Annotated in this window: 50 protein-coding genes and 1 tRNA gene (2 of these 51 cut by a window edge); 29 read left to right on the forward strand and 22 right to left on the reverse strand. The window is 39.3% G+C overall.

What is annotated here, in order from left to right; all coding sequences use genetic code 11:
- A protein-coding gene (locus tag ZA05_RS16315; RefSeq protein WP_053992759.1) for a DUF4296 domain-containing protein crosses the window boundary here: on the forward strand, window positions 1–476 show its 3' portion. 22 nt of this gene lie to the left of the window's left edge; only the last 476 of its 498 coding nucleotides appear in the window; its start codon lies beyond the left edge, outside the window; the stop codon is at window positions 474–476.
- On the opposite strand, the gene ZA05_RS16320 is transcribed toward ZA05_RS16315, so the two are convergent.
- Window positions 465–1,496 (reverse strand): NAD-dependent epimerase/dehydratase family protein, encoded by a 1,032-nt coding sequence (locus ZA05_RS16320; protein WP_053992760.1) that lies wholly within the window; start codon window positions 1,494–1,496, stop codon window positions 465–467. The two genes, ZA05_RS16315 and ZA05_RS16320, sit on opposite strands and share 12 nt — an antisense overlap.
- Window positions 1,497–1,586: 90 nt before the next feature.
- Here ZA05_RS16320 and tyrS point away from each other — a divergent pair, with 90 nt between their 5' ends.
- A complete protein-coding gene (gene tyrS / locus ZA05_RS16325; protein WP_053992761.1) occupies window positions 1,587–2,900 on the forward strand; it encodes a tyrosine--tRNA ligase in 1,314 nt (437 codons plus the stop codon).
- A 104-nt stretch (window positions 2,901–3,004) separates the two neighbouring features.
- Here the strand turns inward: tyrS and ZA05_RS16330 are convergent, their stop codons facing one another.
- Together ZA05_RS16330 and ZA05_RS16335 are read right to left on the reverse strand one after the other, a co-directional pair.
- Window positions 3,005–3,985 (reverse strand): acyltransferase, encoded by a 981-nt coding sequence (locus tag ZA05_RS16330; protein ID WP_053992762.1) that lies wholly within the window; start codon window positions 3,983–3,985, stop codon window positions 3,005–3,007.
- A 71-nt stretch (window positions 3,986–4,056) separates the two neighbouring features.
- Window positions 4,057–5,784 (reverse strand): T9SS type A sorting domain-containing protein, encoded by a 1,728-nt coding sequence (locus ZA05_RS16335; RefSeq protein WP_053992763.1) that lies wholly within the window; start codon window positions 5,782–5,784, stop codon window positions 4,057–4,059.
- A gap of 286 nt (window positions 5,785–6,070) precedes the next feature.
- On the opposite strand from ZA05_RS16335, the gene ZA05_RS16340 reads away from it, so the two are divergent.
- Window positions 6,071–6,754 carry a response regulator transcription factor gene (locus ZA05_RS16340; protein WP_053992764.1) on the forward strand — a complete coding sequence of 228 codons (684 nt, stop codon included), beginning with the start codon at window positions 6,071–6,073 and terminating at the stop codon, window positions 6,752–6,754.
- Window positions 6,754–7,803, forward strand: coding sequence for a cell wall metabolism sensor histidine kinase WalK (locus ZA05_RS16345; protein ID WP_053992765.1), 1,050 nt, complete (start codon window positions 6,754–6,756; stop codon window positions 7,801–7,803). Before ZA05_RS16340 ends, ZA05_RS16345 begins: the two co-directional genes overlap by 1 nt.
- Here ZA05_RS16345 and ZA05_RS16350 read toward each other — a convergent pair.
- A complete protein-coding gene (locus ZA05_RS16350; RefSeq protein WP_053992766.1) occupies window positions 7,777–8,832 on the reverse strand; it encodes a glycosyltransferase in 1,056 nt (351 codons plus the stop codon). The two genes, ZA05_RS16345 and ZA05_RS16350, sit on opposite strands and share 27 nt — an antisense overlap.
- Before the next feature lie 159 nt (window positions 8,833–8,991).
- Here ZA05_RS16350 and trmB point away from each other — a divergent pair, with 159 nt between their 5' ends.
- The 11 genes from trmB (at window position 8,992) to ZA05_RS16405 (ending at window position 18,085) form a co-directional block, all read left to right on the forward strand.
- Window positions 8,992–9,672, forward strand: coding sequence for a tRNA (guanosine(46)-N7)-methyltransferase TrmB (trmB, locus tag ZA05_RS16355; protein WP_053992767.1), 681 nt, complete (start codon window positions 8,992–8,994; stop codon window positions 9,670–9,672).
- On the forward strand, window positions 9,669–10,301 hold the full coding sequence (locus tag ZA05_RS16360; protein ID WP_053992768.1) for a LysE family transporter: 633 nt from the start codon (window positions 9,669–9,671) through the stop codon (window positions 10,299–10,301). The genes trmB and ZA05_RS16360 overlap by 4 nt, the downstream gene beginning before the upstream one ends.
- Window positions 10,298–10,627, forward strand: coding sequence for an MGMT family protein (locus ZA05_RS16365; RefSeq protein WP_053992769.1), 330 nt, complete (start codon window positions 10,298–10,300; stop codon window positions 10,625–10,627). Before ZA05_RS16360 ends, ZA05_RS16365 begins: the two co-directional genes overlap by 4 nt.
- A 214-nt stretch (window positions 10,628–10,841) precedes the next feature.
- Window positions 10,842–11,975, forward strand: coding sequence for an Mrp/NBP35 family ATP-binding protein (locus ZA05_RS16370; protein WP_053992770.1), 1,134 nt, complete (start codon window positions 10,842–10,844; stop codon window positions 11,973–11,975).
- Window positions 11,976–11,999: 24 nt separating this feature from the next.
- Complete coding sequence (locus ZA05_RS16375) at window positions 12,000–12,242, forward strand: NifU family protein (protein WP_053992771.1); 243 nt, start codon at window positions 12,000–12,002, stop codon at window positions 12,240–12,242.
- Window positions 12,243–12,343: 101 nt separating this feature from the next.
- Window positions 12,344–13,405, forward strand: a complete 1,062-nt coding sequence (locus ZA05_RS16380; protein ID WP_053992772.1) for an NAD(P)/FAD-dependent oxidoreductase — start codon at window positions 12,344–12,346, stop codon at window positions 13,403–13,405.
- A 42-nt stretch (window positions 13,406–13,447) separates the two neighbouring features.
- Complete coding sequence (locus ZA05_RS16385; protein ID WP_053992773.1) at window positions 13,448–13,795, forward strand: four helix bundle protein; 348 nt, start codon at window positions 13,448–13,450, stop codon at window positions 13,793–13,795.
- 37 nt (window positions 13,796–13,832) lie between these two features.
- Window positions 13,833–14,162: a 2Fe-2S iron-sulfur cluster-binding protein gene (locus ZA05_RS16390; protein WP_053992774.1), complete on the forward strand. Its 330-nt coding sequence runs from the start codon at window positions 13,833–13,835 to the stop codon at window positions 14,160–14,162.
- A gap of 60 nt (window positions 14,163–14,222) precedes the next feature.
- A complete protein-coding gene (locus tag ZA05_RS16395) occupies window positions 14,223–15,566 on the forward strand; it encodes a hypothetical protein (protein ID WP_053992775.1) in 1,344 nt (447 codons plus the stop codon).
- Between the two features lie 28 nt (window positions 15,567–15,594).
- Window positions 15,595–16,677, forward strand: a complete 1,083-nt coding sequence (locus tag ZA05_RS16400; RefSeq protein WP_053992776.1) for an imelysin family protein — start codon at window positions 15,595–15,597, stop codon at window positions 16,675–16,677.
- Window positions 16,678–16,696: 19 nt separating this feature from the next.
- A complete protein-coding gene (locus ZA05_RS16405) occupies window positions 16,697–18,085 on the forward strand; it encodes a di-heme oxidoredictase family protein (protein ID WP_053992777.1) in 1,389 nt (462 codons plus the stop codon).
- Here ZA05_RS16405 and ZA05_RS16410 read toward each other — a convergent pair.
- Window positions 18,072–18,977 carry a metallophosphoesterase gene (locus ZA05_RS16410; RefSeq protein WP_053992778.1) on the reverse strand — a complete coding sequence of 302 codons (906 nt, stop codon included), beginning with the start codon at window positions 18,975–18,977 and terminating at the stop codon, window positions 18,072–18,074. The genes ZA05_RS16405 and ZA05_RS16410 overlap by 14 nt on opposite strands.
- A 60-nt stretch (window positions 18,978–19,037) precedes the next feature.
- Complete coding sequence (locus tag ZA05_RS16415; RefSeq protein ID WP_053992779.1) at window positions 19,038–20,216, reverse strand: acyl-CoA dehydrogenase family protein; 1,179 nt, start codon at window positions 20,214–20,216, stop codon at window positions 19,038–19,040.
- A 281-nt stretch (window positions 20,217–20,497) separates the two neighbouring features.
- Between ZA05_RS16415 and ZA05_RS16420 the strand changes: the two genes are divergently transcribed.
- Window positions 20,498–21,112 (forward strand): YceI family protein, encoded by a 615-nt coding sequence (locus tag ZA05_RS16420; RefSeq protein WP_053992780.1) that lies wholly within the window; start codon window positions 20,498–20,500, stop codon window positions 21,110–21,112.
- Between the two features lie 59 nt (window positions 21,113–21,171).
- On the opposite strand, the gene ZA05_RS16425 is transcribed toward ZA05_RS16420, so the two are convergent.
- From ZA05_RS16425 to ZA05_RS16435, 3 genes are all read right to left on the reverse strand, one after another.
- Entirely contained in the window at window positions 21,172–21,885 is a 714-nt protein-coding gene (locus ZA05_RS16425) for a tRNA1(Val) (adenine(37)-N6)-methyltransferase (RefSeq protein ID WP_053992781.1), read from the reverse strand.
- A 17-nt stretch (window positions 21,886–21,902) separates the two neighbouring features.
- Complete coding sequence (rimM, locus tag ZA05_RS16430) at window positions 21,903–22,430, reverse strand: ribosome maturation factor RimM (RefSeq protein WP_053992782.1); 528 nt, start codon at window positions 22,428–22,430, stop codon at window positions 21,903–21,905.
- Window positions 22,431–22,557: 127 nt separating this feature from the next.
- A complete protein-coding gene (locus ZA05_RS16435) occupies window positions 22,558–23,082 on the reverse strand; it encodes a 30S ribosomal protein S16 (protein ID WP_053992783.1) in 525 nt (174 codons plus the stop codon).
- Between the two features lie 168 nt (window positions 23,083–23,250).
- On the opposite strand from ZA05_RS16435, the gene ZA05_RS16440 reads away from it, so the two are divergent.
- From ZA05_RS16440 to ZA05_RS16470, 8 genes are all read left to right on the forward strand, one after another.
- The gene (locus ZA05_RS16440) at window positions 23,251–23,946 is read left to right on the forward strand and encodes a DUF6252 family protein (RefSeq protein ID WP_053992784.1); all 696 of its coding nucleotides are present in this window, start codon (window positions 23,251–23,253) and stop codon (window positions 23,944–23,946) included.
- A 215-nt stretch (window positions 23,947–24,161) separates the two neighbouring features.
- On the forward strand, window positions 24,162–28,550 hold the full coding sequence (dnaE, locus tag ZA05_RS16445) for a DNA polymerase III subunit alpha (protein ID WP_053992785.1): 4,389 nt from the start codon (window positions 24,162–24,164) through the stop codon (window positions 28,548–28,550).
- A 151-nt stretch (window positions 28,551–28,701) separates the two neighbouring features.
- Complete coding sequence (trxA, locus tag ZA05_RS16450; RefSeq protein ID WP_053992786.1) at window positions 28,702–29,019, forward strand: thioredoxin; 318 nt, start codon at window positions 28,702–28,704, stop codon at window positions 29,017–29,019.
- Between the two features lie 80 nt (window positions 29,020–29,099).
- Window positions 29,100–29,642 (forward strand): ClpP family protease, encoded by a 543-nt coding sequence (locus ZA05_RS16455; protein ID WP_197276113.1) that lies wholly within the window; start codon window positions 29,100–29,102, stop codon window positions 29,640–29,642.
- 18 nt (window positions 29,643–29,660) lie between these two features.
- Window positions 29,661–30,590 carry a DUF58 domain-containing protein gene (locus ZA05_RS16460; RefSeq protein ID WP_053992788.1) on the forward strand — a complete coding sequence of 310 codons (930 nt, stop codon included), beginning with the start codon at window positions 29,661–29,663 and terminating at the stop codon, window positions 30,588–30,590.
- Window positions 30,591–30,671: 81 nt separating this feature from the next.
- Window positions 30,672–30,745 (forward strand) — tRNA-Asp (locus ZA05_RS16465).
- Window positions 30,746–31,044: 299 nt separating this feature from the next.
- Window positions 31,045–31,242, forward strand: a complete 198-nt coding sequence (locus ZA05_RS18595; RefSeq protein WP_197276114.1) for an Arm DNA-binding domain-containing protein — start codon at window positions 31,045–31,047, stop codon at window positions 31,240–31,242.
- 281 nt (window positions 31,243–31,523) lie between these two features.
- Entirely contained in the window at window positions 31,524–34,247 is a 2,724-nt protein-coding gene (locus ZA05_RS16470) for a T9SS type B sorting domain-containing protein (protein ID WP_053992789.1), read from the forward strand.
- A gap of 310 nt (window positions 34,248–34,557) precedes the next feature.
- Here the strand turns inward: ZA05_RS16470 and ZA05_RS16475 are convergent, their stop codons facing one another.
- From ZA05_RS16475 to ZA05_RS16505, 6 genes are all read right to left on the reverse strand, one after another.
- The gene (locus tag ZA05_RS16475; protein ID WP_053992790.1) at window positions 34,558–34,980 is read right to left on the reverse strand and encodes a hypothetical protein; all 423 of its coding nucleotides are present in this window, start codon (window positions 34,978–34,980) and stop codon (window positions 34,558–34,560) included.
- A 598-nt stretch (window positions 34,981–35,578) separates the two neighbouring features.
- The gene (locus ZA05_RS16485; RefSeq protein ID WP_053992792.1) at window positions 35,579–35,827 is read right to left on the reverse strand and encodes a hypothetical protein; all 249 of its coding nucleotides are present in this window, start codon (window positions 35,825–35,827) and stop codon (window positions 35,579–35,581) included.
- 257 nt (window positions 35,828–36,084) lie between these two features.
- Window positions 36,085–36,516, reverse strand: coding sequence for a hypothetical protein (locus tag ZA05_RS16490; protein WP_053992793.1), 432 nt, complete (start codon window positions 36,514–36,516; stop codon window positions 36,085–36,087).
- 253 nt (window positions 36,517–36,769) lie between these two features.
- Entirely contained in the window at window positions 36,770–37,078 is a 309-nt protein-coding gene (locus ZA05_RS16495) for a hypothetical protein (RefSeq protein WP_053992794.1), read from the reverse strand.
- 185 nt (window positions 37,079–37,263) lie between these two features.
- Window positions 37,264–38,511, reverse strand: coding sequence for an erythromycin esterase family protein (locus ZA05_RS16500; protein WP_053992795.1), 1,248 nt, complete (start codon window positions 38,509–38,511; stop codon window positions 37,264–37,266).
- 190 nt (window positions 38,512–38,701) lie between these two features.
- Window positions 38,702–39,295, reverse strand: coding sequence for a hypothetical protein (locus ZA05_RS16505; protein ID WP_053992796.1), 594 nt, complete (start codon window positions 39,293–39,295; stop codon window positions 38,702–38,704).
- 293 nt (window positions 39,296–39,588) lie between these two features.
- Between ZA05_RS16505 and ZA05_RS16510 the strand changes: the two genes are divergently transcribed.
- The gene (locus tag ZA05_RS16510) at window positions 39,589–41,427 is read left to right on the forward strand and encodes a helix-turn-helix domain-containing protein (protein ID WP_082333819.1); all 1,839 of its coding nucleotides are present in this window, start codon (window positions 39,589–39,591) and stop codon (window positions 41,425–41,427) included.
- 66 nt (window positions 41,428–41,493) lie between these two features.
- Here the strand turns inward: ZA05_RS16510 and ZA05_RS16515 are convergent, their stop codons facing one another.
- Complete coding sequence (locus ZA05_RS16515) at window positions 41,494–41,886, reverse strand: hypothetical protein (protein ID WP_053992798.1); 393 nt, start codon at window positions 41,884–41,886, stop codon at window positions 41,494–41,496.
- A 249-nt stretch (window positions 41,887–42,135) separates the two neighbouring features.
- Between ZA05_RS16515 and ZA05_RS16520 the strand changes: the two genes are divergently transcribed.
- On the forward strand, window positions 42,136–43,461 hold the full coding sequence (locus ZA05_RS16520) for a T9SS type A sorting domain-containing protein (RefSeq protein ID WP_053992799.1): 1,326 nt from the start codon (window positions 42,136–42,138) through the stop codon (window positions 43,459–43,461).
- Window positions 43,462–43,780: 319 nt separating this feature from the next.
- A complete protein-coding gene (locus ZA05_RS16525; protein ID WP_053992800.1) occupies window positions 43,781–47,818 on the forward strand; it encodes a pectinesterase family protein in 4,038 nt (1,345 codons plus the stop codon).
- A 135-nt stretch (window positions 47,819–47,953) separates the two neighbouring features.
- On the opposite strand, the gene ZA05_RS16530 is transcribed toward ZA05_RS16525, so the two are convergent.
- From ZA05_RS16530 to ZA05_RS16545, 4 genes are all read right to left on the reverse strand, one after another.
- Window positions 47,954–48,304, reverse strand: a complete 351-nt coding sequence (locus ZA05_RS16530) for a DUF2200 domain-containing protein (protein WP_053992801.1) — start codon at window positions 48,302–48,304, stop codon at window positions 47,954–47,956.
- A 139-nt stretch (window positions 48,305–48,443) separates the two neighbouring features.
- Window positions 48,444–50,111 (reverse strand): formate--tetrahydrofolate ligase, encoded by a 1,668-nt coding sequence (locus ZA05_RS16535; RefSeq protein ID WP_053992802.1) that lies wholly within the window; start codon window positions 50,109–50,111, stop codon window positions 48,444–48,446.
- Window positions 50,112–50,268: 157 nt separating this feature from the next.
- On the reverse strand, window positions 50,269–51,594 hold the full coding sequence (locus ZA05_RS16540; RefSeq protein WP_053992803.1) for an adenylate/guanylate cyclase domain-containing protein: 1,326 nt from the start codon (window positions 51,592–51,594) through the stop codon (window positions 50,269–50,271).
- A 57-nt stretch (window positions 51,595–51,651) separates the two neighbouring features.
- On the reverse strand, window positions 51,652–52,476 hold the full coding sequence (locus ZA05_RS16545; protein WP_082333820.1) for a PAS domain-containing protein: 825 nt from the start codon (window positions 52,474–52,476) through the stop codon (window positions 51,652–51,654).
- 266 nt (window positions 52,477–52,742) lie between these two features.
- On the opposite strand from ZA05_RS16545, the gene ZA05_RS16555 reads away from it, so the two are divergent.
- Complete coding sequence (locus tag ZA05_RS16555) at window positions 52,743–53,075, forward strand: DUF2853 family protein (RefSeq protein ID WP_082333821.1); 333 nt, start codon at window positions 52,743–52,745, stop codon at window positions 53,073–53,075.
- Window positions 53,076–53,131: 56 nt separating this feature from the next.
- On the opposite strand, the gene polA is transcribed toward ZA05_RS16555, so the two are convergent.
- Both polA and ZA05_RS16565 read right to left on the reverse strand, forming a co-directional pair.
- Complete coding sequence (gene polA / locus ZA05_RS16560) at window positions 53,132–55,972, reverse strand: DNA polymerase I (protein ID WP_053992806.1); 2,841 nt, start codon at window positions 55,970–55,972, stop codon at window positions 53,132–53,134.
- A gap of 125 nt (window positions 55,973–56,097) precedes the next feature.
- A complete protein-coding gene (locus ZA05_RS16565) occupies window positions 56,098–56,379 on the reverse strand; it encodes a hypothetical protein (protein WP_053992807.1) in 282 nt (93 codons plus the stop codon).
- A gap of 174 nt (window positions 56,380–56,553) precedes the next feature.
- Here ZA05_RS16565 and ZA05_RS16570 point away from each other — a divergent pair, with 174 nt between their 5' ends.
- Window positions 56,554–57,671: the 5' portion of an aldehyde dehydrogenase family protein gene (locus tag ZA05_RS16570; RefSeq protein WP_053992808.1), read on the forward strand. It continues 295 nt past the right edge of the window; the window shows 1,118 of its 1,413 coding nt (coding positions 1–1,118); the start codon lies at window positions 56,554–56,556; the stop codon falls past the right edge of the window.

Here is a 57,671-nt window from a genome sequence, read left to right on the forward strand (position 1 = left end):
CTGTGCTACTTGCCAGCTTTTGGGGATGTCATGATGTAAAAAGGCCTGAAAAGCCAGACAATCTGATAGCCAAAGAAAAAATGTCGGACATTTTATATGACGTTTTTTTGATGAATGCGGCCAAGTCCATGAAAAAACAGACTTTGGAGGACAAAGGAATTCATCCAGAGGAGTATGTGTTTAAAAAACATGGAATTGATAGTTTGCAGTTTGCGCAGAGTAGTGATTATTATGCCTACGATACCGAAGCTTATGATGCCATTGTAAAAGATGTCGAGGGACGTATCGATGTTCAAAAGAAGTATTTTGATTCGATCCGTGAAGTTGAGGAAAGTGAAAAAACACGCAAGCAGGATTCTATTAAGAAGGTAAAGGATTCCGTTAGAGCACCGAGAATACCCAAGAAGGGAATTACTACAGGAGATTCACTGAGAAAAGATGTTTTAAAAAAACTGAAAAAGCCTTTAGGACAGTGATGTTTTTTTAAGATCTTCTAAATAATGTTGGCATACCCCATCTATGGTTGCATCAATATTTTTGAAAGTATAGTTCAAGGTGTTTATAGCTTTTGAACTGCTGTAAAAGGATTTGTTTCTTACGGTTTTAGACATCTGTTTGGATAATTGCCGGTTGGATCCAGTGAGTTTATGTCTTAGCCAATCTAATCGCCAGCCCATTTCCAAAAACAATTGTGGAAGCTCCTTTTTGGCAGGACTTACGTCTAGGGCTGTTGCTATTTTATATTGAAAATCCTTAAAGGGAATATTTTCAGAAACCAAAATAAAATTCTCATTGGTAATATTGCTATGCATCAATAGATGCATAATTTGTACAACATCCTCTACATCCACATAGCCACCCGTGCCAGTGGTGTAATAAGGAATCCCTTTGTGAATTCTTCTTATAAGGCCACTACTACCGTTTCCGTTCCAGAACCCCGGGCCCAAAATCACGCCGGGATTTACCATCACGATATCCAAGCCTTCTTGAGATCCGCGCCAAACTTCCATTTCAGCGCCATATTTAGTGATGCCATACACACTGTTGTCATCTTCTGGGTTCCAGGGTGTGGTTTCGTCTATTAGCATTTCTGGTTTTGGAGGTTTGCCAACGGTAGCTATGGAACTGACATAACATAATTTGGAAATTCCGTAGATAAGACTCAGGTTCACCACATTGGAGGTGCCTTCAATATTTATTTTTCGAAGTTTGTAATAGTCGTTTGGAGCAAAGGATACCAAGGCAGCACAATGGTAAACATGGGTAATTCCAGTAAATGCTTCCTCTAAAGAGGGAACGTCTGTAATGTCGGCTTTAACCCATTCAATGGCATCCAAGAGGGTTTCGGGATCCTGTGTGTAATATGAAAATACTTTTTTTACGGTTGCAAGGCTTTCGGGAGTCCTGAAAATAGCCCTAACCTTTTCATTGTTATTGATAAGTTTGTAGAGTAAATGCGACCCCACCAAACCAGTACCTCCTGTGACTAAAACCATGCAACTAAAGTAAAGAATTATTCATAAAGCATTAGGATTTCTACATTGATTTTTATCTTTGCGAAAAATAAGTGATCAATAGAAAATATTATGGCAAATAAGCTTGTTGAAGAATTGAGATGGAGAGGAATGGTGCATGATATGATGCCCGGAACCGAAGAACAGTTGAATAAGGAAATGACCACCGCCTACATTGGGTTTGATCCCACATCAGATTCTTTGCATATTGGAAGTTTGGTGCCTATTATTTTATTGGTGCATTTGGAAAAAGCAGGCCACAAACCAATTGCTTTGGTTGGTGGTGCGACAGGAATGATTGGGGATCCTTCAGGGAAAAGCGATGAGCGAAACCTTTTGGATGAAGCGACTTTAAACCATAATGTGGCTGGTATAAAAGGCGTGCTGTCTCGCTTTTTGGATTTCAATTCTTCGGAAGCAAATGCTCCTGTATTGGTGAACAATTACGATTGGATGAAGACCTTTTCATTCATCGATTTTGCTCGTGAGGTAGGAAAGCGTATTACCGTTAACTACATGATGGCAAAGGACTCTGTTAAAAAACGTTTGTCTGGAGAGGAAGGAAGCGTTGGTATGTCCTTTACAGAGTTTACCTATCAATTGATTCAAGGATACGATTTTTACCATTTGTACAAGCACCACAACTGTGTCTTGCAAATGGGAGGAAGTGACCAGTGGGGTAATATCACCACGGGAACGGAGCTCATCCGTCGTATGAATGTGGGGGAGGAAGCCAAGGCTTTTGCCATGACTTGTCCATTGATTACAAAGGCAGACGGTTCTAAATTCGGGAAGTCTGAAGGCGGAAATGTGTGGTTGGATGCCGATAAAACCTCGGTGTATAAATTCTACCAATTCTGGTTGAACACAACTGATGAGGATGCCGAAAAGTATATTAAGATTTTCACCTTTTTAGATAAGGACACTATTGATGCGCTAATTGCAGAGCACAAGGAAATGCTGCATGCAAGAATTCTTCAAAAACGATTGGCAGAGGAGGTGACTACTTTTGTTCATTCTAAGGAAGAATTGGAAAAGGCAGTAAAAGCTTCCAATATTTTGTTCAGCAAAACGTTCAAGGCGGACATCCAAACTTTGGATGAAAGCACCTTTTTAGATGTGTTTGAAGGGGTTCCGCAAGCAGAAATTTCTAAAGCAGAATTTATAGAAAGTGGATTGGATATGATTGCTGCACTCTCTGCCAAAACTGGATTTTTAGGGTCTAATAGTGAAGCTAGAAGAGCACTCAAGGAAAACGCCGTGGCTGTGAACAAAGAAAAGGTGAAAGAAGATTATGTATTAAGTGAGGGCGATTTGATCCACGGACAGTACATCATTTTGAATAAAGGAAAGAAAAACACTTACATCATTAAGTTAGTAGCATAAAAAAACGCCCGGAAGCAAACCGGGCGTTTCAATTAACCAACCAACTAAAAAAATAAATTTGCTTTTTTCTTAGCAAACCATTGGTCGGGAAAAATTTAAAAACCTTACAGGGCCATTAAATTACAGCCTCTAATATCTGAGTGATCAAATCGGCCAATGACTTCAAATGTGTTATTTGGGTAAACGCGGCCAAGATCTTGAGTGGCAATAAAGGCACATGAGTTTAGGTTGGCAAGGTCTATGACGTTGATGCCTCCCGTTTTATGATGGTCTACTAAAGTTAAGGGGTCCTCAGGATCCCGAGTGAGGATTTGCATCCATGGAGGGCATTCAAAAATACCTTGGCCTTTCGAGTAGCCTTGGCTCAATAATTCAGTCATGCCATATTCGCTGTGGATATGTTCAACCCCAAATCCTTTTTTCAGAATTTGATGGAGTTCTTCTCTAATCAATTCTTTTCTGCGGCCTTTCATGCCACCAGTTTCCATTACAATGGTGTGTTTTAAATCAAACTGAAAGGATCCCACCAAATCCAAAAGGGCAAAGGAAACACCTATAAGCAAGGTCTTTTTTTGTTGGGCTTCCAATGCTAGGAGCTTCTCCTTTAAATCGGAAATATTGTGCAGGTAAAAACCACTTTCAGGTTGTTTGGATTGATTAATCATATCGTTCACCATATAAATGAGTGATGAACCATCACGTTCCAAGTAGGAAGGTAATAGTGCTAGAACCACATAATCCTCAACTGGGCCATAAAAATGTTCGAACCCTTTTCTAAAACTGTGTTCATATAGAGAAAGATCGGTAACATGATGTTTGCTGGTAACAGATCCCGTTGTGCCCGAACTGCTAAAGGTTTTTTGAATTTCTTCCGTACTACTGATCACCTCATGCGACTTGAAAAATTGAATGGGTAGAAAAGGAATATCCCGATAGTTAGAAATATCGCTGGGATGGATGTAGAGTAAATCGCAGAACGATCGGTATACAGAGTTGTACTTAAATTGAAACTTAAAAACGTCCAGGGCTACTTTTTGGAAATCCTCCTGAGTTTGTATCCCGAAAATGTCTTGGGCTGATATCATGATGACAAAAGTAGGTAAAAATAAAAAGCGTTGCCATGGCAACGCTTTTTAAAGATTCAGACAAGGTCTGCCTAATTTATGATTAATTTCTTGGTAACTGAAGCATTGTTTTGTTCCAATTGTAAAAGGTATAACCCAGGGGCAAGAGTACTTACATTTAATTGGCCATTTAAGACATCGGTGTTCAAAACATTTTTACCCAATACATCATAAACTGTTACTGAAATATCACCTTGGTTAGCTGTGGAAATCGTAACAATACCGGAGTTTGTTGGGTTAGGGTGGAGTGAAAACTCAATGCTTTCAAATTGACCTATGGAAAGCGTCATATCCATCAAACTTCTTGAAGTAATTTGTGGTGAACCATTATATTCATTCACAAGAGCCACAACAGGAACCGCTCCAGTGGGGATGGTGGTTCCAATATAATCGGCTTCACTAAAATTGGTTCTGAAATTGATTGTGGAGCCATCGCTTAAGTCGTAGTTGCTGGCAGATGCAAAGGTTGATCCTGCATCTGTAAAGGTTGCGTCTACAATCTCTATCAGTTCGGATTCGTAATCTTCCCAATCTGTTAATAGTGTAGCAATGCTTACTACTTCTGGAGTTACGGCGGTTCCTGTAGAAACGGAGGCATCCTCCATTGGTACAAATTGCAACACGCCGTTATATTCTGTAGTCTGTCCAATAAGACCGTCAATACCATCATTTTCTACAAAGCTTGTGGTAATGATGCCTGAATTATCGTCTATTAAAATACCTGCACTGGCATCTTGAATGTACTTTTGGTTTCTAAATGTTCTGGTGTAGGTAACGGTTGGTGTACTCAATAGTTCGTAATAGTGCCCTTCTCCATTTGTGGTAACATCGGCTCTCAAAGCAGCTAGATTTTCTACCTGTATAATTTCTTCAACCTCAAATTCTACCGAGGCACTTACTTCTGGGGTGATTGGGTTGTGGTTGTTGTCTGCAAGATACATTTCAACTAGATATTCACCTCCGTCGGTCACCGTAATTTCGATGTCGTCTGTATCGTATTTCATAGGTTGCGTAACGGCGCCCTCACCACTAACAATACTCCAATGGATGTGTCCATCTATTCCTTCTCCGGGATTTCCAACTACAAAATTTTGAACACTTATAGAGAGGGTTACAGAACTGGTTCCTGGAATAAATTCTTCTCCATTGGAAGGGGAAAGAATGGTTAGACTTGGCTCTGTAGAGCCTTCGGTGCTGTAGGTGCCCATTGGAAACTCAGAACCACAGGTGTCATTACTAGTGCAGCCATCAATGGCATCGGGGCCACTGTAGCTCCAATTAGCCAGTACAAAAGTGCTGCCATCAGGTCCGGTTCCGTCAACACGGTAGGCCCATCCATCCAAATATTCCCAAGCTTCTCCGGTTCCGTCAACATTGATGTCTCCAAAAGTGTCTATAACAGAACTGTTAAAGAACAATTCCAATGCATCGTCACCATTTACATTGGCAGCATCGGAAACAAAATCGGGTGTAATCCCGAAATAATCCATTACAGAAGTGTCATCAGAAGCGATGTAAAGATACTCCCCAGCCGTAGCGGATCCAGATAGTGTGATTTCTGCATCGTCCGTACCGTCGCCATTGTTGGCGGAACCAAATCCGTAAAGCGATAAATCGGCAACGTCATTGATAACATAAAGCTCGACAACCTTGGGAAGACCTCCCGAAAGTGGGCCGTCAAAAACACCGGATATTACCATATCCTGGCCAAAAGATAACATTGTGGTAAGCGTAAATACCAAAAAGTAAATTTTTTTCATAAATTTCAGTGTTTAAATTAGTAATGCTGTTCCTACAAATATAAACAGAAATCCAACCGAATTAATGAGATTGAAAATATAAATGCTTATTTTACAATAAATTAACGTTGAATTTAAATAAAGGAAATAAAACTGTAGGTTATGATTTTTTGGAAAAAAATGGGTAATTTGTAGGACATTACATAAGGGTAAGTGAAAAGTTATCTTAATGTTATCATTATGTAAGGAAGTATAAATTTTTGTTATTAGTTTTATCTTTGACCCTGAAAAGATTACAACAAAACCGATGAAAAAAAAGGACATAAAAATTCTTCTGGTTGATGATGAACCAGACATTTTGGAAATTGTAGGATACAACCTTTCCTCAGAGGGCTATCAGGTAATTACCGCAGAAAATGGTCTTGAAGCCGTTAAAAAGGCCAAGGTAGAAAAACCTCAATTGATAATACTGGATGTGATGATGCCAGAAATGGACGGTATTGAAGCTTGCGAGCAAATGAGGAAGATTCCAGAATTGGGAGAATCCATCATCACGTTTTTTACAGCCAGGGGAGAAGATTATTCCCAAGTGGCAGGCTTTGAGGCCGGAGCCGATGATTATATTACCAAGCCTATCAAGCCAAAAGTGCTAATTAGTAAAGTGAAGGCTTTGCTAAGACGTCTTAAGGAAGAAAATGCCACTGAAAATGTGATGAAAGTTGGTAATTTGACCATCAATAGAGAAGAGTATAAAATTTCAGTGAAAGGGGAGGAAATTGTCCTGCCTAGAAAAGAGTTTGAATTATTGTCATTATTGGCTACCAAACCAGGGAAGGTGTTTAAAAGAGAGGAAATACTGGACAAGGTTTGGGGCAATGAAGTAGTGGTTGGTGGACGAACGATCGATGTTCATATTAGAAAACTAAGAGAAAAAATAGGAGATGATAGCTTTAAAACCGTAAAAGGGGTAGGCTATAAGTTTGTAGATTAATGCAGAAGAAAAAAATAAAGAAATCGTATAAGTTCGCTATTAGGACTTCTACTTACATTACACTTTTTTTAACGCTCTTTATGAGTGTTTTTTTATATACCTCCAATCTAGAATATTGGTGGATATTAATTTTGGGTTTTGCGGTGGTGTGCTACCTGTTTTCCTTTGCCGTAATACAATACCGAGTAGAGCGTTTTATTTACCGAAGGGTTAAAAAAATCTACGACGACCTTACCTTGTTGGAGTCTACCACATTGAGAAAGCAGCCCATCACTACAGATATGGCTACCCTTACGCATGAAATCGATAAGTATGCCAAGGACAAAAAACTTGAAATTGAAAGTTTAAAGGTAAGGGAGGAGTACCGCAAGGAGTTTTTGGGTAACGTAGCTCATGAACTTAAAACCCCTTTGTTTACGGTTCAAGGCTATTTGGAAACTTTAATTGATGGGGCTCAAAATGACAAAAAAATTCGGGAGAAGTATCTGGAGAGAGCAAATAAGGGAGTAGAGCGCCTTATATACATTGTGAGCGATTTGGATATGATTACCAAATTGGAAGCTGGTGATTTAAGGTTGAATGTCGAAGTTTTTGATATTGTTGAGTTGGTGGAGAATGTATTTGATATGTTGGAGATGAAGGCGGCAAAGAAAAAGATCTCCTTAATATTTGATGTCGATTATGTGGCTCCAGTAATGGTAAGAGCAGATAAAGAACGTATTCAGCAGGTGCTTACAAACCTTATTGTGAATTCTATAAAATATGGTCATGACAAAGGTACTACCGAGGTAAGTATTGAAAACTTGATCAAGAATAAAGTAATTGTTCGGGTAACGGATAATGGCGAGGGGATTGGAAAGGAGAATATACCTAGATTATTTGAGCGCTTTTTCCGTGTTGACAAAAGTGGATCGCGAAAAGAAGGAGGTTCTGGACTGGGGCTTTCTATTGTGAAGCATATTATAGAAGCTCATGAAGAAAAGATATATGTGGAAAGTGAAATAGGAGTGGGTAGTGAATTTTCATTCACCCTTGAAAAGGCTGAATAGCTTTTTGTAATTCACATCATATTCCAATTCTGAAAGGCCTTGATAGGTGTTCACGCGTTCCAATTCCTCCAAACTGAAATCATCTTGCTTACAATAAGGGACCAATTTCTGGCTGTCCAGTCTTTTGGCAAGATATTCCTGTTCAAATTGACCTGGAGTTGGAATAAAAAAGGCTTTTTTGCCAAGTTTAGCCAAATCCATCACAGTAGTGTATCCAGAACGGGATACAATTAGCGAACTTTGGTGGATGGCGGCTTCCAGTTGCTCACTTCCCATATAATTGTAAATGGTCATATTGCCCATTTGTTCACAAGTCTGCTCAGCTTCCATCACTCCTTTTATAAAAACAGTTTTGAGGGACTGGTCTTTAAAAAGCTCCAAAACTTTCTCTTCCAAAAGTGTGCGTTGTGGTTCTGGTCCCGACAATAATACCATGATGTCATAAACATCTTTGGAGTTTTGCTTCTCAAAGCGGCTGATGGGACCCAGATATCTCAATGGGATTTCAAAATTATCCACATGGCCAAGTTGGCCACTTAGGTTTGGGGATTTCAAACTGTCCGGAACCCAGCATTCATTGTACTTCTTGATGTAGGATTGGTGCATGAGTGTACTAAACCAGGTGGTATTGCCACTTAATACTCGTAATTGGTGGGAAATAATCACAGAAGGAACCTTCTTGGAATAGGCTCCAAGTCTGTTGTCCGAAATAATGCCGTCAATATGGTGGGATGCAATGATCTGGTCGACCATCCTGTTTTCAGTTCTTATGGCTTTTAAAATGTTAGGCGCATTGGCAATCAATTTCAGTTTGAACCACTGTCCTTTTTTAGCGTAATGGATTTTATAAGAAGGCAGTTCCAAGGATTCTAAATCAGGGAACTCTTTTCTTAGAAGAGCCAGGGCGTCCCCATCGGAGGCGATGATAGGTTCAAAATTATGGGCTATTAAAGCACGGATAATTGGAATGCAGCGGGTGGCGTGACCCAATCCCCAGTTAAGGGGCATGACTAAAATGCGTTTTTTCATAGTGACGCTAAAGGGCTTTCGGTTGCTTATAGGTTTCTATCGGAAACTTGTGTAGCCACAACCTCCCAATATGCACTAATAATCAAAGATAAGTATAATACTGCTTCCATATATTTCCTTAATTTTACCGAATCTTATTATAAACATTAAATTGAAGTAGTGGGAAGTAAAAATAAGCTCAAGCGTTTTAAGGAAAATGAGACGTTTTCAAATGTATTTCAGCCTACAAGGGATGAATTGGTGAATGCAGAATTTAAGTTGAAAGGGAACTGGAATGACACAGTTTTTAAAAACGATCATCCGTTGGTGTTGGAATTGGGATGTGGAAAAGGAGAGTATTCCGTGGCCTTGGCGCAAAAATATCCAGAGAAGAATTTTATTGGAATCGACATTAAGGGAGCCCGTTTTTGGAGAGGTGCCAAGACTGCTGTGGAAGATGAGATTCACAATGTAGCTTTTTTGAGAACACAGATTGAATTGATTCAGTATGCCTTTGCTGAAAATGAAGTGGATGAAATTTGGATAACATTCCCAGATCCGCAGATTAAATACAAGCGCACCAAACACCGCTTGACCAATTCGGAATTCTTAAAGCGTTACAAGCACATTCTCAAGCCAGAGGGCATTGTCAACCTAAAAACCGACAGCGAATTTATGCATGGGTATACCCTTGGATTGTTGCATGGTGAAGGGCACGAAGTGCTGTATTCCAATCATGATGTGTACAGACAGGAAGGGAGTCCAGAAGAAGTAACCAGTATTCAAACTTTTTATGAGAGTCAATATTTAGAACAAAACAAACCAATTACGTATATTAGGTTTAAAATCAAAGATTCTTGAATATTACCATAGCCTTTGTTTTGGGATTCATGGCGGCTTTCTTGGCGGTTATGCCTCCTGGTTTGTTAAATATGACCGCTGCCAAAATCAGTTTAAGGGAAGGGCATACTAGAGGAATCGTATTTTCTGTTGGTGCCTGCATTATTGTATTTTTCCAAACCCTGATTGCCACAGTTTTTGCCAGATATTTAAATAAGCATCCTGATGTTGTAGAAATTTTGCAACGGGTAGCCTTTGTGATTTTTGTGTTGGTTACTATCTATTTCCTTTTGGTTGCCAAGGGCAGGGAGAAAGTAGAAGAAGAGCTGGAGCCAAAAAGTAAGCGCAGTAGGTTTTTTCAGGGGATTTTTATGTCCAGTATCAATGTGTTCCCAATTCCGTTTCAAGCGTATATGGCCGTTACTTTGGCGTCCTTGGGTTGGTTGCAATTTGATACCACAAGCATTGCAGCCTATGTGTCTGGAGCAGCCATGGGATCGTTTGCAATGTTGTATATCTATATGTTCTTCTTTGAAAAAATCAAGCACTTACAGTTTACCTCCCAAAAAAACATGAACTACATTATCGGGGGAATTACTGGAGTCATTTCTTTAATCACCTTAGTCAATATCATTAAGGATTTAAAATGAAACCTGAGACCTTAAGTTTTTTTGAAAAAGTATATGAGGTCGCCAAACAGATTCCAATGGGGCGCGTAACCAGTTATGGTGCTATTGCCAAATACCTTGGTGCAACCAAAAGCGCCCGAATGGTGGGCTATGCCATGAATGGTTCAACAGGAAAGGAAGTGCCCGCTCACCGTGTTGTAAATCGTTTGGGACTGCTTACGGGAAAGTTTCATTTTGAAGGTTCCAATCATATGCAGCAGCTTTTGGAAAGCGAAGGTGTATCTGTGAAAGACAACCAGGTGCAAGACTTTGAAACGGTGTTTTGGGACCCATCAGCCGAGTTATAATCATACAAAATTTCAGCATAAATCATTTCAATTAAACTGTTTCTCAATCTAAACAATTCACTGTATATTTGCATTTTAGAATAAGTCTAAATTAGTGAGTTTTAGCTTTTTGTAATTTGGTTGGAATTGGGCAAGAACAACCCTGGTTAAAACGAAACCTAAAAGCTGAAAACAAGATTCAAAACAGTAGGAAATTCTGAGTAGAGAGTACATTATGAAGTTAAAAAAGCAAGACATATCGAAGGCACTTGAAAGTATTTCAGCTCCTGGAGAAGGACAGAATATGATTGAGAGCGGTGCCGTAACCAACATAGTAACTTTTGGAGATGAGGTGGTAGTGGATATTACGATTTCAAACCCAAGTTTACAGGCCAAAAAGAAAACCGAAGTGGAAATCATGAAAGTCATCCACGATAAGGTGTATGAAAAAGCCAAAATCAAAGTAAACGTGAAGGTAAATGCGCCGGAAAACCCAAAGAATGAAATCAAAGGGAAGAAAATTCCTGGGATTCAAAATATCGTTGCGGTGGCTTCTGGAAAAGGTGGTGTTGGAAAATCTACCGTGACTTCCAATTTAGCGGTGTCATTGGCAAAAATGGGATTCAAAGTGGGGATATTGGATGCCGATATTTATGGACCTTCGGTGCCAATCATGTTCGATGTAGAAAATGAAAAACCCGTGGCTGTAAATGTGGATGGAAAGTCTAAAATGAAACCCATCGAGAGCTATGGTGTGAAGGTGTTGTCTATTGGATTTTTCACCAGACCAGACCAAGCCGTTGTTTGGCGTGGACCTATGGCCGCAAAAGCATTGAATCAAATGATTTTTGATGCCGCTTGGGGAGAGTTGGATTTCTTATTGCTCGATTTGCCTCCAGGAACCGGTGATATTCATTTAAGCATCATGCAATCCTTGCCTATTACTGGAGCCGTTGTGGTGAGTACACCGCAAAATGTAGCTTTGGCCGATGCCAAAAAAGGTGTGGCGATGTTTCAACAGGAGAGTATTAACGTACCTGTTTTAGGTATTATAGAAAATATGGCCTATTTTACACCAGAAGAACTGCCTGAAAATAAATACTATATTTTTGGTAAGGAAGGTGCAAAAAATTTGTCTGAAGATTTGGAAGTGCCATTTCTGGGAGAAATTCCTTTGGTACAAAGCATTCGTGAAGCTGGAGATGTAGGTCGTCCTGCTGCGCTGCAAACAGCCACAGCTTTAGAGCAATCTTTCGAAACTCTTACTAGAAATGTGGTAGAGCAAGTAGTAAGAAGAAATGAAGATTTACCACCAACCGAGGCCATAAAAATTACAACAATGGCAGGCTGTTCTGCTATTAAAAAATAATAAGTCACATTATTCACTTAAATAATGACATCAGAAGAATTAAAATTAAATGTAGAGAAAGCGCTTGCTGAAATCCGTCCTTTTTTGGAAAGTGACGGAGGAAACATTTCCTTGGTTTCAATTGAAGGCGATAAATTGGTAAAAGTACAATTGGAAGGTGCCTGTGTAGGGTGCTCTGTTAACCAAATGACTTTAAAATCGGGCGTTGAGATGACCATAAAAAAATACGCCCCTCAAATCGAGGAAGTCATCAATGTGGAGCTTTAAAAAGGAGCCATCTTATATCAAATCGATTAATTTTCTAAATGACAAATATCATATAAATCAATATTTCATGTGTATATTTTTGTCGCTGAAAGAACTAATTCATGATTAAAACAGATATTCTTATCATTGGTGCTGGACCAACAGGACTTTTTACGGTGTTTGAGGCCGGTTTACTAAAATTGAAATGCCATCTCATAGATGCATTGCCACAACCTGGAGGACAGTGTTCCGAAATATATCCCAAAAAACCGATTTACGATATTCCGGCCTATCCAGAAATTCTCGCGGGTGATTTAACCGAGAGGCTTTTGGAGCAGGGCAAGCAGTTTGAACCTGGATTTACTTTGGGTGAACGCGCAGAAACTATCGAGAAATTGGAAGATGGTAGTTTTATTGTTACTACCAATAAAGGAACAAAACACCATGCACCCGTAGTGGCTATTGCTGGTGGTTTGGGGAGTTTTGAGCCTAGAAAGCCTTTAATCCACAACATTGCTAATTTTGAAGATAAGGGTGTGGAATACATGATCAAGGACCCAGAAGTGTACCGCAACAAAAGGGTGGTGATTGCAGGTGGAGGAGACTCTGCACTGGATTGGAGTATCTTTTTAAGTGATGTGGCTTCAGAAGTGACATTGATCCATAGGCGAAATGAGTTTAGGGGAGCTTTGGATTCTGTTGAAAAAGTTCAAGAACTGAAGAACAAAGGAAAGATCAACTTGATTACTCCTGCAGAGGTTGTAGGTATTTTGGGTGATGATCACTTAACCGGTGTGGTCGTTACAAAAGCAGACCATATTCCAACGGAATTTGAGATAGAATGTGATCATTTCATTCCTCTTTTTGGTTTGTCACCTAAGTTGGGGCCTATTGGCAACTGGGGCTTGGAAATCGAAAAGAATGCCATCAAAGTAAATAACGCGTTAGATTATCAAACGAATATTCCTGGTGTTTTTGCCATAGGAGATGTGAACACTTATCCGGGAAAATTAAAGTTGATCCTTTGTGGATTCCATGAAGCAACTTTAATGTGTCAAGCAGCCTATCAAATTATCAATCCAGGGAAGCGCTATGTGTTAAAATACACGACGGTAAGTGGTATTGATGGTTTTGATGGAACCAGAAAAGAAGCGCCTAAGGCAGTTGTGAAATCAATAGAATAGTACTTAGTAATTGGTAGTTAGTAAATAGTAAAAAATAACTCTATGGCAGTTCAGAAATTTGAAGAACTTCAAGTTTGGAGGAAATCACAAGATTTTTGTGTTGCTATTTACAATAACTTCTTAGGGCTAAAGGACTATGTCTTTAAAGATCAAATAACGAGGGCTTCTATTTCTGTATCCAATAATATAGCCGAAGGTTTTGATAGAAATTCAAATGCAGAATTTATCCGGTTTTTATATTTTGCAACAGGCTCGAGCAGTGAGGTTAGATCAATGTTGTACTTGGCTTCGAGATTAGGATTTCTTTCAGAAGACATCTCAAATAAGTTAATTGAAGATTCCAATGAAATATCTCGAATGTTATACGGTTTAATCAAATCATTGAAATGATGAATTTTCATCGATGACTCTAATTACTAAATACTATATGTCAGACATAAACATTACAATTATAGATCGCGAAGGGGTGTCTCATAACATTGAGGCGCCTACTGATATGGCCATGAACCTTATGGAGGTGGTGCGTAGTTATGAATTGGCTCCCGAAGGCACTATTGGTGTGTGTGGAGGAATGGCCATGTGTGCGTCTTGCCAATGCTATGTGTTATCCGATCATGAACTGCCAGAAATGCAGGATGAAGAAGAGGCTATGTTGGCCGAAGCGTTCTATGTGAAAGATAACAGTCGCTTAAGTTGTCAGATTCAGATGACGCCTGAGGTGGAAGGGCTAAAAGTGGAGTTGGCTCCTGAGTCTTAATTTTTTAGATTTAATTTGGATTAAATCCAAATAGCGTTAATTTTGTGCCAAATTTTTCAAATGAACCGGCACATTACTTTCTTATTGATATTCTTTGGTTGGGCAGTTTCGGCCCAGCAAACCATTGATCAGGCTACTTACGAACAGCTGAAATCTGAAATCAAACAGGAGCTTTTACAGGAGGTCAAAGATTCCATGACCGATAAAAAGCAAAATTGGTTCTCTCTTAGCCGGTTTTCATTAAACGGTTATGGAGTGGTTAATTACTACAACTACAACTACGATACAGATCCAAACCTAAAAGATCAGTTTGATCCAGAACGTTTAAACCTATATCTAAGATATCAATTCAATGATTGGATCAATTTCAAATCCGAGATTGAATTCGAGCATGGAGGTACTGCAACTACCTTAGAGTTGGACACTCAGGAGGAGTTTGGTGAATTTGAACAGGAAATCGAAAAAGGTGGAGGCGTTAAATTAGAGCAGGCCCATATCAATTTTAAAATTCTTCCTTATTTCAATGCCCGTGTTGGACGTATGAAAATGTACTTCGGGTTGCACCAAACTTTGGATACGCCTACACGATATTTTACTACACACCGTCAGGAAATGGAAAACGAAATCCTGCCTTTGGGATGGTATGAAAATGGAATTGAACTCTATGGAACCTTTGCCAAAAGATTCATCTATAAGTTTTATGTGGTAAGTGGCTTGGATGCCAGTGGGTTTTCTTCTAGAGGGTGGATTAAGAATGGATACCAATCCAGATTTGAAACTTCCAATGCAGAAAGTGTGGCCTTGGCATTGCGTTTAGACTATAAATTTGGAACGCATAAGGACACTTTTGTTGGCTTTGCAGCCTATATGAATGATGCCGCTGCCAACAGACCTAAAAACGACATGGATGATCCTGCCTATGTCACGATGGTAGAAGGGCATATTAGCTACAACGAGGGGAACCTTCGCTTTAATGCCATTGGTCTTTACGGAAACATTCAAAATTCTGATATCGTTTCAAAGAAAAACGCGAATCTTTCCAATAACCTTGGTGTAAAAAGAACTCCGGTAGGTAAAACTGCTTTGGGAGTTTCTGCAGAAGTAGGTTATAATATTTTACCACATTTAAATGCTTCAACAAAACAGATGCTGTACCCATTTGTTAGGTACGATTACTATGATACCATGCATACGGTAACCGGTGAGATTATTGACAACCCAAGATGGGAGCGTAGCAGTATCACTGGAGGATTGAATTGGTTTGTACATCCTCAAATTGTATTCAAGGCGCATTATTCCGATAGAAAGCTAGGTTCAGAAAATTATGATTTGGCCACTTTGGAATACACGGGTGAAAGACAACATGAAAAAACATTCAGTACAGGAATAGGATTCTTTTTCTAATATATAAATAAGTTAAAATCAATAAACCATGAGTAACTCAATCAAATCAATCTTAACACTAGCATTCATGACCACTTTGTTTGTGTCATGTAGCGATAGCAATGACGATTCCAACAATGATGATGCTATCAATGAAGCGCTTAACCAAGAGGTGTTGACAAATTTATCGGTATCGGTAATTACAGAAACCTACCACAGCATGAACACCAATGCAATTGCATTAAAGGAGGCTGTAGCAAGTTTAACAATAGGAGATGAGACAGGTTTACAGGCGGTAAAAGAAGCTTGGCAAGGAACACGTGCACCTTGGGAACAATCTGAAGGATTTTTGTACGGACCGGTAGATACTGAAGGTATCGATCCAGCCATCGATTCTTGGCCAGTAGACGTTAATGCTATTAACGGAATTTTGAATAGTGGAGACCCTATTACTGAAAGTTTGTTGGAAAGCAACAATGAAGCACGTGGATTCCATACTATCGAGTACTTTGTATGGGGTATTGATGGTGACAAAGCAGCTTCTGAACTTACAGAGCGTGAGTTGGAATATTTGGTGGCTGCTACTGAAAACTTGCAATCTAAAACAGCACAATTGTACAACGGATGGATTGCTTCAGGTGGAAATTTCGCCAACAATTTCATCAACGCTGGTCAGTCTGGATCTATCTACACCTCACAAAAAGGAGCGCTTCAAGAAATCGTAGAAGGACTTTCTATCATTGCTGATGAGGTTGGAAATGGTAAAATTGAAGAGCCTTTAAACGGAAACAATGGTGGTGCAAAACCAGAAGCTGAAGAATCTCGTTTCAGCAACAATTCAAAATTGGATTTCGCAAACAACATGAGAAGTATCCAAAACGTGTATTTAGGAGATTACAACGGTGTTAGTGGTTATGGAATCACCAATATTGTAGCGGGTGAAAACAGCAGCTTGGATACGCAAATTAAAGATGCTATCGCTGATGCTGTAGAAGCTATCGAAAACATTCCTGGTACTTTTACAGAGGCTATTTATGACAGCCGTAATGCTGTTGAATTGGCGCAAGAAAAAGTATTGGAACTTCAAAATTTATTGGATAGTCAATTGTTGCCTTTTATTGGTAACCTATAATTATCAAGATTTTTTTAAAATGAGAAAGGCAAACAGGTTATTGGTAGGAGCCCTTTTAATGGGAATTGTAGTATCGTGTCAAAAAGATGACCAAGAAAGCTATGAGACGGTGAATCCGTTAACCGAAAGGACTACTGCGGGTGGAGAGACTACAGTATATCTTACCTCGAGTAATTCGTTCAGTACTCCTGCTGCTAACCTGTCTGCTTCTCAAATAGCCGATCATTTTGATGCCGATTTGGAATTCGGTGCGGTATTTGTATCGGCCCCTGCAGAAGTCAACGGTGGTGTTGGCCCTGTATTCAATAATACCTCTTGTGTTTCTTGCCATCCCAAAGATGGAAGAAGTGCATTTCCATCAAACATTAATAGTTTAAGTGGATTTTTCTTAAGAGCCAGTCTTCCTGGAACGGATGATTTGGGCGGACCTGTAGCAGTGCCTGGATTTGGAAAGCAGTTGCAAAACCAAGCCATTTACGGTTATGAACCAGAAGTACAGTTTTCGGTGGAGTTTACAAATCAAGTGGAGACTTTGGCGGATGGGACTGAAGTCATCTTAAAGAAACCCACCTATAATGTTGTTGATACCTATATTCCTTTTCCTTCGGAAGCAAATTTGTCCCCAAGATTGGCACCGCCGGTTTTTGGATTGGGCTTGCTGGAGGTAATTCCGGAATATTACATTTTGCAATATGAAGATGTCAATGACGCCGATGGTGATGGCATTTCAGGAAAGGCTAACTATGTTTACAATCACGTCACAGAATCTACAACCTTAGGTCGTTTTGGATGGAAAGCCAATACAGCTTCTATCATCGAGCAATGTGCTGGTGCTTATTTGGAGGATATGGGAATTACCACGCCTTTGTTCCCTCAAGAAACAGGCCATGACCAATCCAACGGAAATGATGGTCTTGGAGATGATCCTGAAGTCACCTATGACGTTTTGGAACAGGTGGCATTTTATTGTAAAACTTTAGGGGTTCCGGCTGCTAGAAATTTAGATCAGGAACACATTCAAAATGGTGCCAGAATTTTTGAAGACTTGAAGTGTGCCAGTTGTCATGTTCCCAAAATGATTTCTGAAGAAGCGGACATCAATGTTTTGGCAAATCAAGAGTTTTATCCTTACACGGATATGCTGTTACACGATATGGGACCTGGTTTGGCAGACAATCGCTCAGATTTTTTAGCCGATGGACAAGAGTGGAAAACACGTCCGTTATGGGGTATTGGCTTGACTCAGGTGGTGAATGGCCATACGCACTTTTTACATGATGGTAGAGCCAAGAATGTAACAGAAGCAATTTTGTGGCACGGAGGTGAAGCGGAAGCAGCCAAAAATGGTTTTAAAAACCTTTCGGCTAGTGAAAGACAAGACCTTTTGGACTTTGTCAATTCGCTTTAAACATATGGTATTCTGATAACTTTCTAGGGCCTTCCAACATTTCACGGACAATTTTCAGGGTGCCGTCATCTGTGGTAGAGGTTTCCCATTTCACTAAGGAAATTTGTCCATTTTCAATTTCTATTCCCGTAATGCATCTTGGATGCACGCAGCTTCCATCATTAAAAAACGCAATCTCATTTGGAGAGGGAAATCTTGGGCGATGGGTATGCCCAACAATAGTAATTAAATTGTTGTTCGCTTGGATCCAATCCTTGATACGGCGTTCTACCTTTATGAGTTCCTTGTAATTTATGGCAGGACTCGTTGGGTCTGCAATGCCCATAACATTTAATGGTTTCCAAAGAATTCTTACCAAAAACTGACTCCATTTCCAACAAACATAATTCCACCAATCGGCTTGATGGCCGTGGGTTAAAAACAGTTCCTGCCCCGTTTGGGAGTGTTTTAGGATGATGGCTTCATGAACTTCAATTCCTGGGAATAGTGGTTTATGGGTTCCACTTCGTTTATCGAAATAACTATAGAGTTGTTTTTTGACAAATTCGGGGTTCTTGTAGACCATATCGTGGTTGCCCCATAACATGGTAAACCTATCTTGATTGAAGTAGAGCTGTATTTGCCTGTAAACGTCCTTGTGGGCTTGGAGAACGTGGCTATAGAACAGGTTTTCCCATAAATCGTCCCCATCTCCCAATTCGCAATAATAAAAGCCTTTTGCAAAATATTGTTTTAGGGCATGAAGGTAGATATTGCGATTATTGGCAAAATCATCGGCAAAACTGTTGTCACCTCTGTGGCAGTCACTAAAAAGTATGAATTTACTACTGTCATCAAACGGAATGACCTTTGCATTTTTATACGCCCTATCTAATCTGGATTTTGAAGACATAGTATAAAGATGCAAAAAAAGCGAGTAAAAACTCGCTTTTCATAACATATTTTGAATCAATTATTTAAAGGCGTTGAGGCCAGTAAGGTCAAAACCAGTAATCAATAAGTGGATGTCGTGGGTACCTTCGTAAGTAATCACACTTTCCAAATTCATGGAATGGCGCATGATGCTGTATTCTCCGGTAATTCCCATACCTCCTAACATCTGGCGAGCTTCACGAGCGATGTTGATGGCCATATCCACATTGTTGCGTTTTGCCATAGATATTTGTGCCGAAGTCGCTTTGCCTTCATTTCTCAATACCCCTAATCGCCAAGTCAATAATTGTGCTTTGGTGATTTCGGTAATCATCTCGGCCAATTTCTTTTGTTGCAATTGGAACTGACCAATAGGTTTTCCAAATTGTATGCGTTCCTTGCTATATCTCAAAGCTGTATCGTAACAGTCCATAGCGGCTCCAATAGCTCCCCAAGCAATTCCATATCTAGCAGAATCCAAACAACCAAGTGGCGCTCCCAAACCAGATTTTCCTGGTAACAAGTTTTCCTTAGGAACTTTTACATTGTCAAATATAAGCTCTCCAGTAGCCGAGGCTCTTAAAGACCATTTGTTGTGGGTTTCCGGAGTTGAAAATCCTTCCATGCCACGTTCTACAATCAACCCATGGATACGTCCTTCTTCATTCTTGGCCCATACAACGGCAACCTGAGCAAAAGGTGCGTTGGAAATCCACATTTTGGCACCATTTAAAAGATAGTGGTCTCCCATATCCTTAAAATTGGTGACCATGCCTCCTGGGTTACTACCGTGGTCTGGTTCCGTCAAACCGAAGCAGCCCATCCATTCACCACTCGCTAATTTTGGTAAGTATTTTTGGCGTTGCTCTTCATTTCCATATTTCCAAATAGGATACATTACCAAGGAAGATTGCACAGAAGCGGTACTGCGTACCCCGGAATCTCCTCTTTCAATTTCCTGCATGATCAAACCGTACGAAATTTGATCCAATCCAGCGCCGCCATATTCTTCAGGAATATAAGGGCCAAAGGCGCCTATTTCTGCCAATCCGTTGATGATTTGTGTTGGGAATTCTGCACGTTGGGCATAGTCCTCGATAATTGGAGATACATCGCGCTTTACCCATTCACGGGCAGCATCGCGAACCAATTTGTGTTCTTCGGTTAGCAATTCGTCAAGTTGGTAATAGTCTGGTGCTTCAAATAAATCTGGTTTCATGCTATATTTTTAAAAGTGATGGAGGCCTGTTCGCCTGCCATGTCAATTATTTTTATGTTATGCCGCGCTTTTTAAGTCCGTTATTTTCAATGGCTTTTTTGAGCGGTTCACAAAAGTAGCGAAAACGTTTTCAAGATGCTAATTTAATTCGTGAAGCAGTTTGGGTATTCTCGGTGGAGTTGAAAAATGAAAAAGGATTATTCTTTCACTGAGAAGGAAAAGATATGGGCTATATTTGTTCGGAACAAATCATTTAACCAGTTATTGAATTTTAAAACAATATGAAGAAAGTAATTTATAGTGTGGCCTTGATCGGGCTGTTGGTGTCTTGTAAAAGCGAAACCAAAAAGGAAACGGAACCCATCGTTGAAGAAACCGCTCAAGAAATAGTGGAGGTTGAAAAGAAGCCAAGCATTAAAGATGTAGATTTTACATGGACGGCATTTAAAACACCGGCCAAAGCTGGGGTGAATGGTACCTTTTCTGAAATAGCTTATGGAGAATTGACAGAAGCCGACGTTTTCGAGGACAAGTTTAAAGGGCTTACCTTTAAGATGGATAAAACCACTGTGAGTACGGGAGATGCAGCTAGGGACACAACTTTAAAGAATGAATTTTTTGCGCAACTTGTGGGAGATATTTCAGGACGAATCCTTGAGGTAAAAGATGGTAAGGCGCAGTTGGAAATTAAACTGAATGACAAAACCATTAACAAGGAATTTTCATTTGTACCAGCAGCAGATGGTCAATCAGTTACCTTTGAAGGAAGTGTTGACCTGTTGGAGGACTTTGGAGCAAATACTGCTTTTGATGCTTTGCACGCTGCTTGTAATGCTTTGCACGAGGGAAAGACTTGGACGGATGTAAATCTTAAGGCTGTAGTAAGTTTACAGTAATATATTGCAGCAATAAAAAAGGAAAAGCGTTGTCATGTGTGAACAACGCTTTTTTTATGTTACATTTTCAAATAGAAATCTTTGGTAAGCGCAATATAATCTTCGGTGTATTGGTGGCGGGCTGTTTCTATGATAAGTTCTTTGGTGTCTACTTCGGTTTCATGGAATGAGAATTGAATGAGACTGCGCTTGATTTCGGTTTCTGGAGTGCCTTTTATCTGTAAAATTTTGTTTGGATACAATTGAAATTCCCTCGCCAATGCGATAAAATTATCTGTTTCAGAATACGGTATGATCACGCAAAAGATGCCAGTTTCAGCCAATAAATGCGCGGCACTTTCCAATAGGTGGCCGAACGGCATAGCATCTTCAAAACGGGCCAAGTCACGTTGAGTGTTGTCTGTTTTATAGGCATCGGAATAGAAAGGTGGGTTGGAAACGATCAAATCGTATTCGTCTTCTATTTCCTCTACAAATTCTTGCAACGAGGCATGGTAACAAAACAAACGATCTCCCCAAGGCGAATTTTCAAAATTGGCTACACATTGTTCGTAGGCATCATCATCAATCTCCAGGGCATCGATAAGTTCAGCATTGCTGCGCTGTGCCAGCATAAGGGACAAAACCCCTGTTCCAGCGCCAATATCCAAAACAGAAAAAGGGTTGGCTTCCACAGAAGCCCATGCGCCCAAAAGTACACTGTCCGTGCCTATTTTCATTGCACACTTATCTTGTTCAACGGTAAATTGCTTAAATGCAAATGGTTTGTTCATGCTGCTCTACAATTAATCTATTCCAGATACAAATCGATCAATCCTTCAGGCGTTTCCACCAAAATGGTTTTGGTATCTCTATTGACTTCTTTAATGAATTCGTCGTTCATTGGAATCAATATTTCAATACCATCTCTGTCTATTTCAAACAGTGCCTGCGCGGTACTATCGTTAATAGCTTTGATGGTGCCGATAGGTCCAAAATTGGTGTCCTCAATTGTAAACCCTATCACTTCATGAAAGTAGAATTTGTTGCCTTCCAGCTTAGGAAGAAATTCCAAAGGCAAATACAAATCACATTTCATAATACTGTCGGCATCCTGCTCAGTGTCTACCTCTTCAAATTTAATGCGAAGTAAATCCGATTTGTGCAACTGAGAGGATTCAATAAAAAATGGAACAAGGTTATTGCGCAGTTCCACAAAAACCGAGTCTAGATGGTCGTACAGTTCGGGCTCGTCGGTATCTAATTTCACCAGTACTTCGCCTTTGAAGCTGTACTTTTTAACAATCTTACCTAGATAAAAGCAATCTTTTTTTTGCATTGTAAGTGGGTTTTGCCTTAAAAATGGAATAAGTTATGTGTTCTTTGATTGAAGAGAGACAAAAGGGATGGTACAAAAAACTCCGATAGTAGCTATCGGAGTTTTAAAAGTATAAAAAATAAATTTTTTATTCTTCTTCGTTAGCAGTTTCTTCTGCTGTTTCAGCGTTTGCAGCTTCTTCAGCAGCTTTAGCTTCTGCCTCAGCTTCAGCAGCCGCAGCAGCTCTAGCATCGTTTACAGCTTTTTCCGCTTCCAATGCTTTTGCCTTAGCATCCGCATCAGCTTTTGCTAAAGTGTCTTTTTTAGCATCTACTTTTCCACTCTTCTCTTCCAACCAAGCATTGAATTTAGCTTCAGCTTGCTCTTCTGTTAAAGCTCCTTTTCTTACTCCACCAGCCAAATGGTTTTTAAGTAAAGCTCCTTTGTAAGACAAAATAGCTCTAGCCGTATCAGTAGGTTGTGCACCATTCTGAAGCCATTTTACAGCACCATCAACATCCAAATCAATAGTAGCTGGGTTAGAAGTTGGATTGTAAGTTCCTAATTTTTCTAAGAATTTACCATCTCTTTTTGCTCTTGCATCTGCTGCAACGATCCAGTAAAAAGGTTTTCCTTTTTTACCGTGTCTTTGTAATCTGATTTTAACTGACATATCAATTAATTAGTGAGGTTCTCGACCTCGGTTATTAATAAGTGCGCAAAGATACTACAATTTTATTTAATTGCATAAATTTTTTAGAAATCGGCATTAATTGAAATTTTATTATACTTTTGGGTTTTTCAAAACGTTATTTTAATTTGTGTCCGAAATAAAAGCCCTATGGATAAGATAAAATATATAGCATTATTTACGTTAGCCCTATTTACGGTCTTTGGCTGTGGTGATGACTTAGAATTCAATACTCCCGCTTTATTGGGGAAGAAAGATGGAGAGCTGTGGAGAGCCAAGTTTTATGCTGCAGATATTGATGCAGGAGGCTTAGTGGTTGAAGGAGGCAATAGCTATGAAACCCTTTCTCTAGTGACTACTTTGGATAATGTTGGGACCTATTATTTGGGTGGAGAGCACCAAAGTGAAGCAAGATTTAAGGATGCCTTCGGTGTGACTTATTCAACATTGAATGCGCCAGACCCAAGTTTACAGGTGTATCCAGCCGATGGAGAAATTGAAATTGTAGACTTTGATAATTCTACGAACACTGTTACTGGAACCTTCAAGTTTAATGCTTTTTCTGCCGATGGTAAAAAGAGTGTGAATTTTATTCAAGGTGAATTTTACCGCGTACCACTTACTGGTGGACTCTTGGTTATTGGGGGAGGTACAAGTTGCCAGCAAGCGCAACAAGCTACGGCAGAAGCTGCAGCTGCCTTTGCAGAGGCAAGTAGTGAATCTGCAGAATATGCAGAATTGTGTAATGCGTACAAAGATGCCTTAGCGGTACAAATTAACTCTTGTGGCGATACCTCTGGAGTATTACAGGCGGCAATAGATGCCTTGGGAGACTGCAATCCATAATAAAACTCAAAAATATCATATAAAAGCGCTCATAATAAGGGCGCTTTTTTTGTTTACAACTCTTTATAACTTTGGCTTTGTTACGTTTTATTTATGCGTATTTTTAAAGACTTTTCAATAGTTATTAACTTGTTTTGTAAGGTGTTGATTTGCATGAGGATGCCTTTCTTTGAAGCGGAAACTATTGCCATTACTGGAATTACAACAGGAGATTTATGTACTTAATTTTTGATACCGAAACAACTGGTTTGCCCAAGCGTTGGGATGCCCCTATTTCAGATACCGATAACTGGCCAAGAGCGATACAGATTGCATGGCAGTTACATGATGAATTGGGACGCTGTGTAGAGCATCAGGATTTTTTGATTCAGCCAGAGGGGTTCAACATTCCATATGATGCTGAAAAAGTCCATGGTATTTCTACAGAGTTGGCTCAGGAGCAGGGGGTGACCTTAAGTGAGGTGTTGGAAAAATTCAATGCTGCCTTGTCTAAAACGAAGTTTGTGGTTGGGCAGAATGTTGGCTTTGATGTCAATATCATGGGGGCTGAGTTCTTTCGCGAAGGTGTTGATAATGTTCTTCAGGAATTACACGTATTGGATACCTGTACAGAGCATACGGCTCAATTGTGTCAGATTCCTGGAGGACGTGGTGGTAAATTTAAATTACCTACTTTAACAGAATTACATCAATACCTGTTTAACCAGCCATTCGCGGAAGCACATAACGCCACTGCCGATGTGGAGGCAACTACGCGTTGTTTCTTTGAATTGGTGCGTCGTCAAGAATATACCTTAGAGGCGCTAGATGTTGAGTCGGGGTATTTCAATAAATTTAGTGAGGCCAATCCATGTGAAATCCAATTAATTGGTTTAAAGCACATCAACCTGAAAAAGGCGAGTGATGCCATAAGAAAGCGCCTTGAAAAGCAACAGGCACCTGATATTTCTGATGCAGAAATTCAGCAAAACATATCCGATCTTGAGGACGCCAATTTTGCACATCTGCATAACCATTCCCAATTCTCTGTATTGCAGTCTACTATTAGCATTCCTGATTTGGTAGCTGCTGCGGCAAAGAATAATATGCCTGGTGTGGCCATGACAGATCATGCCAATATGATGGGGGCCTTTCATTTTGTTCGTGCGGTGTTGAATCACAACAAGGGTGTTAAGGCTAAAAATGAAGAAGCTATTGCGGCAGGAGGTGAAGCCAAATTAAAGGAAATCAAACCTATTGTGGGGTGTGAGTTCTTTGTTTGTGAAGATCGATTGGATAAAAGTCGTAAGGACAACGGATATCAAATTGTGATGCTGGCTAAGAATAAAAACGGGTATCATAATTTGGCCAAATTGTCTTCCATTGCCTTTACTGAAGGGTTCTATTATGTGCCAAGGATTGATAAGGAAATCATCAAACAATACAAGGAAGATGTGATTGTCTTGACGGGGAACCTTTATGGAGAAGTGCCGAGTAAGGTTTTGAACGTGGGAGAAAATCAGGCGGAGGAAGCCTTGTTGTGGTGGAAGGAGATGTTCCAGGATGATCTGTATATAGAGCTCATGCGCCACAATCAAGAAGATGAAAATCGAGTGAATCCTGTGTTGATTGATTTGGCAAAGAAACATGATGTCAAGGTAATCGCTACGAACAATACTTATTATGTAGATCAGAAAGATGCCAATGCACACGATATTTTGTTGTGTGTGAAGGATGGGGAGAAACAAAGTACACCAATTGGTAGAGGACGCGGATATCGCTACGGATTGCCAAACCAAGAATATTATTTTAAGTCGGCCGATGCCATGAAATCCTTGTTTAAGGATGTGCCAGAGGCCATTTCCAATATTCAGGAAATTTTAGATAAGGTAGAGCCTTTTGAGTTGGCACGTGATGTCCTCCTGCCTAAGTTTGATATTCCTGAGCAATTTCAGCATGAAGACGATTTAAAAGATGGAGGTAAACGCGGGGAGAATGCCTATTTAAAGCATTTGACCTACGAGGGGGCTAAACGACGCTATGAAGAAATTACGCCTTCCATTGCCGAACGTTTGGATTTTGAGCTGGACGTTATCGAAAAGACAGGGTATCCCGGTTATTTCTTGATTGTGGAGGATTTCATTCGGGAAGCCCGTAACATGGATGTATCGGTAGGGCCGGGTCGTGGATCGGCAGCGGGGTCTGCCGTGGCCTATTGTTTGGGAATTACCAACATCGACCCTATCAAGTACGATTTGCTTTTTGAGAGATTCTTGAATCCGGATCGTGTGAGTATGCCCGATATTGATATCGATTTTGATGATGAAGGGAGAAGCCGTGTTATGGATTATGTTATCGGTAAGTACGGTAGTAATCAGGTAGCACAGATTATCACCTATGGAACCATGGCGGCCAAATCATCCATTCGTGATACAGCGAGGGTTTTGGATTTGCCCTTGTTTGAGGCCGATAGGATTGCCAAATTGATTCCGAACATGACCAAACTAAACAAGATTTTTGGTTTGGATGAAAAGGGATTGAAGGCAAAATTCAAATCCGAAGAAATAGAATTGATACAGGAGCTTTTCAATATTTCGGAAGGGGCAGGTTTGGAGTCGGAGACTGTAAACATGGCCAGGGTTTTGGAAGGTTCTGTTCGAAATACAGGAATCCACGCCTGTGGGGTCATCATTACTCCGGATGATATTACCAAGTTCGTACCGGTATCCTTGGCCAAGGATTCCGATTTGTATGTGACGCAGTTTGACAACTCGGTAGTAGAATCGGCAGGTCTACTAAAGATGGATTTCTTGGGGTTGAAAACATTGACCCTAATTAAGGATACGGTTAAGATTGTAAAGGCGAAACATGGCATTGAGTTAGATCCGGAGAATTTCCCGCTGGATGATCAAATGACCTACGAGCTGTTCCAACGTGGTGAAACAGTTGGAGTGTTCCAATATGAATCCCCTGGGATGCAAAAACACATGCAGTCCTTAAAGCCTACTGTGTTTGATGACCTTATTGCCATGAACGCATTGTACCGTCCTGGACCAATGGAATACATCCCAGACTTTATTGCCCGTAAGCATGGAGATCAGGAAATTGTTTATGATTTACCGGCCATGGAGGAATACCTTAAGGAAACCTACGGGATTACGGTATATCAGGAGCAGGTAATGTTGTTGTCGCAAAAATTGGCCAATTTCTCCAAGGGTGACGCCGATATGCTGCGTAAGGCGATGGGTAAAAAAATCTTTGCCTTACTGGAAAAGTTAAAGCCTCAGTTCTTGGATGGAGGGGAAGCCAATGGGCATCCGCGTAAGGTTTTGGAAAAAATTTGGAAGGATTGGGAGGCATTTGCCAGTTACGCCTTCAACAAATCTCACTCTACCTGTTATGCTTGGATTGCTTATCAAACAGCATACTTAAAGGCGCATTACCCTGCAGAATATATGGCGGCAGTGCTTTCCAATAACATGAACGACATCAAACAGGTGACCTTCTTCATGGAAGAGTGTAAGCGCATGAAGCTAAATGTGCTCGGACCAGATGTGAATGAATCCTTTTATAAATTCTCTGTAAACGATCAAAATGCCGTGCGTTTTGGTATGGGAGCGATAAAAGGAGTGGGTCATGGTGCCGTAAAAACTATTGTAGATAATAGAAAGAAAGACGGTTTCTACAAGTCTATTTTCGATTTGGCCAAGCGTATCGATTTAAGAGCGGCCAACAAGAAGGCCTTTGAAAACTTGGCCTTGGCCGGTGGGTTCGATTGTTTTTCTGGAACCCATCGTGCCCAATATTTCCATGACGAAGGTGATGGCATCACTTTCTTGGAAAAGGCCATAAAATATGGAAACAAACATCAGGAAAACGAGAATTCTGCACAGGTAAGTCTCTTTGGGGAAGCTAGTGACGTGCAGATTGATGAACCTGTTGTGCCACCTTGCGAGACATGGGGGACTATGGAGAAACTGGCGAGGGAGAAAGAAGTGGTGGGAATTTACATTTCTGGACACCCCTTGGATGATTTCAAAATAGAAATGAAGACCTTCTGCAATGCTACCTTGGCGGCTTTAACACAGATAGACCAGTTTGTGAATCGGGAATTGACAGTTGGAGGGGTGGTTACCGATGTGCAGCACCGGGTGAGTAAGCAGGGGAAAGGTTGGGCCATGTTCACCATGGACGATTATAATAACAGTGTGGAGTTTAGGATATTTGGGGAAGAATACTTGAAATTCCGTCACTTTTTGGTGCAGAACTCTTTTGTGTATGTAAAAGTATTTATTCGAGAAGGGTGGATCATCAATAAGGATACGGGACAGCGCGGTGAACCTAGAATGCAGTTCAATTATTTCCAGTTGCTGCATGATGTTATGGAAACCTACGCAAGAAAGTTGTCCATTCAGCTGAATATTGCAGATCTAGGCGATGAGAAAATAGAGGTGCTTAAGGAGTTGATAGGGATGCATACAGGTGAAAAGGCCTTGAACTTTACAATATATGATAATGAGGATCAAATTAAGCTGGATATGATAAGCCGTAGACAAAAGGTGCGCATTTCGCAAGAACTGCTCAAGCAATTGGAACGTCAAGATATCCTTTACAAGCTGAATTAGGTTTTTGTAGGCTATGTCAAATTAGCATAATAAGCTGAAACAATGTGCATATAATCAAAACATATTGTCAGGATGTAAGCTTTGGCAAATTTTTTGACTAAGTTTGCATATTAATAGAAACAGAAGTAAAACACAATTTAAATTATAGATTATGGCATTAGAGATAACAGATGCAACGTTTGAAGAAACCGTTTTGAATAGTGACAAACCGGTTATGGTAGATTTTTGGGCGGCATGGTGTGGTCCTTGTAGAATGGTGGCACCAATCATTGACGAAATTAGCAAAGAATACGAAGGTAAAGCTATTATTGGTAAAGTTGATGTTGATGCCAATCAGGAATTTGCTGCGAAATATGGAGTACGTAACATTCCAACGGTATTGGTATTCCAAAACGGTGAAGTTGTAGGTCGTCAAGTTGGTGTGGCACAAAAGAGTGCTTATACAGAGGCTATCGATTCTCTATTATAAAAAATACTTTCCAAAAGAAATGTGAAAGGTTTGCTGTGTTCAGCAAACCTTTTTTTATTTTTAGGAAAAAATGATACATCATGAGTAAACAGCCAAAAGTACAAGACCTTATAGATAGTAAATTGTTGGATCAGCGCAAAGTGTTTCTTTGGGGGCAGGTAGATGATAAGTCGGCCAAGCATGTTATTGACCGCCTGTTGTATTTGGATGCTTTAGAGGTCAAGGACATTCAATTATATATTAATAGTCCAGGAGGCTATGTTACTTCGGGTTTTGCCATCTATGACTGCATTAAATCACTCAATAGCGATGTCTCTACCATTTGCACAGGATTGGCGGCTTCTATGGGCTCTATTTTGCTTTCTGTGGGGAAAAAGGGCAAGCGTTTTATTCAACCTCATGCCAGAGTGATGATTCACCAGCCAAGTGGTGGTGCTAGGGGGCCAGCAAGTGATATTGAGATAACAGCTCTGGAAATTATTAAAACCAAAGAATTGAGCGCCCAGATTTTGGCCGATAACTGTGGTCAGGACTTTGATAAGGTGATGAAGGACTTTAATCGTGACCATTGGATGGGAGCAGAGGAATCGGTGGCATATGGCATTGTGGATGCTATTATATAAATGAGTGTTTTTATTTGAATGGATTTACAACAGGAGCTAAATAAAACAGGCGGATTCAAAAATCTAGAACTTTTAGCCAAACAGGTGGTGGAAGGGTTTATTGCGGGTATGCATAAAAGTCCCTTTCATGGGTTTTCGGCTGAGTTTGCCGAACATAAAATCTATAATCGAGGGGAGAGTACAAAACATATCGATTGGAAACTATTTGCCAAAACCGATAAGCTCTTTACCAAGCGTTATGATGAAGAAACCAATTTGCGCTGCCATTTGATTATAGATAACAGTAGTTCGATGCATTATCCAGAGATGCGCCACTTTTCCATAGAGCATTTAAATAAGATTGCCTTTTCGGCTTTGGCGTCGGCTTCCTTGATGCATATTTTAAAGAAACAACGCGATGCTGTAGGTTTAAGTATCTATAGTGATGCTTACGACTATTATGCGCCAGAAAAGGGCAGTGAGCGCCACCACCAGATGCTTTTGCATAAATTAAGCGATATGGTGCTCTCAAAACCGGTACAGAGACAAACGGAGACCTATACCTATTTACATCAAATTGCTGAAAAGATCCATAGGCGATCCCTGATTTTCTTCTTTACGGATATGTTTCAGACTTCTACCAATGAAGCAAAGTTGTTTGAAGCCTTAAGACATTTAAAGTACAATAAGCATGAAGTGGTGCTATTTCATGTGTTCGATAAAGAGAAGGAACTAGAATTTGATTTTGACAATACCCCGAAAAGATTCATTGATGTGGAAACCGGGGAGTACATAAATCTATATCCGGATACCATTAAGGAGAATTATGAGGCGGCTGTTGGAACTTATTTTAATGAGCTTCGATTAAAATGTGGACAATACGGAATAAAATATGTAGAAGCAGACATAAATAAAGATTTTGATAAAGTACTGACAACGTATATGATAGAGCGGCATAGGTTTTTGTAGCGAAATTTTTTTTAATTTTTCTTTGAAAAATGTTTGTGCAATTGAAAAAGGGTTGTATATTTGCAACCGCAATAACGCAACGGTTTGGTAGTTCAGTTGGTTAGAATACCTGCCTGTCACGCAGGGGGTCGCGGGTTCGAGTCCCGTCCAGACCGCAAGATTACCTTAAAAGCTCCGAGAAATTGGAGCTTTTTTTTGGCCTAAAGTTTAGTTGTGTTGTTCCCAGGCAATCTGGGAGTTGTGAGCCTCCCCAACAGGAGACTTGCCAATGAGAAGCTTTCCTTTTTTCTTAATTGAAGATTGGGATGCTTTTTTGTTTTAGGGGTGTTTGTAGTTCTTCAATAAAGCCAACTTATCAAGTTTTTTTCTCATAGGGTGTGCCATTTTCTTCTCGGGTGTACCTCCAAATAATCATTAAAAGCAATCAATAACAATAAAAATAAACATTACATTTTTGCGGTATAAAGCAAAGAAGAATTCCAAAGGTAAATGCCCTGTTAGATGTAGAATTACATTTAATAGGACTAGAAAGGAGTTATCTACTGGAATTTCCATAAATCTCAAACATTGGAGCGGTAGGCAACAGACTGTAGAGCCGCCTGAGCAATCATGTGTCCATAAAGATCTTAGAAAACACTTTGTTGCTTTATAATAATTTGCCTATGGATATTGTGTCAAAGCTGTTGGGACATGCTAAAATCCAGACTACACAGGACCACTATGGAGAGATAATTCAGGAAAGGTTAAGTAATGAAATAGATAGAATAAACAGTGGGTAGTTAGCCCCTTGTTTTATTTGGCGTTGTAATTATTAGGATTGTAATGGGTTAAGAAATTAAGGAGCTTAGGCCTTTAAACAGGCTTAAAATTAAAAATCACTAAATTTGTTTAAGCTCAAAATTGTTGGCCTGGATAATAATATGCCTTGTAATTATGAAAGGTTCTTACAATTTTGACCTGATATTAATTCTTGTTCTATTTCTAGGATTTGTTCCTGCCTTTGCTCAGTTGGAAAACAACATTTGGTACTTTGGTGAAAATGCAGGTGTTAACTTCAACAATTCTTCTCCAACTGCCCTTTCAAATGGTCAACTAAGTACTGTTGAAGGCTGCGCTTCAATTAGCAATTCTAGCGGTGAGTTATTGTTTTATACTGATGGCATAACTGTTTGGAACAGGAATCATCAGATTATGCTCAATGGAACAGGATTAAATGGACATTCTTCAAGTGCAAATTCCGCTGTTATAGTTCCCAAACCCTGCTCTTCAAATGTTTATTACATATTTACTACAGATGCCGAAGAGAGTGAATCTCAAAGTGGATTCCAGTATTCCGAAGTAAACATGGCTTTAGGAAATGGACTTGGCGGGATAACCGGAATTAAAAATGTGTCATTGAATACATCAAATTCAGAGAGTATTGCTGTTGTTGGTAATTATGATGAAAATATATTTTGGGTCGTTACAGCGGATTCAGATCATTTCTTAGCATTTCAGATATCTAATTCAGGAGTGAATGAAACACCGGTGCAGAGTGATCTTGGCGGGAATATTGCTTTATCTACCGCGTTTACAACGAAATTTTCTGCATCAGGGGCTAGGTTGGTATCATGTATTGGTTACCAAATACTAATTTGTGATTTTAATAATATTACGGGTGAGGTGTCTAGCCCTTTGGTAGTGGATTTTTCAGGCTATGGCCTTGAGTTTTCCCCCAATGAAAATTTAATTTATGTCTCATACAATCCGTGGATTTGGTTTTCTGAAGTTTATCAATTTGATATTACATTGGAAAATGGTAATGAGATCCTAGAATCAGGGACATTGATAAATGGCGGTAATCAAGAAAGTTATAGTACAGGAGCTCTACAAATAGGACCAGATGGGAAAATATACGTGTCCATAGTTGATAGTCCATATTTAGCAGTTATTAATAATCCTAATATTGCTGGGTTAGGGTGTGATTTTCAGAGCCAAGGAATTTATCTGAATGGTGCAAATTGTCAGGCTGGGCTCCCAATGAAAGTGCCTACAAATTTTGGAGGATGTCTTAGTATTATATCAGAAGACATATGTTTTGGTAATGCTGCAAACTTTTCCCTTGAGGGGGATTTGGAATCTATTGAAAGTGTTATGTGGGATTTTGGGGATCCGGAGTCTGGTACAGATAACTTTTCTTCCAATTTTGAAACCGTACATAATTATTCTAATCCTGGGGTGTATGAGGTTTCAGCTACGGTAGAAGGGAGTTTTGGTATAGTTAGCTTACTAACTAATGTTACAGTTTATGAAATGCCTTTAATTAATCCAAGTGTAGATTTCTACCAATGTGATTTTAATTTGAATGGTTTTACGGTATTTAATTTAAATGAAGTTTTAGGGGAAATATTGGCTAATTTTAATGGGGAGTCTGTATCATTCTATACTTCGGAAGAAAATGCCCTCAATGAAATTAATGAGATTATGGAGCCTAATGCCTACTGGAATGAAAGTGAGGGGCAGGATATCGTATGGGTCAGGGTGGAAAATGTATTTGGATGTTTTGATATTGCCCAAGTAAATCTATTTGTTTCTATATCGCAGATTCCAGATGATTTTGTTAGGAACGTTTTTGCCTGTGATTTGTTGGATGGCGTTGATGGCGATGGAATTTCAATTTTTGATTTAAGTGATGTAAATCAGGAAATTCAGGATATGTTTGCTATGGAAGAAGATTTAGTTGTTTCCTATTTTAGAAATGAAATGGATGCTCTTTTGGAAATCAATGAAATATTGGATATTGAGAACTATACCAATGAAGGTTATCCATATGAGCAGCAATTATATGTCAGGGTAGAAAGCAATACAGATAACGATTGTATAGGTTTTGGGGGGCATTTAAATTTATATGTAGTGTCACCTCCAGAATTTACTGTTGTATCTCCTGTTTATTTGTGTGATTCGGAAGTATTACAAGGAGTTTTGTTGGAACCTATTGAAAATTTACCCTCTCAAAATTACCTGTATTTTTGGGAATCAGAAGATGGTTCTTTTCTTTCTAACGATGTTGCACTTAATGTTTCCACACCTGGTACTTATTATATTACTCTTGCTTATTCCAATTCATTGCAGTGTGCCATAACCAAATCAATAGAAGTGAATTTGTCAGGGTTGGCTTCAATTGATATAGAGGATGTATTGGTTGTTGAGCTCTCTGGAAATAATTCCTTAACCGTTGAGAATATTAATGATTTAGGCCTTGGAGAATATGAATTTTCACTGGATTATTTAGATGGTCCTTATCAAGACGAACCATATTTTGAGCAGATTGGACCTGGAACTCATATCCTGTATGTAAGAGATAAAAATGGTTGTGGTATTGTTTCTTTAGTAATTGAGTTTATGTCCTTTCCTAAGTTTTTTACTCCTAATAATGATGGTTTTAATGATACTTGGAATATTAGAGGATTGCCTAGAAATTTAACAAATGGTTCTACCGTATATATTTATAATCGCTACGGTAAACTAATTGAAAAGTTTTATCCAAAAGAAGAGTCTTGGGATGGCAAATTAAACGGGGAAGTATTGCCTTCTTCTGATTATTGGTTTGTTGCTGAAATGATGGATAATGAGGGAAATATAAAAAAGTATAGAGGGCACTTTAGTTTAGTGAGGTAATAGGGGTTTGAAATATTTTAGTTCTACAGGAGTTAGATACCCCCCCCTGTATTATTATAATAATTCCATAGTGATAATGACTTTGCATTTAGAATTATTATGGAAAGTTGCATCTCTATAAAAGTGAGTGTCGCAATTTTGAGACACTTTTCGGGATAGTGTCTCCATGTATGTCAGGTGTTAAGCAGTTTCCTTCTTATAGTGAATAGTTCAAATTTCTAAAGGAAATCAATGTATTTAGAAAGCTCCAATTTCTTGAAGCTTTCTTGCTTTTTTCTGGATTCGCACTAAGTATTTTTTTAGAGAATAATCATTTCGCCAATATTAAAGTACCTTCTTGGTGGTGGTCTGTACCGGACCCATCATTTCTTACCATTCCATAATTAATAATTTCTCCTGAGGCATTTTCAAATTTACCTGTTCCTCCAGTAACCGTTAAATGGTTTTCAAACTCAAAAACGTAGTTTTCGTCTTGAATTGGGATGAGTTGACTTCCGCTAGATGTAGTAAATAGGAAATCGCCACTATTGGCTTCTAGTATGTTATCCGCGCCAGAAAATTCCCCAAATCCAGCATCAAAATCTGGCTGTCCTTCACTATCAAGTACGACATGAAAGCAAAACTCTAAATCAACCGTGAAATTACCCAAATGCGTGGCATTCCCATATCCTAATTGATGGTCCTGACCCCAGGTCTGTAGGTGAATTAGATGAGCATAACTGAGCAAAAGCATCGTCTACAGTTACCCATTTGTAGTTGTTAAGGACATAAGCATTGCCATCATCCATTTGAACCCATTCATCTATTCCTTTTGTTTCCTGAAGATTTTATTCTAATTAATTGAAATGGATTATTTTTATAGTTCTCTCCAAAGCACCCCAATTTGGACATAGAATATCATTAGAAATACTATATGCTGGCAAAATAATTTAAAGAAAGGTACAGCATACATATTGGCAGGTGAGTTGTCTGTGTTGATATTATTATCCCTAGTAAATTCATAGATAACATACTTTTGGGCAACATAAAAAAATAGGCCACTGAAACTATAGAATGTTAGACTCCAGAATTTTTCCATTGGCAAGAAATGTTCAGATAAGTACATTGCCTGTAATGGCATAAAAAGTATTGTAATAGCGGACAACAGAATAATCCATTTTTTGTGAATGGATAAAGTTTTATATAGTAAGTGCCAAATTAAAAAGTTAATTAATAGGTAGTAAAAGGCATAAAGTATAATCATGCGGATAGTTTGAATTTTATTCTATGTTAATTGTTAGAGTAACTTTAGAAATAATAGAAGCTAGAAGATGGTAAAAAATTAAGTAATCCTATTTAAGATAAAGCTCTTTAAAATGCTCTAGTCTTTTTCCTGGTATTATCATTTTCCATATCTCATTTTGTTTTATAATGCTTTTGTCTGCAAGTCTTTTACCATCTAAATAAGTACGGTAGATGAGAACATAGAAAAACAATAGTCCAAGAAAAAGAATGGGGTCAATTAAATGCTCCTTCATTAGTAGCAAAAGAATAATGAATGGCGTAAAGCTTAGAAAGTAATAAGTAAGTAGGCTTTTCATTTAGTTTGGATTAATTCTAGGCAATTATAGGTAAAAACAGCCAATTGACAATCACAGACGATTATAACTGTTTGTTAGGTTGTTCGAGATATTTTTCTTAAAATAAGGGTGTGTTCCTTTGAATCTCTTCTCAAGAGGGATGGAGCAGGTTTAATTTTTAATTCTTAGGCTGTTAAGAACAACAAGGGAGCCATTTGGCTCCCTTGTTGTTCTGTTCTCTTATCATTAGTTATCCTCTATTCAGGAAATGGCATCCTCTATAATTTGACGGTTAAGCCAATACCGGGGGATAGTCCAGAAACGTTTCCGCCTGCTATTTCTGCATAGACGCCCCAAGTATCATTCCAAAACCAACGGCCGCCTATCTGCAGACCAAAATCAATATCGCTGTCGTCATGGCCACTTCCCATATACACGGAATATCCAAAATTGGCACCGCCATATACGTCCCATGCCGGGGCTGTCAACCCAAACAGATTATCGAAATAATAATTTCCCTTTACTCCCAGGTTCAACCAATCAAAATCTAAACTGGTGCCCAATCCTGGAGCAATGGTAATATCCCTGTGGATGGGAATTTCATAATTAGCACCTACAAAACCAAAGTTCAATTCACTTCTAGCCTGTCCGAAAACACTTGTCGCACTAAATAGTAGAGCAGAGACAAATAATAAAGTTAATTTATTCATAATTTAAAGTTATAAGTTATACTTATTTGTTGTTTTTAAAATAAGGGTTAAGGCATTGTAGTCGGTAGAATAAATCGGGATTTTTAAATGTAAAACGTTTATAACCACTAATTTAAGTAAAATTTTATCTCTAACCTAAAGGATTTTTCAACAACGATTAAGGAGATTCTTTCATGTAAATTTTCAAGATATTTTACATGGGCCAATAAAGAGGGTACTGAATAAATCAAATAGCGGGATTATGGATTGTAAATCAATTTAGTTCCCACCCATCTAGGTCTTGGCATTCATCTGGAATTTTTTTGATAAAACCCGATAAATTTTGTCTGCTGGTGGTGTTTATGTTTTCAATATAAACGCAGCCGCTTCCATCTGCCACAAAAATATCCCTAACTCGTTCCAATTCGTTTCTGTAAATAAATGCAATCTTAAGGCAGGAATTATCTTCATAGGTACAATCACAATTCACAAAATAGGAGATTTCGTAAGTGCAACTCTCGTCATCCTCAGTAGAACAACCAAAAATTAAAAACAGACTTATAAAAATGTAAAATAACTTCATGTTGGTACAATTTAAAGTTCTGGTTTATATAAAGTTACGAAATTTAGATGTTTGATTTTGAGATGTTTAAAAGAAAATAAGTGCTACTTAATTAAAAAGGGGTTGACTGATGTAATGTAATTGGGATATATTTTTTAAGAAGGCTTTTCTTACTAATAATTTTGTAAAATTTGCTTTAAACATATCTAAGGAACTTGATTTACCAAATGTTCACTTTTAATATAAAAAATGCCATCAGCTACATTATAAATGTCCATCTCATCTCCATTGTATGAGATCCCATCCACCCAAGTAATATTCGATTTAAATACTTGCTCGGAGAAAGTCTTGGCTAGTAATGAGTTCCTAAAGGAAATATAGGCGTACTCAGAAGTGTAATATGTGTTTATAAAACGTTCCAAGCTCCCTTTTTTACTTTTGACCTTGGTTTTTCCAAGTCCGAGATATCCTTTAAAGCCGCAAGTTCCTTCAAAAGGAGTAAAGGCTATTAAGTAATATTGATTTCCGTATTGCTCTCTTAAATAGGTGCCCATTTTATTTTTGTTGAAACGGTCCGATTCTCTATAGGCCTCTATGGATTCCGTATTGTACAGCAAATGGGTAGTGGCGGCCCAAAGCATTATTTTTTTCTTTGGATAAAGTTTGTCGCCCAAGAATTCTGCATTAATGCCCATCTGTTTGTCTCTATCAGAAGTTCCATAGTTTTTACGGTAAACAGATTGTAGGTTGTCAACCATATGTTTCCAAAAATTTAAGTAGGTGTTCTCTTGATAAGAAACGCTTTTTAAGGCTTCGTTAATGTTTCTGAATTTATGGTGCATCAAAAGAGTGTCTGCAGGTTCTCTTTTGGAAAATCCGTAACATCTATTGACTGTTTCTGTAATGGCATTGTAAAAGGAGCTATCTAATTTGAAGCTCCTTTGACTTTTTCTTTCAAGTGTATCGATAAATCTCGAAAAGTCTTTTGGTAAATTATAGTTTGCTTTTACAGAAAAGAATGATTCATCAAAACCAACCAATTCCAAGGGATGTTCGGTTTTTTGGGAATCTACTATATAATTAAACAATTCTTTCATTTCAGTAGTGTTCCATACCCCTGAAATATTTTTAGAGATGGAGTCAGGATTGGCAATGCCTTCCTTTAATTGCTGGTTCAATATATTCATATTGTACATGGGGCATTCAAAAGCCAAGACATCAAAACCACATTTTTCGTGAAGAAACTTTACCATTTTTATTTTGGCTGTATAGGTTTCTCCCATAAAATGTAATGCTTCCCCAAGTCCAACAAATTTAACTTGTTCCAATTCTGATTTTAAAAAGTCAAGATTTGTAAAAGTTGAAGAATTGTAGTCTGAAGGGGTGATTGTTGTAATAGTTTGTGAAAAACTTAGATTGAAAATAAAAAAGTTAAGGAGTAGAAGTTTTTTCAAAAGTTGAATGGTTTAGTTGCACTTAAAAATAAGAAGGCTATTCAATGTAATGTAGGTTTTTACATATATTTAACGTTCTCTCTTGTGCCTCGTTCAGTCCTTTTTAAATTATTTTAAAATAAGCCCCGATGCCTCTTTAAAATAAAAGTGCCATCGAGACTTTTTTGCAGAAGTAATAGGTGTGGTTAATCTATTTGTTGCCTTTGGGTAGAACCAAGGTGCCTGTAACTTGGTGGTCCGTTTGAAATTCTGGGATAAAATTGCCATCCTCGTCAAATGAATTGACATAGCTGTTAAAGGTGGCATTTCCAGTGGCGCCTTCAAATCTTCCGGTACCTCCATTGAATATGATTGGATCTTCAAAATAACCTTCATAAAAAGGATCGTCTATAATGATTACTTCACCGTAGGAGCCATCATCAGGATTGGTAAAATATAGTTCGTCTCCATTGGCAGCTATAAACACGCCTTCTATATTGGTGTAGGTTAATCCCGCTTCGCAAAATTTAATGGTAACGCTAAAGTTGCCTAAATGGGTACCGGTTCCAGCTCCAACTTGATAGTTAAATCCTAGAAAAGGGGCTTCGGTACAATAGCCTTCCCCTGATAAACTATAATTTCTCTTGGTGAAAAAATCCAATTTTAATGGTTTTTCTACAGAGCCATTAGCCGTCTTGGCCTGGGTGTCGCTTTCCTCGGTAATAATATCCGTTTCTTGGGTGTCGCAAGCGGAGAAGCTCAGTAATAGGGCGCATGTTAATAGGAATAGTGAAAGTGGTTTCATGATGCTTAAATTTTAAATGGTTATGAGTTTGATTTTTCGTGTATATAAAGGTATTTCGGGGGGCTTGATTTTTTGGGAATTCATGTTGTATACACCGTAAACTATGTTGCAAACTCTGTAACAAAAGGTTGAAATTCCGTAGCGTGTGTTAAATCTGCGTGTTATAGATGGTCAAAAAATAAGTAAAGTGAAACGGAAGCTTTTTTAATTTTTAGTAATTTTAGAATCAGTGTGTTATATGAATAAGTGAAGAGGTTGGCAATCGTTAAGGTTGTTATAAGACATTTGGGGTTATGGAGCCGCTCATATCAATGAACCAAGCTTTTATTGAAAAGCTGTACGGGATTTTAGAAGAGAACTATCAGGACGAGAACTTTGGGGTGAAGGAGTTGGCTTCAGAGGCTGGAATTAGCAGGTCTCAATTGCACCGAAAATTGCAATCCCTAATAGGGATGTCGGCCAGTAAATTTATCAGGTCGTTCCGGCTGGAGAAGGCACACACGCTATTGGAGAACAATGTCTCAACTGTCTCCGAAGTGTCCTACGCCGTTGGTTTCAACAGTCCTTCCTATTTTATCAAGTGTTTTCACGACCATTATAACTGTTCTCCTGGCGAGTTGAAATCGCACAATTTAGATACCATAGAAGATAGTTGGAGGGACAGAACACTCCCAGATGTACGTTCTTCCAGTATCAGTCAAAGAGTTTGGGTAGCATTAATCGCTGTATTTGTGGCAGGTTTGGTCATTTTCAATTTGTGGTACATCAGTCCCAAAAATCAGCCACGTTCCCTGGCCGTATTGCCATTTAGAAATTTGAGCGAAGACCCTTCCAATCAATATTTTTCCGATGGTATTATGGATATGATTACGAGCCAATTGTCGCATGTGGACGGGCTTAATGTCATTTCTAGGACTACCATGGAACATTATAGGGGAACTACCAGTACCATTCCTGAGATTTCAAAAGCGCTTAACGTTTCTTATATTTTGGAAGGCAGTGTACAACGATATGCCGATAAAACTCAAATTATTCTACAGTTGATAGACGCCAAGGAAGACAGGCACCTTTGGTCTCAAAATTACGAAAGGGCCTATGAAGATATTTTCGAGCTTCAAGGAGCGATTGCAAAAGATGTGGCCAAACAACTGAAGGTGGCTATTAGTCCCAATCAAGACAGAACACGTCAAGCCAAAGCCCCTAAGAACTTTGAAGCCTTGAATACCTATTTAAAAGCACGCTTTTTTTGGCACCGACGTACAGAAGTAGATTTAAAGAAAAGTATCCATTATTTTGAAAAGGCTATAGAAATAGACCCGGAGTATGCCTTGGCTTATGCAGGCTTGGCCGATGCCTATTTTATCATGGTGTGGTGGGGTTGGTATGATGTGGAATCTGGTATTTCCAAAGCTAAAAAATATGTAGATATGGCATTGAACCTAGACCCCATGGACGCTTCAGCCCATGCCACCTTAGGTGGGATTTTATGTTGGTATGACTGGAATTGGGACCTGGCAGAAGTGGAATTGAAAAAGGCAGTATCCTTAGACCCACAATATGCTACTGGGCACCAATATTATGCTGAGTTATTGGATATTTTGGGCAGAAATAGAGAGGCAAGGGAGCAAATTGATCTGGCATTAAAGTACAACCCCAATTCACGGGTTGGGAATTCCATTAGCTCCATGGTGTATTGTAATATGGGTAATTTCAGAAAGGCTTTGGAAGAACAAGTGAAGTCTGCTGAAATTTCTGGAGTACCGGACTATCTTTTCTGTATGAAAAATTTAATGTGGTTGGACGATCAAGAACAGGCCTTGAACTGTTTCAAGAAAATGGTGTCAGTCAAAGAAAGTGATATTGAAGAAATTGATACGCTATATCGAAAAGGAGGCATGGAAGCGGTGTTAAGAGCGCATACCAATAGCTTAGAATTTCAAAGAGCGTATAATTACAACATGGGAACAATATATTGCCTAACTAAAGATTATGACAAGGCATTGGAGTGTTTGGAGAAAAGTTATGAAGCTAGGGAACATGTGATTCTCCGGATGAAAAACAATTATGATTTTAAGGATCTAAGGAGCGAACCTAGATTTTTAAAATTGGTCGAAAATATGGGACAGAATTGATGAATTAGGGAATTTGATATGGGCTAATAAAAAAATCCCTTGCTACTGTAAGCAAGGGATTTTATATTATAAAATCCATTTGGCTAATTTATATTTTCGTTTGAAAGGCTTGATTTCTTTGTTGATTTTCTTTTTGTAGGATTTCAACATATCGTCATTTCCAAAGGCACTTTCAAGGACGCCATCCCGTTGATTTTTTCTATTCGTCAGTTTTTTAATCTTGGTATCATCATCGTCATCTCCACTGGCAATGTCCATAATGTCCTGAACATAGCTGCGATTTTCTGACTCAATTTTGTCCTTGAGTTCAGAGGAAATTCCTAAATCATTCCCTGGATTAAGGGTAGAAAGTAAATCGGATGAAAATTGGGCCGAAGGCTTGGTGATGGTTTGGGCCTGAAAACTAAATGAAATAAGGGTGAAGAGTATCACTCCAAGGTACGTTACTTTGGTGCTCATAATAATTGATTTTAATAGTTTCTTAAATGTAATCAATTAAAAATCAGTAAACAACAGTTTGTTTTTTATTCTTAAGCCGTACTCTTTTGAAGTGATAGAATCTAATTTTAACAACGCTATTAGGTCCTTGGTATTGGAGAATTGAATATTATGTCTTAATTTGGTAATCGATTACATTGTTGAAATAGTAACGAAATGCTTTCTAGTCTATGGCATTGTGATTCCTTCCTAATTTAATTTGAGATACTCATGAAAAAACGATTACTTTTTGCTGCCTTATTGGCGGGTATGTTCCATGTGAATGGGCAAAATTATTATATGGAATCGCCGGAAGGCTTTGGGGCTGCTGCTACTGGAGGTGGGAGTGCCACTCCTATTACGGTTACTACTTATACAGCTTTGAAGACGAATATTGAGGCGGCTGGTCCCAAAGTCATTTTGGTTTCTGGAACCATCACCATTCCAGAAGGTCAGCAAATTAGTAAAGTGGTGACCGACAAAACTATTTTAGGGTTGCCAGGAGCCAAATTGGTGAACAATAGCCAAACTCAAAGTGGTTCAGGGATTTTGAACTTGAAAAATGGATCGAATAACGTGATTATAAGAAACTTGATTTTTGAAGGACCTGGTGCCTATGATGTGGATGGTCGTGATAACTTAACGGCCGATGGTTGTACCAATTTGTGGGTGGACCATTGCGAGTTTCAGGATGGTGTAGATGGCAATTTTGATATCAAAGGAAATTCAGATGATGTGACGGTGTCTTGGTGTAAGTTTACCTATTTAAAGCCTGCCGTTCCAGGCGGTCCGGGAGGATCTAATGACCATAGATTTTCTAATTTGGTAGGCTCTAGCAGTACCAATGCCCCTGCAGACGGGCATTACAGCGTGACCTTTCAAAATTGCTTTTGGGCAGATGGTGTAAAGGCTAGGATGCCCCGAGCCAGAAATGCCGAATTGCATATCCTTAATTGTTATGTTAATACAGATGTATCGAGTTCTACAGCCCTTGGATTGGGAGGAGGTATCAATGATCTTACCTGCTATGTGGAAAATACAGATTTTGCGAATGTAGGCAATGTGTATCAAAATGCCAGTTCTGATGGCGGTACTGTGTCCTTGGTATTTGACAACTGCTTAAATGGCGAGTCTAATGTTGGCACAGTTACGGCGCCTACGTATAGCTATACAGTACTTGAGGTAGAAGATGTTGCTGAGGTGATTAGTAATGAAAGTTGTGGCGCTGGAGCTACTCTTGATATTACTGATATAGGTGAAATTTCGTCCTCTTGTGATGGTCTGGGACTTGAAGACTTAAACGCAATTGGAGTGAACGTGTATCCTACCATTGTGGACGATATTTGCTATATCGAATTACCTTCACAACTTAATGGAAGTGTCTCTATCGATATGTTTACACTAATGGGACAAAAGGTATATTCTTATCAAAATAATGCTCAATTGGAGGCGACTAATAGATACGCTTTAGGTTTGAGCCAACTCGCTAAAGGAATGTATGTTTGCAGGCTACAAATTAATGGGCAAACAGAAAGCTTCCGATTGATGAAACGATAGAAAATAGTTTAAAAACCCTTGAAAACCCTAAGACGAGTTCTTAGGGTTTTTTATTTCAGATTGATAAATTGGTTTTTTTGAAGCGCTATAAATGTGAAATTCACACTTTTTTGAGCGATATTTTTTGATTATAACAATTTTGTAATATATTTACGTAATCGATTACATTGATTTTAAGTAGTTGTCGACCTTCTTAAAATAACATCGATCCCCCTTATTAATTGACTGAGCCTACCATTGTTGGTGAAGAATGTCACAAGTGAATGCCCCGCATTGACTTGGCGTTTTTTGATAATTAACTAGAACAAATTGTTACTACATGAAAAAACATTACTTTCTTTTGCAACTGTTCCTTTTATTTGTTGTAGCTGCCGTTCAAGGGCAGACCACTACCAGCTACAATTTAGGGGACCAATCCACCTTTACCAATTCGGGTAATCAGTGGGATCCTGTGACTTCTACTACAAGTCCAGATGGGAACGTTAGAACCCAAGCCGCTACAAGTCTGTGGCATAGTGCCGGATATGGCATTGCCTTCCAAAATGGGAATTCATTGGAAATAGACGTAACGGGAACTTGTACCATCCGTTTTTACGGATCGGTCTATAGTGCAGGAACCTTGGATGGAGGTACTACCTTAGGAGGTAACGATTTAGGGACCTTGGATGTGGATATGGATGCCTATCCAGAAATGGCAGATCAAACGGGCTATTATGAATATAGTTATACGGGAGGTGAAGGAACTATATATTTTACATTTAGCGGTTCTAATGCTTACACACCGGCTATAGAAGTGACTTATCCTTATACCATTTATAATTTGGTAGATCAATCTACTTTTACCAATACTGGAGTGCAATGGGATCCCGTAACATCTACCACAAGTCCTGACGGAAAGGTAAGAACCCAAGCAGCGACATCTCAGTGGCATAGTACCGGTTATGGGGTGGCCTTTAAGGAAGGAAACTCTTTGGAAATTGATGTAGAGGGAACCAATACTACGGTTCGTTTTTACGGATCGGTGTATAGTGCGGGCACTATGAGTGGAGGAACCACCTTGGGAGGTAACGATTTGGGAGTTATGGATGTTGATATGGATGCCTACCCAGAAATGGGGGACCAAACAGGTTATTACGAGTTTACTTATGTGGGAGGGGCTACTACCTTATATTTTACCTTTAATGGCTCCAATGCTTATACGCCTGCCATTCAGGTGACCAATCTTCCTGCGTCTATCATTATGACAGATGTTTGGGATTTTGGCGCAGAGCAATTTGATGAGGTGTTGTATAATAATCATTTGAATGAAGAAGTAATTAACGCTTGGTATGATGGTGTAACTCCAGGAACGAGTGGCATAAATCTTCCGTCATTTTCAGCTGGCGATTTGGGTTATGTTACCAATGGTACCAGCGACCGTTTAAGAACTACGAACACCAATATTACCCGTTGGGATGAAAATATAGCCAGCTCAACTAATTTTACCGGAAGAGTGTATGTGAATTCAGGTGCTAATATGAATCGTTACTTGACGCTTAATTTACAGGAAGATGATGAAGTTACCATTCATGCCAGAACAGATTCAGGAGGAAATATCAATTTTGAATATGCCGCCGACCCGGCTGCCCAAAAAGATGAGGTTGAAATGCCTGCTGCAGAGGTAGAACTGCAATTCGTGGCTCAATATACTGGAGAATACCATGTATATGACAATATAGGAAAGCCTAGTTATTTTAGGGTTTTAAGAAAAGCCGCCAATTACATCACCATAACTGGAACGGTGGATGCTACTGAAGCTCCTGGGATTCCTGAAGGATATACTGTGCAGTATACCAATGAGGCAGGTAAAATGTATGAAGCCGTCGTGACCGATGGAACTTATAGCATCGAGGTGCCTGCACCTTATACTTATGCCTTAAGTTTAGGTGGAGCGAATGGGTACGTTATTACCAATGGAGATACTGTGGAGGTAACTGAGGAAAGCACTATGCACGACATTACGGTGTTACAAGTAGACTTATACAATTTAAGTGGTGCTATCACTGGATTGTCAGACCTTTCAAATTTGGAATTACATTTCACGCCAGATCCATTAATGGAAACCATTTACCAACCAATAGTTACTGTTGATACCGAAGCTATGACCTATACGGTAAATCTTGAAGCCGATTTAGAATATACCATTTCTGCAGAAGGGGTTAACGACTATGAGATTTTGGATAACACCATTACTATAGGAACTGCAGCTGCTACTTCCGATGTCAATTTCACTTTAAAACCAGTATATGACGTAAGCATTACTGCTCCGGATTTGGATGCTGAGCAAATGAGTGCTTTGAGTTTGACCTTTACCAATAATAATGAAGAAGGCTATACCTATACTTTTGCCGATGTGACTACCGTGGCATTACGCGATGGGGTTTATAGTATTACATATGATGGATTGGACGCCTATCCAATAGAGTTGACACTAACTTCTAATTTGACTATTGATGGTGCTGATACTACTAAGGAACTTTCTTTTGATCCTGTGAGTGAATGGCTATTCGATGATAAAGTCATTTCCAATGCTACGGCATATAAAGGATTGATTTTTTCAGGTAGTGTGAGCGTAAGAGGAGATCACAGTCCACCAGACTTGGTAGCCTCTACTGGAGCGACTATTGCAGTGCCAATTGCTGTTGGTCAAAAAGTGATTGTAACCGATTACTACCAATCTAATTATACCATTGAAGATGGCGATGTAGTAGCCAATACTTCTGGAAGTACCAGTTCTAGCGTGGTTTCTGAATATGTATATGAAGGAACAGTAGATGGTACGGTGACGATTTCGGTAGGTGGAACTTCTTATTTCCGTTCTGTTAAAGTGGTAGATATCGTAGCTTATAGCGCTGTGATTACAGTGGGTATTGATAAGGATTACCAAACTATTAACGCTGCTTTGGATGCTGTTGCCAATATGGAACGTCCAAACAACGAATTGGTAACTATTGTTATCGACCCAGGAAATTATGAAGAAATGTTGGTGGTTTCAAGTCATAACGTGACATTGAAAAATGCGTCATCTACTCCGAGCATCGCAATTTTGAACGAAGGTGTAGATATTGATGTAAATGCCGTTCGTATTACGTCTTATTATGGACAGAAATATAACTTCTTTAGCCAAGGCACAGACAATAAATGGAGTGCTGAATCTTTGGCGGTAAATACTGAAAACGGTTATACCAATTATGTGAATCAAGAAGGAACTGGAGGAGGAACTTCCTATTGGAATGCTACTGTGGTGATTACTGCCGAGGATGTGACTTTTGAAAACATCATTTTGGAAAACTCTTTTAACCAATACATTTCCCAAAAGGAATCGGAAGATACCGTATTGGCAAAAGCGCCAAGTGAACCAACCCGTCCAACCGATTATGGAAATACGAGTGTTCAGGATCGTTCGGCTGGTTTTGTAACACAGGCTGCTGCTATTGGAATTGCCAATAGTGCCGATAGAGTAATCTTGAACAATTGCCGTGTTATTGGACGTCAGGATTCCTTCTATGGAGCTTCCGGAGCTCGTGTGGCAATTTACAAAGGTGCCATGATGGGAGCCGTGGATTATCTGTTTGGAGGGATGACAGCAGTATTTTATCAAACCGATTTGGTACTGAACACCAGTGATTCTAGTAACGATGCGGCCTATATTACAGCAGCACAACAAACCAGTGGGAGAGGATTTTTAATGTATGAATGTCATGTAGTGTCACCAGTGCCAGGTGTGGAGACCGCTTCTATATATGGTTCTAAACCTGGGTATTTTGGACGTCCTTGGGCTCCAAATACAAGTGAAGTCGTGTTCTACAATACGACTATTGATGAGTCAACATATCCAGGATCAGAAGGCTTGTCCTTGATTGCACCAGCAGGCTGGACCAGTAGTTTGGGAGGCGAGTCGTCTATGATGTATGAATATGGTACTATTGAAAATGCTGAAGGAGTAGATAATTCCGATAGCCGAGCGTCATGGTCTACGGTGTTGACCACTGAAGAATTGACTGATGGCACCGCCATCAACACTCTTAATTTTACCCAAGGAGATGATGGTTGGGACCCTTTTCCGGAATTAGACGGCTCATTGGGAATTGAAGATGAAATCATGGAAACTGCGGTTATCGTGAGTGCTTACCGTCAGCAGTTATTTATCTCCAATGTGTCTTCTGAAACTCAGGTAAAAGTGTATGCTTTAACAGGTGCCTTGGTACATGAGTTTGAAACCAATCAGGATACCGCAATAGATATCGCCAACGGCCTTTGGATTGTAACAGTAAATGCTCAAGATGGTTCAAAAACCGTAAAAATCATAGCGCATTAAAAAGTTAGTTGTTTTAAAAAATAGGCAGGATCAATTAGTATGGTAAACAATCCTGTTTAGACTGTGATTTGTTTTAAAAAGCTCCAAAATATCTTGGAGCTTTTTTTAACTGTAATGAAGAAGGAAGATTCGAAATTAAGTTCTCAAAATCTTTTCCATAGTGCGGCCTTTGGCCAATTCGTCAATGAGTTTGTCCATATATCTAATTTGCTGCATCAAATCTTCTTCAATTTCTTCTACACGGTAGCCACAGATAACCCCCGTAATTTTGGAAGCATTGGGGTTGATTTCGGGAGCCTCTGCAAAAAAGGTCTCAAAATCCACCTTGGTGTCTATTTGTTCCTGAAGTTGTGTTTCATCATATCCGGTAAGCCAACAAATAATCGTGTCAACTTCCTCTTTGGTCCGTCCTTTCTTTTCTGCTTTGGCAATATAGTGGGGATAGACGCTGGCAAATGCCATTTTATATATTCTCGTATTTGTCATGATGCTTCAGCTTTTATTAACGTGTTGATTTTGGTTATAACCAAGATACGCAATAAATCGTTCAATTAAATAACGGGATAGGTACAAACAAAAAGCCCAAATCTATAATTTGGGCTTTTTTGTATAAAGTAAAAATAGTTTAAAACAGACCTTCAATAGTGCCATCGGCATCTATACTGATATGTTCAGCCGAAGGCGTAGCTGGCAATCCAGGCATGCGCAAGATGGCACCGGCAATAGGAATGATAAACCCTGCTCCGGAAGCAACTTCAAATTCTCTAATATTGATGTCGAAATTCTCTGGGCGGCCCAGTTTCTTTTCGTCATCGCTTAAACTTTTCTGTGTTTTTGCCATACACACCGGAAGGTTGCCAAAGCCAAGGGCTTCAAAGCGTTTCATCTGGTTGTGAGCCTTGTTGGAAAGAATCACATGCTTGGCACCGTAAATGGTACGGGTGATTTTTTCCATTTTAGTCCTGATGGAATCTGATAGGTCATAGGTATGACTGATTTTGTTTTTACAGTTTTCAGTGGCTTCAACCACTAAATTAGCTAGATCGGTACAGCCTTCTCCACCATTGGCCCAACCATAACTTAGGGCTACGGGTACGCCCATTTTTTCACAGTGTTCAAAAAGCAATTGTTTTTCAGCTTCGGTATCACTATCAAAAGCATTTATGGAAATCACTACAGGTACTCCAAAACTCTTTAAGCTGTCTACATGACGTTCCAAATTAGGAAGTCCTTTCGCAAGAGCTTCGGTATCTTCTTGTGTCAATTCCGATAATGGTTTGCCACCGTGATATTTCAGGGCTCTAATAGTAGCTACTAGAACAACAGCTTTCGGTGAGAGTCCTGCATTTCGACATTTGATGTTGATGAATTTCTCGGCGCCTAAATCAGCTCCAAAGCCAGCTTCAGTGACTACATAATCGGCAAGGCTCATTCCCATTTTTGTAGCAAGTATGGAGTTGGTGCCTTGAGCTATGTTGGCAAAAGGACCTCCATGGATGATGGCCGGGGTTCCTTCCAAAGTCTGAACCAAATTTGGTTTAATGGCATCTTTCATCAAAACAGCCATAGCGCCATGGGCGTTGAGGTCTCGGGCAAAAACAGGTTTACCTTTCCAAGTGTCACCAATATAAATATTCCCCATGCGTTCGGTAAGGTCTTCCAAACTATTGCTCATACAAAGGATGGCCATAATTTCGGAGGCCGCCGTAATGTTAAACCCTGTTTCACGAGGTACGCCTCCCGCTTTACCACCTAGAGCCCCGACTATATTACGAAGGGCGCGGTCGTTCATGTCCATACAACGTTTCCAAAGGACAGTTCTGGGGTCAATACCTAAACTTCTGGTTTTACTTTGGATGTTATTGTCTATTAAGGCGGCCAAAAGGTTATTGGCTTTTTCAATAGCATGAAAGTCCCCTGTAAAGTGAAGGTTGATATCTACCATTGGAATTACTTGGCTCCAACCACCGCCAGCAGCACCACCTTTAATCCCAAATACAGGCCCTAAACTAGGTTCACGTAATACGGTTACCGTTTTTTTACCAAGTTTACTAAGGCCATCCGCCAAACCAATGGAAGTGGTTGTTTTACCTTCTCCTGCAGGGGTTGGAGTAATGGCAGTAACTAAAACCAAATTGCTTTGGTCTACCTTGTTTTGGTCAATAAGGTCTAAAGGAAGTTTGGCCTTGTCCGATCCGTAATAATCCAGTTGTGATTCGTTAATATCTAATGTAGCTGCAATGTCGCGAATATGCTTTGGGGCGACGCTTTGCGATATTTGAAGATCCGTCATTTGTAATGGTCTTTTATGTATTATTGAGTTAAGAACTTAAGGTATAAAGATACTTAAAAGGCTAGAGAAATATGGAGAGTTAAGATGGATTTGTATGAAGAAATACTACACATTTTATTTTATAGTACAATTGTGAAATGTAGGAAGTGAAATAGGTTTAAGCGTATTTTTTCATTTCAGTGGTAATGATAGTCAATGCCTGTTCCCAGGCTTTCAACAATTGGCCGCTGCTATAATCTCCCAATTCTTCCTCTATGGTTTCCAAAAGGGATGATAACACTACTGGGTAATGAGTTTCGTTGACGCCATAACGCGCATGACTTTCCCCCAACATTTTAAGACCTAGGGTTAAGTGTTCTGGTCGGCTCATGGAATAGACAATACCTCCCAGCATATGGGTTAGTAATCGTCCTTGGGATGCCATGTTGTTTTTGAAAAGGGCTCGAGCTTCTGGTGCTTTTTCAAATACACGGTCATAAAACTTATTGGCAAAGGCTTCTTCGTTGCGTAGAATATAATCTAGGGAGCGTTGCAATTCCAATTGAATGTCCATTTCTTTGAAGCCTTTAAGTTCGTATAAAATGGTTTCATGTTCATGACCTTCCATTTGCGGGTTAAAGGTTTGTCCCGTTACCAAGGTATTTTCGGGGAGTCCCTTATAAATGGATTCTGAAATCAATATTTTGGTTTGGGCGGTCTTGTTGAAGGATTGGATACGGCTCGCGGTATTTACAGGGTCGCCTACTACGGCAAACTGCTTGTGTTTGGGGTGTCCCAAGTGCCCAATGTAGGCCTTTCCAAAGTTGATGCCAATGCCCAGTTTAATACTGACGTTAAAATCTACCAGTTCAATACGATTGAGCCTTTCAATAGCATACTGCATGCCCAAAGCTGCTCTTACTGCATCTTGGCAATTTTTGCTCCGGAGCCCACCGGAAACCCCAAAGAGGCCAATGATTTCATCTCCCGCATATTGATAGATGACACCATTATTAATTAAAATGGGGTCTCCTAAAACCGTATAAAACCTATTGAGAATATGGGCGACATCAAAGGAACTGTTTTCCGAAGCCATTTTGGTAAAGCCTCTAATATCACAAAATAAAATCGCGATGGCGCGCTCTTCGGCGGCACCCTCTGGTACGGTTTCCAACTGTAATTTGTTCACTTCGGCACTGGTCCAAACCAAACGTTGTATACTAACGTCTCCCTTTGGGTAACATTGGCAGGCCAATCTAATGGAAGGATCCCATTTTCTTATGCTGGCAACTTCCTGCTCTTTAAGGGTTCTGGGACTTAGATTGTGTAGACCATCCAAAACACGGATCCGGCAGGTAGTGCAAAGCCCATTCCCACCACATTCGTGCATATGCGGAATTTGATTGTTGATGGAGCATTCTAAAAGTGTGGCGTCCGGATCGTGATGCGCTATTTGTTGGTTGATGCCGGTGTAGGTTATCACGGGTGTTTTAACGTTAGCCATGTTAGTAAGCTTTATGTTTTATAAAGATACTAAAATATAAAGTGCTGGCCTATAAGCTTAAAAGTCGCGAAAATGACGTTTGCCCTCCTGAGCTTTTTGAAATTCCGGTTTACTTAAAATATTTTCGTTAAGCACCATATCTGTTTTTACAATAGAGTCCAAAAAGGAATTCATTAATTGTGGATTGTTACGGACGTCATCATTAATGTAGTTGTAGTCTATATTGATACATATGGCACCTATTAATCCATCCTTTTCTTTATAGATTGGAATGGTGGTACATTTGAATTTTCGGGAACCAATATTGAGTTCGTAGTTGATTTTGTCCTCGTTTTTTGAATTCCGCCTTTTCAGGTCCAATACCAAATTGGTGGCTGGAGATTCTATATTGCGGCCAGTAACATTGTTTTTAATGTAGTAAAGCGCTTTGGATGGGTTAGTGAGGTTGTGAAGCAGGATTTCAATGCCCGAATCAGGGAAACTGTCACCAATGTGTTGTACGATGCGTTTATAGTTTTTTAAATAATTAATAGATTCATCCAAAACCTGGTCTCCCTTATATTTCTTGAATAATTTATGGTAACGGTCTCTGTAGGGATTCTTTAAAAGGTGTTTAACATTGTTCTGCTCTCCTATTAGTACCAATTGTCTTCCAGCCTGGTGGTCTGTTTTTTTTAGGAGTTCGTTTACTGCTTGGTTGAATAGGTCCATATCGAAACTTAGGATATGGTCTTCATTCACTTTAAAAGGGTAGAAAGGGTAATCCTCAAGCGGAGTTCCTTTTTGTTTTTTACGTTCCCTAATACGTCCAATAATATAACCGAAACCTAGCATGATTAAGGACGCGATAATGCTCAGGCCAATATTTATTAAACTTTCCATAGTTCTTAGAGTTGTGGTTGGAAATGTCCGGTTGGGTTTTATGCTGTTTAAATTACAAAAAAGTTTAAAACTGAAAGTATTAGGTTCCAATGTAAGTGTGCGAATGAAAACTTTAAAGCTGAAACAGGTGCTGTTCGTTAAGCAAAAGTTAATAAATCATAAGCGCTAAAAAATAGATGAAAAGAGTATGAGGTAGTCTGCTGTAAATTGTTTAATTTAATGCATCTATTTGAAAATCAATTATTAATCTATAAAATTTTAAGAATATGAATGACGTAGAAGCAAAATTGTCAGAGCTAAAAGAAATTGCTGTCAGCCAATTGAACAAATGTGGTGTGAGTGAAATTGACCATGCCCAATTGGACGGTTATGTTAATAGTTTAAAAACCATGGTAGACAACCATGATGCCTCCTTGGTAGCGGCTCAAGACCCTTCGGAGTTGGAAACGGTGCGTAGGAATTTTGTTGAGAAGAAGTTGGGAATCACTGATAAGGACAAGGCCATGGCTGCTATTACTAAGGTGGCCGAAACAATGTCAGAATTTAAAAATAAAAACCGGCCGGCATTTTATTATCTAGTTGCAAAGGAATTAGGATAAAATGTCCGACGAGCAAAAAGAAAAAAAGCTATCGAAATTCGATAGCTTTTTATGTTTTAATGGGCTTCCAACCAGTTGTCTCCCGTATCTAATTCTACATCTAAAGGAACTGCCAATGTATAGGCGTTTTCCATTTCGGTTTTTACCAAGGTTTTGATGGCATCCAATTCTGGTTTGTAGACATCAAATACCAATTCATCATGTACCTGAAGTAGCATTTTGGTTTTATAGTTGCCTTCATTCAACTTTTTGTAAATATTGATCATGGCAATTTTAATGATGTCTGCAGCACTCCCTTGTATTGGAGCGTTCACGGCATTACGTTCGGCAGCGCCTCGTACCACGGCATTTCTGGAATTGATATCCTTTAGGTAACGGCGTCGTCCCAGAACGGTTTGTACATAACCATGGTCTCTGGCAAAATCAACTTGTTCGCTTATGTAGCTTTTTAATTTTGGATAGGTAGCATAATAGGTGTCAATAAGTTCCTTGGCTTCACTTCTGGAAAGATCGGTTTGGTTACTCAGGCCAAAGGCCGATACGCCATAAATAATTCCAAAGTTGACGGTTTTGGCGTTGCTACGTTGTTCTCTGGTTACTTCTTCCAAAGGCACATTAAAGACTTTTGAAGCTGTTGAAGCGTGAATATCTTCACCATGCTTAAAGGCATTGATCATGGTTTCTTCTTCACTAAGAGCTGCAATGATGCGTAATTCAATTTGTGAATAATCGGCAGCTAAAAGAGTGTAGTCTTCATTGCGAGGAATAAAGGCCTTGCGAACCTGTCTACCGCGCTCGGTACGGATTGGAATGTTCTGCAAGTTTGGGTTGTTACTACTTAATCGTCCTGTAGCAGCCACGGTTTGCATATAATCTGTATGCACTCTTCCTGTTGATGGTTCTACCTGCTGAGGTAGGGCATCTACATAAGTGCTTTTTAATTTGCTTAGGCCACGGAATTCCAAAATATGTTGGATGATTTCATGGTCTTTGGCTAGGTAGGACAGAATATCTTCGGAAGTGGCATATTGCCCAGTCTTGGTCTTTTTGGGTTTGTCTACCAATTTTAGTTTATCAAAAAGAATATCTCCCAATTGTTTTGGGGAGGCAATGTTGAATTCTTCTCCAGCCTCCGCATATATTTTTTGTTCAAGATCCGCGATGTCCTTATTAAGGGCTTCGGCAAGTTCTTTTAGGAAATCTTGGTCCAAATTAATGCCCTCCAATTCCATGGCAGCCAATACTCTTAATAATGGTACTTCAATATCATCAAAAAGTGTCTGCGTATTGGCGGCACCCAATTCTTTTTGAAAATGTTCCTTGAGCTGTAAGGTGATGTCTGCGTCTTCTACGGCATATTCGGTTTGTTTATCCAAGGCTACCTGCCGCATAGATAATTGGTTTTTTCCCTTTTTGCCGATAAGACTTTCAATTGAAATTGGCGTATAGTTAAGGTAGGTTTCTGCCAACACATCCATGTTGTGGCGCATATCTGGATTGATGAGGTAATGTGCCAACATGGTGTCGAACAGTTTGCCTTTTACCTGTATGTTGTATTTGGCCAAAACCTTAATGTCGTATTTAAGGTTCTGTCCAATTTTTTCAATAGTGTCACTTTCAAAAAATTCCCTGAACTGTTCAATCAAGACTTGGGCCTCCTCACGGTCTTCGGGAAATGGTAAGTAGAAACCTTTGCCTGTTTCCCATGAAAATGCAATCCCCACCAATTCTGCCCTCAAAGGAATGATGCTGGTAGTTTCGGTATCAAAACACACCGAAGTTTGCTGCATCAAGGTTTTGATCAATAATTTTACGGCCAAAGGGGAATTGGCACTTTGGTAGAAATGTGAAGTGGAAATGGAGGTGTTTCTGGTAAATTCACTAGTAGGAGTTTCCGAATTGGAATCGTCTCCAAATAGTGAAAATTGGCCTGCTCCAGCCGTAGTTTGTTTTGCTGTAGCTTTGGCAGGAGTACTTCCTTCTGAATTGTTTCCGGTAGTGGGGGCTTCTTCTTGCGGAGCAAACGTCTTTACGAAATTGTCAATAAGCCTTCTAAACTCCAATTCCTGAAAAATGGTTTTCACACCCTCAATATCGGGTTCAGACATTTCAAAATCGGTTTCACAAAACTCTACCGGCACATCGAGCATAATAGTGGCCAGTTTTTTTGACATAAGTCCCAGCTCTTTGTTGGCTTCAATTTTTTCCTTCATTTTACCTTTAAGCTCTTGGGTGCTCTCCAAGAGCTTTTCCATGCTGCCAAACTGCTTTAAAAACTTCTTGGCCGTTTTTTCCCCTACTCCAGGAAGTCCCGGGATGTTGTCCGCAGAATCTCCCATCATTCCCAAAAAGTCAATGACCTGAAGCGGGTCCTCCACTTCAAATTTGTCCTTTACCTCAGGGATGCCCCAAGTTTCATAACCACCACCAAATACAGGACGGTACATAAAAATGTTTTCTGAGACCAATTGGGCAAAATCCTTGTCTGGGGTTACCATAAACGTTTGGTACCCTTGTTTTTCGGCCTGCTTGGAAAGGGTCCCGATAATATCGTCGGCCTCATAACCTTCCATTTCCATGATTGGAATGTGCATGGATTTAAGGATTTCGTGTATGTAAGGAACGGCAATCCTAATGGCTTCAGGTGTTTCATCCCGATTGGCCTTATAGGCTTCGAACATTTCAACACGGTCAGTACTTCCGCCTTTATCGAAACAAACGGCCAAGTGGTCTGGACGTTCCCGTTTGATAACATCCAACAGGGAATTCATAAAACCCATTATGGCTGAAGTATCCACTCCCTTGGAATTGATTCTAGGGTTTTTGATAAACGCATAGTACCCTCTAAAAATCAGGGCGTAGGCATCGACTAAAAAAAGACGTTTTGGTGCTGACATGTATTTGTATTTGAAAGAACTTCAAAACTACGAAAAGTTAGTGCCTAATAGAAATGTGTGTTGGGTTTATTGCATAAAAAAACCGAAGCGTAAACTTCGGATCTTCCTTTTTGGCCGGTAATGCATTAGCAAAGCTTGATGGTCTTTGCCTTGATTTGGAGGCTTTTCTTATAAGCTTTTACGCTAATGATATCATTACTTTTTTTATAGTTAAGATCCAAAACCTGTGCTTTGATTGCTGATTTTAGTTCGGTACCCTCTTGAAGGTCTTTAGGGGATTCGGTTTTTTCTGCCGAAGTTTCCTTAATTATTTTAGTATCTTGTTTTAAGTTTTCAGAAGTATTGTTTTGACCTATTAAAATGATTGGAAGAAATCCTAATACTATAAATGCGATAACTTTTTTCATGATCTAAAAGTAGGTTTTGTTTGTATTGAGAGTCAAAGAAACATAACTCCTACGTTTACAATAAATTAATTAGATGAAAAACCCCTATCAATGGATAATCTGACAAACGGCACCAAAAATATCGATGAAATGCACTCTAAATACTTCTGTATTCTAAAAAAGTAATACAATTATATGTTACAAAACACTGCCAATAAGTTTGATAGCTTGTTTGAGAAGCAACAGCAGAATCAATTTCACCTTGGAAATACCAATTACAAAACCAGAATTCAAAAACTGAAAAAGCTACAGAAGGCTGTAGAATACACTTATAGGGAAGCAATCCAAAAGGCTTTGTATAGTGATTTTAAAAAGCCTTTTGCAGAAACCGACCTAACGGAAATCTATCCTGTGGTAAGCGAAATCAAGTTTGCCTGTAAACATTTAAAACAATGGTTGAAGCCGCAAAAGGTGGAAACGCCCTTGGCATTAATGGGAACCTCGTCTTGGTACCAGCATGAGCCCAAAGGTGTTTGCTTGATTATGGCACCATGGAACTTTCCGTTGAACTTAACCTTTGGCCCCTTGGTGTCGGCCATTGCTGCTGGAAATACGGTGATTTTAAAACCTTCTGAAATGACGCCTCATATTGCGCAGGTGATGGCAGAGATTATTGAGGATTTATTTCCTGAAGAAGAAGTTGCTTTGGTGCAGGGTGAAGTGGAGGTGTCTCAGGAATTGTTAAAACAGCCATTTAACCATATCTTTTTTACGGGGTCTCCGGGAGTTGGAAAGTTAGTGATGAAGGCGGCTTCGGCGCATTTAACGTCTGTAACTTTGGAATTGGGAGGAAAATCGCCCACAATTATTGATGATACAGCTAATTTAAAATTGGCAGCAAAACGTATTGCTTGGGGAAAGTTCATAAACAACGGACAGATTTGTTTGTCGCCTGATTATGTACTGGTAAAGGAATCTGTTAAGGATGCTTTTGTTGAGGCTTTACAACTGCAATTGAAAGCATTTTATTCTGAGGACCCTAAGGATTCTCCCGCATACTGCAGAGTTGTGAACAGAAAACATTTTGATAGATTGGTGGCTCATTTGGAAAATGCCAAAAAACTTCAGGCTAGTTTTGATATTGGTGGAGAATCAAAAATAGAGGACTGCTATATCGCTCCAACGGTAGTTTCCAATTTGCCGGATGAGGCCAGTTTGTTGCAAGAAGAGATTTTTGGTCCTATTCTTCCCATTAAAACCTATAATACGGTAGAGGATATTTTGGATTATGTCAATGCGAAGTCCAAACCTTT

The organism is Mangrovimonas sp. TPBH4, from assembly GCF_001280505.1.
Classification (GTDB): Bacteria; Bacteroidota; Bacteroidia; order Flavobacteriales; family Flavobacteriaceae; genus Mangrovimonas_A.

What these genes read in the sequence shown, in the direction of transcription:
- ZA05_RS16425 (WP_053992781.1), bottom strand. Translation starts at nt 21,885, where the DNA reads ATGAACAAACCATTTGCATTTAAGCAATTTACCGTTGAACAAGATAAG.
- ZA05_RS16375 (WP_053992771.1), top strand. Translation starts at nt 12,000, where the DNA reads ATGACATCAGAAGAATTAAAATTAAATGTAGAGAAAGCGCTTGCTGAA.
- ZA05_RS16515 (WP_053992798.1), bottom strand. Translation starts at nt 41,886, where the DNA reads ATGAGCACCAAAGTAACGTACCTTGGAGTGATACTCTTCACCCTTATT.
- ZA05_RS16435 (WP_053992783.1), bottom strand. Translation starts at nt 23,082, where the DNA reads ATGTCAGTTAAAATCAGATTACAAAGACACGGTAAAAAAGGAAAACCT.
- ZA05_RS16565 (WP_053992807.1), bottom strand. Translation starts at nt 56,379, where the DNA reads ATGAAAAAAGTTATCGCATTTATAGTATTAGGATTTCTTCCAATCATT.
- ZA05_RS16335 (WP_053992763.1), bottom strand. Translation starts at nt 5,784, where the DNA reads ATGAAAAAAATTTACTTTTTGGTATTTACGCTTACCACAATGTTATCT.
- ZA05_RS16350 (WP_053992766.1), bottom strand. Translation starts at nt 8,832, where the DNA reads ATGAAAAAACGCATTTTAGTCATGCCCCTTAACTGGGGATTGGGTCAC.
- ZA05_RS16340 (WP_053992764.1), top strand. Translation starts at nt 6,071, where the DNA reads ATGAAAAAAAAGGACATAAAAATTCTTCTGGTTGATGATGAACCAGAC.
- trxA (WP_053992786.1), top strand. Translation starts at nt 28,702, where the DNA reads ATGGCATTAGAGATAACAGATGCAACGTTTGAAGAAACCGTTTTGAAT.
- ZA05_RS16510 (WP_082333819.1), top strand. Translation starts at nt 39,589, where the DNA reads ATGGAGCCGCTCATATCAATGAACCAAGCTTTTATTGAAAAGCTGTAC.
- ZA05_RS16390 (WP_053992774.1), top strand. Translation starts at nt 13,833, where the DNA reads ATGTCAGACATAAACATTACAATTATAGATCGCGAAGGGGTGTCTCAT.
- ZA05_RS16525 (WP_053992800.1), top strand. Translation starts at nt 43,781, where the DNA reads ATGAAAAAACATTACTTTCTTTTGCAACTGTTCCTTTTATTTGTTGTA.
- ZA05_RS16535 (WP_053992802.1), bottom strand. Translation starts at nt 50,111, where the DNA reads ATGACGGATCTTCAAATATCGCAAAGCGTCGCCCCAAAGCATATTCGC.
- ZA05_RS16545 (WP_082333820.1), bottom strand. Translation starts at nt 52,476, where the DNA reads ATGGAAAGTTTAATAAATATTGGCCTGAGCATTATCGCGTCCTTAATC.
- ZA05_RS16460 (WP_053992788.1), top strand. Translation starts at nt 29,661, where the DNA reads ATGGATTTACAACAGGAGCTAAATAAAACAGGCGGATTCAAAAATCTA.
- ZA05_RS16530 (WP_053992801.1), bottom strand. Translation starts at nt 48,304, where the DNA reads ATGACAAATACGAGAATATATAAAATGGCATTTGCCAGCGTCTATCCC.
- ZA05_RS16410 (WP_053992778.1), bottom strand. Translation starts at nt 18,977, where the DNA reads ATGTCTTCAAAATCCAGATTAGATAGGGCGTATAAAAATGCAAAGGTC.
- ZA05_RS16405 (WP_053992777.1), top strand. Translation starts at nt 16,697, where the DNA reads ATGAGAAAGGCAAACAGGTTATTGGTAGGAGCCCTTTTAATGGGAATT.
- ZA05_RS16370 (WP_053992770.1), top strand. Translation starts at nt 10,842, where the DNA reads ATGAAGTTAAAAAAGCAAGACATATCGAAGGCACTTGAAAGTATTTCA.
- ZA05_RS16345 (WP_053992765.1), top strand. Translation starts at nt 6,754, where the DNA reads ATGCAGAAGAAAAAAATAAAGAAATCGTATAAGTTCGCTATTAGGACT.
- ZA05_RS16330 (WP_053992762.1), bottom strand. Translation starts at nt 3,985, where the DNA reads ATGATATCAGCCCAAGACATTTTCGGGATACAAACTCAGGAGGATTTC.
- ZA05_RS16455 (WP_197276113.1), top strand. Translation starts at nt 29,100, where the DNA reads ATGAGTAAACAGCCAAAAGTACAAGACCTTATAGATAGTAAATTGTTG.
- tyrS (WP_053992761.1), top strand. Translation starts at nt 1,587, where the DNA reads ATGGCAAATAAGCTTGTTGAAGAATTGAGATGGAGAGGAATGGTGCAT.
- ZA05_RS16540 (WP_053992803.1), bottom strand. Translation starts at nt 51,594, where the DNA reads ATGGCTAACGTTAAAACACCCGTGATAACCTACACCGGCATCAACCAA.
- ZA05_RS16475 (WP_053992790.1), bottom strand. Translation starts at nt 34,980, where the DNA reads ATGCTTTTGCTCAGTTATGCTCATCTAATTCACCTACAGACCTGGGGT.
- rimM (WP_053992782.1), bottom strand. Translation starts at nt 22,430, where the DNA reads ATGCAAAAAAAAGATTGCTTTTATCTAGGTAAGATTGTTAAAAAGTAC.
- polA (WP_053992806.1), bottom strand. Translation starts at nt 55,972, where the DNA reads ATGTCAGCACCAAAACGTCTTTTTTTAGTCGATGCCTACGCCCTGATT.
- ZA05_RS16520 (WP_053992799.1), top strand. Translation starts at nt 42,136, where the DNA reads ATGAAAAAACGATTACTTTTTGCTGCCTTATTGGCGGGTATGTTCCAT.
- ZA05_RS16385 (WP_053992773.1), top strand. Translation starts at nt 13,448, where the DNA reads ATGGCAGTTCAGAAATTTGAAGAACTTCAAGTTTGGAGGAAATCACAA.
- ZA05_RS16415 (WP_053992779.1), bottom strand. Translation starts at nt 20,216, where the DNA reads ATGAAACCAGATTTATTTGAAGCACCAGACTATTACCAACTTGACGAA.
- ZA05_RS16420 (WP_053992780.1), top strand. Translation starts at nt 20,498, where the DNA reads ATGAAGAAAGTAATTTATAGTGTGGCCTTGATCGGGCTGTTGGTGTCT.
- ZA05_RS16440 (WP_053992784.1), top strand. Translation starts at nt 23,251, where the DNA reads ATGGATAAGATAAAATATATAGCATTATTTACGTTAGCCCTATTTACG.
- ZA05_RS16555 (WP_082333821.1), top strand. Translation starts at nt 52,743, where the DNA reads ATGAATGACGTAGAAGCAAAATTGTCAGAGCTAAAAGAAATTGCTGTC.
- ZA05_RS16470 (WP_053992789.1), top strand. Translation starts at nt 31,524, where the DNA reads ATGAAAGGTTCTTACAATTTTGACCTGATATTAATTCTTGTTCTATTT.
- ZA05_RS16505 (WP_053992796.1), bottom strand. Translation starts at nt 39,295, where the DNA reads ATGAAACCACTTTCACTATTCCTATTAACATGCGCCCTATTACTGAGC.
- ZA05_RS16395 (WP_053992775.1), top strand. Translation starts at nt 14,223, where the DNA reads ATGAACCGGCACATTACTTTCTTATTGATATTCTTTGGTTGGGCAGTT.
- dnaE (WP_053992785.1), top strand. Translation starts at nt 24,162, where the DNA reads ATGTACTTAATTTTTGATACCGAAACAACTGGTTTGCCCAAGCGTTGG.
- ZA05_RS16490 (WP_053992793.1), bottom strand. Translation starts at nt 36,516, where the DNA reads ATGAATAAATTAACTTTATTATTTGTCTCTGCTCTACTATTTAGTGCG.
- ZA05_RS16380 (WP_053992772.1), top strand. Translation starts at nt 12,344, where the DNA reads ATGATTAAAACAGATATTCTTATCATTGGTGCTGGACCAACAGGACTT.
- ZA05_RS16485 (WP_053992792.1), bottom strand. Translation starts at nt 35,827, where the DNA reads ATGAAAAGCCTACTTACTTATTACTTTCTAAGCTTTACGCCATTCATT.
- ZA05_RS16320 (WP_053992760.1), bottom strand. Translation starts at nt 1,496, where the DNA reads ATGGTTTTAGTCACAGGAGGTACTGGTTTGGTGGGGTCGCATTTACTC.
- ZA05_RS16365 (WP_053992769.1), top strand. Translation starts at nt 10,298, where the DNA reads ATGAAACCTGAGACCTTAAGTTTTTTTGAAAAAGTATATGAGGTCGCC.
- ZA05_RS16495 (WP_053992794.1), bottom strand. Translation starts at nt 37,078, where the DNA reads ATGAAGTTATTTTACATTTTTATAAGTCTGTTTTTAATTTTTGGTTGT.
- ZA05_RS16400 (WP_053992776.1), top strand. Translation starts at nt 15,595, where the DNA reads ATGAGTAACTCAATCAAATCAATCTTAACACTAGCATTCATGACCACT.